Consider the following 55,658-nt stretch of genomic DNA (forward strand, 5'->3'; position numbering starts at 1 on the left):
GCGAATTGATGGCGCAGGCGCTCAGCGAACGGATCGGCAGCAAGGTCCGCATCGAAGTCCCCCAGCGCGGCGACCGCACCCGCCTGATCAAGCAGGCGCAGCGCAACGCGGTAGAGGCGCTCGACCGTCGCCTCGCCGAAACCACCAGCCAGGGCAAGATACTCGACGAGCTGGTCGAGAGGTTCGGGCTGGATGGCGTCCCCGACCGCATCGAAATCTACGACAACAGCCATATTCAGGGCGCCCACGCCCTCGGCGCGATGGTCGTCGCCGGTCCCGAAGGCTTCCGCAAGAATGCCTATCGCAAGTTCAACATGAAGAATCCCGAAATCTCCAACGATGATTTCGCGATGATGCGCGACATGTTCGAGCGCCGCTTTGGCCGCGCCCAGCGCGAGGACCCCGATCGCGACAGCGGCGAATGGCCCGATCTGGTCCTGATCGACGGCGGCAAGGGCCAGCTATCGGCGGCCCGCGCGATGCTGGAGGAAATGGGGATCGAGGATGTCACGATGATCGGCGTCGCCAAGGGGCCACATCATGGCCGCGACGGGCGGGAAGTGTTCCACCTGATGGATGGCCGCGAACTGATGCTGCCGGTGAATCACCCCGTCCTTTTCTACCTCCAGCGCCTGCGCGACGAAGCCCACCGCTTCGCCATCGGCGCCCACCGCGCGAAACGCAGCAAGGCGATCACCGTCTCGTCGCTCGACGAAGTCCCCGGCATCGGCCCCGCCCGCAAAAAAGCCCTCCTCATGCACTTCGGCACAGCCCGCGCCGTCCGCGACGCCGCGCTGGAGGACCTGGCCCGTGCGCCGGGCGTGTCGACGGCGGTAGCGCAGCAGGTCTATGATTATTTCCACGGCTGACGAAGGACGCCGTTAAGCATGGGGTGAAAGCAGGCTTTAAGCGGTGACTGTTACCCTCGCGATATCCGAGAGAGGGAAACCGATGCGCCACCGCCTGCTGTTCATCCTACTGCTGCTATTGCTGGCGCCATCCGCGCACGCGCGCCAAGTCACGCCAATCCAGCCATTGGCCCTGGCGGCTGGTCAGCCGTTGCGAATTACCGGCATGGATGTCGTTTTCGCGCCGGGCATATTGGAGGAACTGGCGGAAAGCGACGCCAAAGCCGCGAACAAGCGTGCGGCTGCGGGCCTGCCGCCGCTCGATCCCACCAGCTATCCGACCGGTCCGCAGGATGGCGCAGCTTATGCGACCTTACCCTTCAAACAGATGTTCCCGCTGGTCATCCGCGACGTCACCCGCGACTGGAAGCTGGACAATGGCACGCCGGTTACGCTGCGCATCACGCTGGACCGCTTGAAAACCGCGGATGCCGCGATGGCCATATTGGTCGCCTGGAGTTCGGACATGCTGGAAGGCACGGTTGATGTGCTGGACGCCGCCAACGGCGCATCGCTGGGCAGCTTTCGCGTAGAGGTGAAGAACACTCATGGTGGCTGGGGCGGGATGCTGATCCGGGGCGGGGGCATCCGAGAAAAACTGGCTGAAGAGTTCGGGCTCGAAGTGTCGCGTTACATCGCGGGCCGCAAGAAGAAAGGCTGACGCCGCTCACCCGGCTCAACCAAAGCTATCGCAGCTGTCCGGTGACGGGTAGAGCAGCAGGGCGATGCCCAGCCTCACCACATCCGCCATCGTATGCTCGCTGCGCCCCCATGGCGAACATGGTGCGATTGCGCGGCTGCTGACGCCCGACCATGGCCTGATCGCAGGCTATGTGCGGGGCGGGCGGTCCCGCGCGATGCGGCCCGTGCTGCTCCCCGGCAACGCCGTCGCCGCGACCTTCCGCGCCCGGACGGAGGATCAGCTTCCCGGGCTGACCGTCGAGCTGGCGCACAGCCGCGCGCCGCTCCATGCCGAACCCTTGCCCGCCGCCGCGATCGACTGGGCCTGCGCGCTGACCGCCATAGCCCTGCCCGAAGGGACGCCCTATCCCGCGCTCCATAGCGCGCTCGACGGCGTGCTTGGTGCGGTGGAGGCGGCCCCTGCCGCGCGTGGCTGGGCGGTGGCGCTTGTGCGCTACGAACTGCTGCTGCTCGCCGAACTGGGCTTTGGTCTGGACCTCTCCCGCTGCGCCGCGCTGGGCGATGCCGATGACTTGGCCTATGTCAGCCCGCGCAGTGCGGCGGCGGTTAGCCGGGCAGGGGCGGTCGGCTATGAAAGCCTGCTCCTGCCGCTGCCGCCCTTCCTGCTGGAGGGCGGCACGGGCGAATGGAGCCAGATCATCGACGGACTGCGCCTCACCGGCTTCTTCCTCGAACGCTCGATCCTCACCGACTGGCGCGCCGACGTGCTGGCCGCCCGCGAAAGGCTGGTCGATCGACTTAAAAGGGCGGTTGCGTGAAACCTCGTGTCTCCATAAGGGGCAGCCACGCAATATAAGGAGTCTCGCCATGTTGATCGCCCTGTTTCCCGGAGACGGCATCGGTCCCGAAATCGTCGATCAGGCCAAGCGCGTGCTGGATGCACTGTCGATTGACGGCCTGACCTATGAACAGGGGCTGGTCGGCGGCGCGGCTTATAAGGCGGTCGGCCATCCGCTCCCGGCCGAAACGCTGGAACTGGCCAAGCGCGCCGACGCCATCCTGTTCGGCGCGGTGGGTGATCCCGATTGCGATGCGCTCGAACGTCATCTGCGCCCCGAACAGGCAATATTGGGCCTGCGCAAGGAACTGGGCCTCTTCTCCAACCTGCGCCCGGCCAAGGTGTTTCCCGAACTCGCCGGTGAATCCGCGCTCAAGCCCGAAGTCGCCGGTGCCATCGACCTGCTGATCGTCCGCGAAACCAATGGTGACGTCTATTTCGGCGAAAAGGGCTTCCGCACCACCGTCGACGGACTGCGCGAAGGCTATGACGTCATGTGCTACAATGAAGCCGAAGTGCGCCGCATTGCCCATGGCGGCTTTCAGGCCGCCCGCGCCCGTCGCGGCAAGCTCTGCTCGGTGGACAAGGCCAATGTGCTGGAAACAAGCCAGCTGTGGCGCGACGTGGTGATAGAGGTATCGGCGGAATATCCCGACGTGGCGCTCAGCCATATGTATGTGGACAATGCCGCGATGCAGCTGGTCCGCAACCCTGGCCAGTTCGACGTGATCGTGACCGGCAACCTGTTCGGCGACATCCTCTCGGATCAGGCCAGCATGTGCGTCGGCTCCATCGGGATGCTGGCGTCTGCTACCCTCAACGGCAGTGGGCAGGGGCTGTACGAGCCGATCCACGGCTCCGCCCCCGACATTGCCGGCACGGGCAAGGCCAATCCGCTGGCGACGATCCTGTCGGCGGCGATGATGCTGCGCTATTCGCTGGGGATGCCCGAACAGGCTGACCGGATCGAGAAGGCGGTAGCAAAGGCGCTGGCCAACGGCGCACGCAGCGCTGACCTGGGCGGCACCATGACCACGGTGGAGATGGGCGATGCGGTATTGGCGGTCCTCTGAGCGCCCACCGCATCTCTTAAGATTTTGCTGCCCTGTCGTTCTAGGTAGAAAACGGGGACGCACCTATGTCGATAATATTGAAGCAGGATCATGAAGCCTTGCGGGTCATGATGCGCGAGTTCGCGCACATCATGCGAACCAGCGGCATCGAAGCCCTGCCGGACATCGCGCGCAAGCGCATCGCTTTCTCCCAATTGTTCCGCGAACATATGGGGCGGGAGGATGCCCGTGCTCTCGACCTCCGTAATGGCCATCTGGCGGCGCAAGCCGATCCGCTGTTGCGCGAACATGGCCGGGCGATCCGCGCCCTGTTCCTGCGCTATAGCGATCATATCAAATATTGGACCCCCACCATGATCGCGCAGGACTGGAGCGGCTATCTGGAAGCCGTCCTCACCCTCCAAGGCGAACTGGCCGAACAGATGGCGTGGGAAGAACGGAATCTGCATCCGCTGATGGATGCGCAACCGCGTCGGGCGGCCTGATTGAAGGCCAATTCGTCGGCAAAGGTTCTGTCCTGGTCCCGGCGCGGCAGTTAGAGCGCCGGGATGACCGACTTCTCCCTCGCCTCGCTCCGTTCCGCCGCTGCTATGGTTCATGCGCAGGTGCCGCCAACCCCGCAATATGCCTGGCCGTTACTGGCCGCACGCGCCGGGTGTGACTTGTGGGTCAAGCATGAAAATCATACCCCGACCGGCGCGTTCAAGGTGCGCGGGGCGATTACCTATATCGACTGGCTCCGCCGCACTCACCCGCACGTCACCGGCATCATCACCGCGACACGCGGCAATCACGGCCAAGCGCAGGTCCGCGCCGCCACCGCAGCGGGCCTGAAAGCGACGATCGTCGTCCCCCACGGCAATGCGCTGGAAAAGAACGCGGCTATGCGCGCCTTTGGTGCGACCCTGATCGAACATGGCCATGACTTCGACAGCGCGAAGGCAGAAGCGCTCCGCCTGTCGGCCGAACAAGGGCTGTTCATGGTCCCGGCCTATCATGATGAACTGGTGCGCGGCGTCGCCAGCTACGGCCTGGAATTGTTCGATGCCGTACCGGACCTGGACACCGTCTATGTCCCCGTCGGCTGCGGCTCAGGCCTGTGCGGCACCATTGCCGCGCGCGACGCGCTGGGCCTCACCACCAAGGTCGTCGGCGTCGTGTCCGCCCATGTCGATGCCGCCAAACGCTCGTTCGAGGCGGGCCGGTTGCTCGCCAGCCCCACGGCCTATACTTTTGCCGATGGCGTCGCCGTCTGCACCCCGGTGCAGGCCGCACTCGACTATTTCGGTCCCCGCGCCGACCGCTTCGTCGCCGTTACCGACGATGAAGTCGCCGCCGCGATCCGCCATTATTGGCAGGACACCCATAATCTGGCCGAAGGGGCAGGGGCCGTCGCACTCGCGGCTGCGCTACAGGAAAAGGAGGCGATGCGGGGCAAGAAGGTTGCAGTTATCCTGTCGGGCGGTAATGGCGACATGAGCCAGATGGCGGAAATATTGGGCGGCGCTACCCCGGTGGTGCGGCAAGACATGCGGAAAGCGATATGAAGCGGAAAAGCGGTCAGAACCCGGATATCACCAAGAACTGGAAGCCAGCCACGCTGGCGATCCGGGGCGGCACCGCGCGCAGCGAATGGGGCGAAACCTCCGAAGCGCTCTTTCTGACCAGCGGTTACAGCTATGACCGGGCGGAGGACGCCGCCGCGCGTTTCGCCGGCGACCAGCAGGGCATGACCTATTCGCGCCTCCAGAACCCGACCGTGGAAATGCTGGAACAGCGTATCGCCCTGCTCGAAGGGGCAGAGGCCTGCCGCGCCACCGCCACCGGCATGGCGGCTATGACTGCGGCGCTGCTGTGCCAGCTGTCGGCGGGCGATCATGTCGTCGCGGCCAAGGCTGCCTTCGGCTCCTGCCGCTGGCTGACCGATACGCTGCTGCCCAAATTCGGGATCGAAACCACCACGATCGACGCACGCGACACCGCTGCGTGGGAAGCCGCGATCCAGCCCAATACCAAAGTGTTTTTCTTTGAAACCCCCGCCAATCCGACCATGGACGTGGTGGACCTGCGCGCCGTCTGCGCCATCGCCAGGGCGCACGGCATCACCAGCGTCGTCGACAATGCCTTCGCCTCGCCCGCGCTCCAGCGGCCGATGGAATTTGGCGCGGATGTCGTCGCCTATAGCGCGACCAAGATGATGGACGGGCAGGGCCGGGTGCTGGCGGGTGCGATCTGCGGCACGCGCGACTGGATCAACAATGTCCTGCTGCCCTTCCACCGCAACACCGGCCCGACGCTCAGCGCCTTCAACGCCTGGGTGGTGTTGAAAGGCCTGGAGACGCTCGACCTGCGCATCCGCCGCCAGAGCGAGAATGCGCTCAAGGTAGCCGCCTTCCTCGAAGACCGCGTCGCCAAGGTGCTGTATCCGGGCCTTCCAAGCCATCCCCAGCACACGCTGGCGATGAGCCAGATGGAGATGGCCGGGCCGATCTTCTCGCTCTATGTCGGCGGCGGCCGGGCGGAGGCGCATGGCCTGCTCAATGGTCTGGAACTGGTCGACATCAGCAACAATATCGGCGACTCGCGTTCGCTCATGACCCATCCTGCCTCCACTACCCATTTCGGCATGGCCGAAGCGGCGCGGCTGGAAGTCGGCATTACCGAGGATATGCTCCGCCTGAACGTGGGACTGGAAGATGCCGACGATGTGATCGCCGATCTTGATCATGCGCTGACATCAATAGGGCGTTGACGGGAGGCCTCCGCCAAGCGCATCTCATAGCCATGAACGCGCTCTTTCCCTTCCACGCGACGACGCGCGACGTGATTGTTCACGTCGCCGTTTCCTTCCTGCCCGAACAGTCGGAGCCGGACCGGGGCCGTTGGTTCTGGGCCTATCATATCCGCATCGAAAATCAGGGCGACCTGCCGGTGCAATTGCTGACCCGCCACTGGATCATCACCGACGGGCGCGGCGTCCAGCACCGGGTCGATGGTGACGGCGTGGTGGGCGAACAACCGGTGGTGCAGCCGGGCAAAAGCTATGACTATGTGTCGGGCTGCCCGCTCAATACCCCCACCGGCTCGATGACTGGCAGCTACCAGATGATCGGCGTTGGCGGCGAAACCTTCGAAGTCGCGATTCCCCATTTCGCGCTCATCGCCCCGGCGGTCGCTGAATGAAGCGCACCCATTTGCCGCTCAACGGGCTGCGCGTGCTGGACGCGGCGGCCCGGCACCTGTCCTTCACCCGCGCTGCCGACGAACTGGCGGTCACCCCCGCCGCCGTTGGCCAGCAGATTCGCGCGCTGGAGGATCTGCTGGGCGTCGTCCTGTTCCGCCGCACGCCCAAGGGGCTGGAACTGACCCCGGAAACCGAAGGCGGCCTGGATGCCCTGCGCGCCGGATTCCTGGAATTTGAAGAGGCCGTCCGCGCGATGCAGGCCGGCCAGTCCAGCAGCGCGCTGACCATCGCCGCGCCGCGCGATATCACCGCCAAATGGCTCCAGCCGCGCCTCGCCGCCTATGCCGCCAGCCAGCCCGGCCTGACCTTCTCGCTGGTCGCGGCGGACGACATGCTCGATTTCACCGAAGCCAATCTCGATCTCGCCCTGCGCCTCTCCGATCGGGTCGGTGAGCATGAGGGCGTCAAACTGGGCGAATCGCTCTTCGTCACGGTGGAGGCGGCCAATGGCGGCCCCGACCAGCGCATCGCCTGGCCCGGCTGCCCGTCGGACGATCAGCCCGCCAGCATCCGCGTTGCCGACGGCGGCCTCGCCATTGAAGCCGCCGCCACTGGCTTTGGCCGCGCCAGCGTGCCGCTGCTGTTGGCTCAGGCAGACCTGACCGCCGGGCGCATCCGCCAGGTGGGCGATCCTACCCCGTCGCCCTTCTCCTATTGGCTGATTGCCCCGCTCCCGCAATGGCGCCAGAAAAAGGTCAAGGCACTGGTCGAGGCGTTGATGCAATAATTTTTCAGTCTGAAGGTAAGCCATGAGTAGAATGATCGGACTGACAGCGGGTGTCGTTCTGGCGTTGCTACTGACCGCCTGTTCAGGTGCTGACAAATCCAGCACAAATGAAGCTGCGATCGTCAACATCAATAGAAATGTTGCGGCAAACCCAGGAAATCTAGCCGATGCACCTGTCATGGCAGCCGGCTCAGGTGCCGACGCGGCAGTCGCGCCCCCGGATGCCAGCAAGCCGGTATCTGCAATCTACGGGGACTGTTATCTCAAGATAGATGGCAAGATCGTACTCGACCTTAAAAAGGACTGCCCGATAGTGTCGTTGCATGACGGCAAGGGTAGCCTGATCCTCAATTCCGATGGCGAGCATGAGGTCGAGACATATTTTGTCTATCTTACGCCCAACGGCGATGGCACGGCTGGTGCGTCATGGAATGAAGAGCCTGGCGCGCGACATGCTCACTCTTTCCTGTCTGAAAAGCTGAAGCGTGATGGTGCGTGTTGGTTCGACACCCGCATCCGCGTCTGCGCGACCAGCCGTCGACTACAATTGACCGGTTGACTGCTCCTCCTGCAATCACCCCACCTCATCCGGCCGCAACCTCCGCAATTTCGGCGCAGTCGCCATCTGTGCCGCATCCTTGATGTCCACGCGCAAATCCTCGCGCATCTGGTGGATCGACGCGATCACCGGACCCATCGCCACGCCAAGATCGACCAGCGCCGTCTCGGCCAGTTGCAGCGAACTCTCCAGCGTCTCCGGCACCGCGTCGCTTGCGCCTGCCTTGTAGAGCTGCGCCGCATGATCGGTATCGCGCGCACGGGCGATGATCGGCAGGTCGGGCACCCAGCCACGCACCCGTCTGGTCAGCCGCACTGACAGCACCGGGTCATCCATCGTCAGAATGAGCGCACGGGCATGGCCCAGCCGCAGCTTGTCTAGCATCTCCACCCGCGCCACGTCGCCAAACAGGATCGGGTAACCCGCCCGCCGCGCCTCGGCGACGACATCCGGGTCTGATTCGACGACGATGAAGCGCTGCTTGTGGGTCTTGAGCAGGTCGCACACCATCCGCCCGACCCGGCCAAAGCCGATCACGACCGCCGCCGCCTCGACATGCTCCTCGCTGGCTTCGGGCAATTCCTCACCCAGCGCCATTTCCAGCCGACGAGCGACATCATGGCCAACCCGCGCCAGCAGCGGCGTGATGGTCAGGCCGATGGCGGTGACGATCTGCCAGAAGGCAGCGGTCGACGGCAGGATGAGTTGCGCCGCCGCCGCCGTCGACAGCACGATCAAGGTGGTCTCCGACGGGCTGGACATCAGCACGCCCACCTCCAGCGCCACGCCCTTGCGCGCCCCGGAAAAATAGAGCAGCGCTGCGGTCACCAGCGTCTTGGCCAGCACCACGCCCATCACCGCCAGCAACAGGCTGGGCCAGTTGGCCAGGATGACGCGAATGTCCAGGCTCATACCGACCGTGATCAGGAACACGCCCAGCGCCAGCCCCTTGAACGGCGCAGTCATCACCTCGACCTCGCCATGATAGTCGGTCTCGGCGATCATCAGCCCCGCCAGCAGCGCGCCGACGATCGGGGACAGGCCCGCAATCGACGTCGCCAGGCTGGATACGATGACGACCAGCAGGCTGGCGGCCAGAAACACTTCCGGGCTTTTGGTCCGCGCCGCCTGGCTGAAAATATGGGGCAGGAATACGCGGCCCAGCACTAGCATGATGGCGATGGTGATGCCCCCGCGCATCAGCGTGTTCATCATCTCCCCCCACGCCCCGTCGGGGCTGGCCGCGACAGAAGGCGCCAGCGCACCCAGCATGAAGATGATCGGCACCAGCGCCAGATCCTCGAACAGCAGCATGGAAAAAGCCGCCTTGCCGACCGCGCTCTGCGTCCCGACCATCGGCAGCACCACAGCGGTCGAGGATAAAGCCAGCGCCAGCCCCAGCCCGACCGCGCCCGCCGTCGGCTGCCCCAGCACATACAGCCCCAGCGCGATCAGCGCTCCGCTGCCCAGCAACTCCGCCGCACCAACCCCGAACACCTGCGCGCGCATCGTCCAAAGTCGCCGGAAACTCAGTTCCAGCCCGATGGAAAACAGCAATAAGATGACGCCCAGCTCGGCAAATGGTTCGATCGCCGCGCGGTTGGAAATGGTGACATGATAGAGCCAGGGATATTGCCCGACCAGCGAACCCAGCCCGGCTGGTCCCACCGCCAGCCCAACCAGGATGAACCCGATCACCGGACTGATCCGAAAGCGCGCAAAACCAGGAATAACCAGCCCCGCCGCGCCAAGGATGACGAGGGAGTCGCTAAAACTATTGGGATCAATCGCACCGGCCATACCCGCATCATCGCGGCAAGCGGGCGGAATATCCAGCCTTTTGGTAGAAAAGCAGAATTGCTGGTTTCTGCTTGTCATGCTGGTGCGGACGGCGGGACTTGAACCCGCAATTCCAGGGGAAGGCGGATTTTAAGTCCGCTGCGTCTACCGATTTCGCCACGTCCGCGTGCCGCTTCCCTGACGGCTGGCGCGGATCAGGTCAAGCGGCTGTAATCAGCTTTCGCTTTTGACGTTCAGCCGCTCGCGCATTTCCTTGCCCGGCTTGAAATAGGGGACGCGCTTGGCCGATACCGGCACCTGCTCCCCGGTACGCGGATTGCGCCCGGTGCGGGCGTCGCGCGCGCGGGTGGTGAATGCGCCAAAGCCGCGCAGTTCGACACGACCGCCCGATGCCAGCCGGTCGACAATCTCGCGAAAGAAAAGATCGACGATCTTCTCTACTTCCGCAAGGTTCAACCCCGGATTTTCGTCGGCCAGTTTCTGGATCAATTCCGAACGGATCATTGGTTCTCCAGCGCCCCTCTGCTGTGCCCCTGTCTTGCATAGAGATTCGGCAAGGCGTTGACAATGATGGAACAAGAAGTTCGTTTCGTTTCCAGAAACATATGCAAAAGCCCGCCGGAACCTGGGTTCCGGCGGGCTTTTTGTTCGCTGCAAGGCGGAAAGGGCTTAGCCTTCGGTCTTGGCTTTGAGCGCTTCGCCCAGAATGTCGCCCAGCGACGCGCCGCTGTCGGACGAGCCATACTGCGCCACAGCCTGCTTCTCTTCGGCGATCTGCATCGCCTTGATCGAGAAGGTCGGCTTCTTCGCACGGTCGAAACCAGTGATCATCGCGTCGAACTTCTGGCCGATCTGGAAGCGTTCCGAACGCTGCTCGTCACGGTCACGGCCCAGGTCGCTGCGCTTGATGAAGCCGGTGGCGCCATCTTCGCCAGCCTGGACTTCCAGGCCGCCGTCGCGGACTTCCAGAACGGTCACTGTGACGATCGCGTTCTTGTTGAGGCCAGCAGCAGCCGCAGTGGTGCCGCCCGCAGCCGGGCCGCCACGCTCAAGCTGCTTCATGCCAAGGCTGATGCGCTCCTTCTCGACGTCAATGTCCAGAACGACCGCCTGCACGGCCTCACCCTTGCGATGCAGCGCCAGCGCGTCCTCGCCCGAAATGCCCCATGCGATGTCGGACATGTGGACCATGCCGTCGACGTCGCCGTCCAGGCCGATGAACAGGCCGAACTCGGTCGCATTTTTGACTTCGCCCTCGACGGTCGAACCGATCGGGTGACGCTCGGCAAAGCTGTCCCAGGGGTTCGACTGTGCCTGCTTGAGGCCCAGCGAGATGCGGCGCTTTTCGGGATCGACTTCCAGAACCAGAACTTCGACTTCCTGGCTGGTCGAAACGATCTTGCCGGGGTGGACGTTCTTCTTGGTCCAGGACATTTCCGAAACGTGAACCAGACCTTCGATGCCCGCTTCCAACTCGACGAACGCACCATATTCGGTGATGTTCGTGACGCGGCCCGACAGCTTGGCGCCGATCGGATACTTGGCGCTTGCGCCTTCCCAAGGATCGCTCTCAAGCTGCTTCATGCCGAGCGAGATGCGCTGCGTGTCGCGGTTGATGCGGATGATCTGCACGCGGACGGTATCGCCGATGTTGATCATTTCGTTGGGGTGGTTGATGCGCTTGTACGACAGGTCGGTGACGTGCAGCAGGCCATCGATGCCGCCCAGATCAACGAACGCACCATAGTCGGTGATGTTCTTGACGACGCCTTCGATGATCTGACCTTCGGCCAGCGTCTGGATGAGGCCGCTGCGCTGTTCGGCGCGGGTTTCTTCCAGAATGGCGCGACGCGACACGACGATGTTGCCGCGGCGGCGATCCATCTTCAGGATCTGGAAGGGCTGCGGAATGTCCATCAGCGGGGTGACGTCGCGCACGGGGCGGATATCCACCTGCGAACCGGGCAGGAAGGCCACGGCGCCGTCCAGGTCGACGGTGAAGCCGCCCTTGACGCGACCAAAGATGACGCCTTCGACGCGCGCGCTCTCGGTGAACTCGGCTTCCAGCTTGTCCCAGGCGGCTTCGCGGCGGGCGCGGTCACGCGACAGCATCGCTTCGCCATGGGCGTTTTCGACGCGATCGACATAGACTTCGACTTCGTCGCCAACCTTGATGTCGGCCTTCTGGCCCGGCATCGCGAATTCGCGCAGCGGCACGCGGCCTTCGGACTTCAGACCCACGTCGATGACGGCCAGGTCGTTTTCGATGGCGGTAACGGTGCCCTTGACGACGCGGCCTTCAAAGCCGCCGTCCTCGCCACCGAGGGAATCATTGAGAAGCGCGGCGAAATCGTCGCGCGTGGGGAATGCCGTAGAGGCCATGGTCAGTCCTTCATACATCATTGCTGGCCAACCGGTTGTATCCGATGGTCTTTGGCCAAAACACGCGCAGGACCGAATATCCTGAACGTATCCAACCGGTTAAGGGCTTGGGAACGCGCGGCCGTGAAAAGCGAAAAGGGCGCGTGGTAAAACCGCGCGCCTTGACGGGTCAGCCCTTTGAGCGACCTTCAAGCTGGGCGTCCACAAGCGCAATTGCCCGCTGGACGGCCGCGTCTATAGTCAAATCGCTCGTATCTAGCAAGTCCGCACCATCGGCGATTTTCAGCGGCGCATGGTCGCGGCTCATGTCGCGCGTATCGCGCGCCTGAATGTCGGCGATCAGGCTGTCCATATCAGGCTGGCCGCCCTGCGCCACGCCATCCTTGTACCGGCGTTCGGCCCGCACATGAACGCTGGCGGTGACGAAGATCTTGGCGTCTGCGTCCGGCGCAATCACCGTGCCGATGTCGCGCCCGTCCAGTATTGCGCCGCCCGGCTGGGTCGCAAACTCCCGCTGCCGGGCGATCAGTGCATCGCGCACCGCCTGATGCACCGACACGCGGGAGGCGAGGCTGCCCACCGCTTCGCTGCGCAACGCCGGATCGGCCAATATCTCGTCGCCAAAATCGCACGCGGCCAGTGCATCGGCCTTGATGTCCGGATCACCGCCGCGTTTCAGCACCGACAGGCCGACCGCGCGATAAAGCAGCCCGGTATCAAGACAGGGCAGGCCATAATGGCGCGCCAGCGCCTTGGCGATCGTGCCCTTGCCCGACGCAGCGGGACCATCGACAGCTATGATCATCGCGTCTTGCCTTTGCGTATCGTGTTGGCGAGGCCGATCACCGCGATCACTGCCCAGATGATCTCCAGCGCCATCGACGCCAGATTGAAATGAATGGTGAGCGACGCGATCAGCAGCAGCGACCCGACCAGATTGAGCAGGTTGAACCAGAGGAAGTTCAGTTCCTTCGCGATATTACTGTAAGCATAAGCGACCACCATCAGCCCGCTGCCCAGCAATCCGACGATATTAGCCCAGTCCATAGTTGGAATTTCGATCATCATGGCCTGTCTAACTATCTCCGTTCGTCCTGAGCTTGTCGAAGGACCGTAATTTCTGCGCAACTCTGTAAAAGAAGTGCGGGGCTTCGACAGGCTCAGCCCGAACGGGGGTGGGGAATAGCACCCAAGGCCGTTAGCAATGCGATGAAGGTCGGAAAACTGGTCGCCACCGGCGCCATATCGTCGATCGTCACCCCATCGCGCGACACCAGCCCCGCCACCGCAAAGCTCATCGCGATCCGATGGTCCAGCTTGGTCGCGATCGACCCGCCGCCGGCCAGCAATGCGCCGCCGCTACCCTCGATGATGATGCCATCCTCCAGTTCTTCGACGCTGACGCCGATCGCGCGCAGCCCCGCCGCCATGGTTGCGATCCGGTCCGATTCCTTGACTCGCAATTCCTCCAGCCCGCGAAACACGCTGCGCCCCTGCGCCAGCGCGGCGGCGATGAAGGCGACCGGATATTCGTCGATCATGCTGGGCGCGCGCGCCGGGTCCGGTTCGACGCCGTTCAGCGCCGATGCGGTGACGACCAGATCGCCGACCGGCTCGCCGCCCACCTCACGCGGGTTGATCACCTCAATGGAGCCGCCCATCTCTCGCAGCAGGTCGATCAACCCCGCCCGCGTCGCATTCAGCCCGACATTGGCGATCGTCACCCGCGACCCCGGCACCAGCAGTGCCGCGACCATCGGGAATGCCGCCGAGGACGGGTCGCCCGGCACGACGATCTGCTGCGGCTTCAGTTCCGCTTCCCCCACCAGCGTGATGATCCGCGTCCCGTCCGCCTCAACCTCGACATTCAGATCTGCGCCGAATCCACGCAGCATCCGCTCGCTATGGTCGCGGGTCGGGATCGGCTCGACCACGCGGGTGATGCCGGGCGTATTGAGGCCCGCCAGCAATATCGCCGACTTTACCTGCGCCGACGCCACCGGCAGCCGATAGTCGAGCGGCACCGCGGGGCAGGCACCGCGCATCGTCAGCGGCAGCCGATCGCCCGGACTGGTCGTGAAGCTCGCCCCCATCCGCGCCAGCGGCTCGGTCACCCTTGCCATCGGTCGCTTGCTCAAGGAGGCGTCGCCAATGAAAGTTGCGGTCAGGTCATGACTCGCCAGCAATCCCATCAAAAGCCGCGTCGACGTGCCGCTATTGCCCATGTCCAGCGCCTGCTCCGGCTGGAGCAGTCCGCCCACACCCACGCCATGGATATGCCAGATGCCGTCCGCGTCGCGCTCTATGTCAGCACCCATGGCGCGCATCGCTGCCGCCGTGGCCAGGACATCCTCACCCTCCAGCAGCCCTTCGACCCGGCTTTCCCCTACCGCCAGCGCCGACAGCATCAGCGACCGGTGGGAAATGCTCTTGTCGCCCGGCACGGTCACGCTGCCCGACAGGGCAGGGGCGGCGGTGAAGGTCATGGGGGTCGGTGATAGGGAAGAGGCAGTCACTAAAGCGTTCCGATCATGTCGGGGGCGAAAAAATGCGCCCGGCTTTTGACAGCGCCGTCCCGCTATGGCAAGGCGCGCGACGTTTCGCGGGCAACTTCACCGTTGCGCCGCGTAGTTGTTATTTGAGCATCAAAAAAGGATTAGGCCGGACATGGTGAAGGCTGAATGGGGCACGAAGCGGACCTGCCCGAAATGCGCCACGCGCTTCTATGACCTGGGCAATGACAACCCGGTTGTCTGCATCAACTGCAACGCCGCCTGGGAACCGGAACCGGTGCTCAAGTCGAAGCAGCCGCTCCCCTACGAGGAAGCGCCCAAGAAGGTGATCGAGACCGCAGACGGCGAGCTGGAAACGGCTGACGACGATCTGGACCTCGACATCGACGTCGATGATGACGGCGATTCGCCGGACAATGACGTCGATCTGGGTGGTGATGACGACCTGGGTGTCGATGCCGCCAGCGACGACGACGCGGACGACAATTAAGTCATTTTGTTCTTGCCAAGGATGGCGCTGCGACCTAATGGCAGCGCCTCCGAAGCGCCGGACCCAAACGGCGCTTTAGCGATGGAAATGGGGCCTTAGCTCAGCTGGGAGAGCGCCTGCATGGCATGCAGGAGGTCAGCGGTTCGATCCCGCTAGGCTCCACCATTTTTTCGGAATCAGAAAATGTCCGGGGGACATTTTCCCGAAAAAATCCCTGAGCGAATGCGAAGGGTCCAAGCATATACCAACGGGTTCCGCAGCCTCGCTGCCGCACCGGATGGGGCCTTAGCTCAGCTGGGAGAGCGCCTGCATGGCATGCAGGAGGTCAGCGGTTCGATCCCGCTAGGCTCCACCAAATTCTTGCGCAATTTTCTGCACAATCCTACATATCTGCCGGATGCCGCGCTGCGATCAGCGTCGTGTCATCAGGGGTGCATCTATGCGGGACGATTTGGCTGCGTCAGTCGCAGCACAGGGCGATGACGACCGGATTCGGGCGATACTGGAAAAAGTCTGTCAGACCACCGGCATGGGTTTCGCTGCCGTCGCCAGAGTAACCGAGGATCGCTGGATCGCCTGCCAGGTCATCGACCGGATCGAATTCGGCCTTGATCCCGGTGGGGAACTGGAAATCAAAAAGACCCTGTGCGACGATATCCGCCGCTGCGGCGAGGGCATTTATATCGATCATGTCGCCATCGACCAGGACTGGCGCACCCATCATGTCCCCATCTTCTATGGCTTTCAAAGCTATGCATCGCTGCCGGTCATCCTGTTAGACGGCAGCTTCTACGGCACGCTCTGCGCCATCGACCCGCGACCCCGCTCCGTCAGCGGTCCCGCGGTAGTGGCGGCGATGCAGGATTATGCCGGCATGATCGGAGAGATATTGTCCGCCAAATGAGGTTTTCGGAACGGGATGGGGCCGAAAACGGTCCATCACCTGTTTGGGCACGACCTCATACCAAAGGTCGATTTGATCTGCGTCACAATGTCGGCGCGCGGACCGGCCTAATCGTGCCCCTGTCATCGGCAATCGGATCGGGATTGATATTCAGCCCGCGTCCGGCTCCAGCGCTTATGCGCCGATGACCAGAGGAGATTGGCCCATGTTCGCATTTTCACGCATTCTTCTGGCCATGGCTTGCACGATCGCGCTGCCCACGGCATCGGCCATGGCTGCGCCCCACGCCGATGCGGCACAGGCAAAGGCCATGCTGGAAAAGGCGGTGGCGACGATCAAGACCGCGGGGGCTGCCCCTGCCTTTGCCGCCTTCAATCGGAAGGACGGGGCGTTCAACACCGGCGAACTTTACGTGTTCGTGTTCGACCTGAACGGCGTCTATGAAGCCTATGGCGCGCATCCTGGCTTGGTCGGGCGCGATGTCAGCGATCTGACCGATGCGGAGGGCAAGCCCATCGTGCGCGACATGATAGAGATCGCCCGCACCAGCGGGCATGGTAAGATCAACTATGTCTGGCTCAACCGGGCGGACAACCGGATCGAACGCAAAATGTCGCTGATCGAACTGGTCGGCGATCACGTCGTGGGCGTCGGCTATTACGCCCCATAAGTGGGTATCCGTTCCGGGCGGCCGGGCCAGCGTGTCAAGCTGCCCGGCGCCCATCATGACGGATCAGGGGATGGACACGAAACTGTCCATCACCCGTTTGCGCCCGGCGGTTTCAAAGTCGATCTCCAGCTTGTTGCCCTCGATTTCCGCGACGGTGCCATAACCGAATTTCTGGTGGAACACGCGCAGCCCCAATGCCATGTCGCTGCGCCCCTTGTTACCGATCGACACCGCCGACGCGCGTGCCTCGACGATCCGCACGGGTTCCCGGCTGAACTGGCCCGATGATTGCGCCCGCTGCCAGCCCGGCCCGCGTCCTTCGCCCCGGCCGACATGCGCGAACGGATCATCCCGCTCCGACCAGTTGGCCCGCCACAGCGACGCGCCGCCGCTCATGCTGCTTTCCGCGTCGACATGCTCCGGCGGCAATTCGCCTACAAAGCGCGAGGGGATGCTGCTGGTCCACTGGCCGTAGATGCGCCGATTCGCCGCGTGCAAGATCGTACAACGCTTGCGCGCCCGCGTGATCGCGACATAGGCCAGCCGCCGCTCCTCCTCCAGGCTGTTGAGGCCGCCCTCATCCAGCGCCCGCTGCGACGGGAAAATCCCTTCTTCCCATCCGACCAGGAAGGTCGAATCAAACTCCAGCCCCTTGGCGGCATGGATCGTCATGATCGTGACCTTGCGCTCTTCCTGCTGCGCCTCATTGTCCATGACGAGCGAGACATGCTCCAGAAACGCCCCCAGCGTCTCATATTCCTCCATCGCGCGCGCGAGTTCGCCCAGATTCTCCAGCCGCCCCGCGCTCTCGGTGCTGCGTTCGGCCTGCAACATCGCAGTATAGCCGCTCTCGTCCAATATCTGTCGCGCCAGTTCGGCATGGGGCAGGGTGGTCGCCCGGTCGCGCCAGCGCGCCAGATCGCCGACAAACGCCCCCAAGGATCGCCGCGCCTGCGGCGTCAACTCGTCAGTGTCCAGAATACGCGCCGCTGCATGGACCAGCGGTATGCCCTCCGCCCGCGCCAGCCGGTGCAGCTTCTCGACCGCCTTGTCGCCAAGGCCGCGCTTGGGAACATTGACGATCCGCTCGAACGCCAGATCGTCGGCGGGCTGGTTGACCAGCCGCAAATAGGCCAGCGCATCGCGGATTTCCGCCCGCTCATAGAATCGGAAACCGCCGACGATACGGTAGGGCATCCCGATCTGGATGAAGCGGTCCTCGAACTCGCGGGTCTGGTGCTGCGCCCGCACGAGGATCGCCACCTCGTCCAGCGACCCGCCGTTGCGCTGGATCGCCTCTATCTCCTCGCCGACTCGCCGCGCTTCCTCCGGCCCGTCCCAAATGCCGATGACGCGCACCTTCTCGCCCACGTCGATGTCGGTCCACAGCGTCTTGCCCAGCCGATTGCCATTTTCGGCAATCACGCCTGACGCCGCGCCCAAAATATGCGGGGTGGACCGGTAATTCTGTTCCAGCCTGATGATCTTCGCGCCCGGAAAATCCTTTTCGAACCGCAGGATATTGGCGACTTCCGCCCCGCGCCATGAATAGATGGATTGGTCGTCATCGCCCACGCAGCACAGATTCTTGCGCGTCTGCGCCAGCAGCCGCAGCCACAGATATTGGCTGCTATTGGTGTCCTGATATTCATCCACCATGATATATTTGAACCGCTGCTGATAGCTTTCCAGCACGTCGCGATGGCTTTTCAATATCGTCAGAACATGCAGCAGCAAGTCCCCGAAATCGCAGGCATTGACCGCCCGCAACCGCGCCTGATAGGCGGCGTACAGCTTCTGCCCCTTGCCATTGGCATAGCCTTCGCTCTCACCCGCGCTGATGTCCTGCGGGGTCCAGCCCTTATTCTTCCACTGGTCGATCAGCCCGCCCAGCTGCCGCGCGGGCCAGCGCTTCTCGTCAATCCCCTCGGCCTGAATCAGCTGCTTCATCAGCCGCAACTGGTCGTCCGTATCAAGGATAGTGAAGTTGGATTGCAGCCCGACCAGTTCGGCATGGCGCCGCAGCATCTTGGCCGCGATCGCGTGGAACGTACCCAGCCACGGCATACCCTCGACTGCTGGACCGATCATCCGGCTCACCCGCTCGCGCATTTCCCGCGCGGCCTTGTTGGTGAAGGTGACGGACAGGATTTCCGAAGGCCAGGCCTGCTGCGTCGCAACCAGATGCGCCAGCCGCGCCGTCAGCGCCGCCGTCTTGCCCGTTCCGGCCCCCGCCAGCACCAACACCGGCCCCTCGGTCGTCAGCACCGCCTCCCGCTGCGGCGGGTTTAGCCCTTTGATATAGTCGGGGTCGGACGGGGAAGGGGCTGGAAAGGTCATTGGCCTCAACTAGGCATGGGCGGGGGCAGGGGCAAGGCATCAGCCTTGCAGTGACGCGCCTTCTATGAGAACAAAAGGCGAATCATGCAAGGGAGGACGAATCATGGCGACGGGGAAATGCCAATGCGGGGCGATCCGCTATGAAGTCAGCGGCGATCCTGCGCACAGCGCCATCTGCCACTGCGCCGATTGCCGCGCCAGTTCGGGCGCGCCGATGGTCGGCTGGGCCTTGTTTCAACAGGATGCTGTGAAGATTGACGGCACGCCGGTCGCCTATCAGTCGTCGGAAAATGCGACCCGCCACTTCTGCGGAACCTGCGGCACCGGATTATTCTATACCAACCCGGTCATCTTCCCCGGCGGCATCGACATTCAGACGGCAACGCTGGACGATCAGTCCGCCTTCCCGCCCCAGGCGCATATTCAGCTGGCCGAAGCCCCACCATGGGCCGTGACCGCCAACGACCTGCCAAAATTTGATCGCTACCCCGGCGAATAAGGGCGATCGCAAAATTCTCTCCCTGTGGACAAGGCTATCGCATATGAAACTACCCCGTCCTTGATCGTCATCCTGAACTTGTTTCAGGATCCATTTCTCGTCACGAGCGGTGGCTTGTTGGGCACGATGGATGCTGAAACAGAGTTCAGCATGACGAGGTAAAGGGCGGAACTTTCCGAATGCCATAGCCCTGCCCCTGTTGGGGGGAGTGGCTAGCCGCAGGCCACACGAAGGGAAGTCGTCCTCTCGATGACAGCACACGCCCTTCCTTTCATGGTGCATCCGCCACGGTTCATCGCCGCTGCCGGAACGGACACGTCACGACTCCGGTTCTTCGCTCACCGCTCCCGCACAACGGGGCCGTGAGAAAAGAAGGAAAGGATATTCCCCATGAAATCCATCATGTTGGCCAGTGCTGCAATGCTCAGTTTCACCACCGCCATCACAGGCGTTGCCGTTGCGCAGGAGACCCCGGCCCCGATGAGCCAGCCGCCTGCTGGCGACATGGCCCCGCCCGCTGATCCCGCCGCGCCGCCACCGCCTGCCGATCCAGCTATGACGCCACCTGCGGACCCGGCCACTGCGGCTGATCCCAATGCAGGCCAGCCTACCGGTGCCGTTCCTGCCGATCCCGGCATGGCTCCAGCGCCCGCAGGCGTCCCGAATGATCCAGCCGCTCCGGTCGGATCATCCTCCAACCCCGTCACCGTCGGAGGCAACATGACCCCGCCACCGGCCGAGGCCAAGGACTATCCTGTCTGCTCGAAAACCGTGCAGGATAGCTGCATCAATCCGAGCGAGGCGCGCAAGGCGCGTCGTCGCTAACTGAGGACTCCGGGCCGGGCAGGGCAGCGATGATCGCCGCCAGCCCGGCCTGGTCGCGAGTCGCATCGCTCAGGCTGTGCCGGTCCAGCACCGCCAGAAAAGCCGCCGCCGCCTGTGCCAATATGCCGGCCAGTCCGCAGGACGGACGGATCGCGCAGGCCCCGCAATCGGCCATCCTCATGTCCGGCTCGCTATGTCGGACCACCGCGCCGATGCTGATCTCCTGCGGTTCGCGCGCCAGCGTAAAGCCGCCTCCGCGCCCGCGCTGGGTCGCAATGAAGCCGCCCTGCGCCAGGCCATGCACCACCTTCATCAGATGATTGCGCGACAGCCCATAGGCATCGGCAATCTGCGGGATCGTCGCGCGCCCCTTTGGTGCTGCTGCCAGATGGATCAGCACGCGCAGCGCATAGTCAGTGTGGCGGGTCAATTGCATGGGCTTGTCCGTTAACGGCGCTACAGGCAGCAAAAAACATATATTCTATTTACATCTTAAAAGATGCAAATTAAATACTGCTTATCGAGTCCATCGAAAGGCGTACATATGTCCAGCTCACTGTCGGCTTCCACCATCGCAATCGTGAAATCGACCGGCCCAGCCCTGCGCAAGCACGGCGTCGCCATCACCACCGCCATGTACGCCAGACTGTTTCAGGACGCCGAAGTGAAGGCGATGTTCGATCAGGCTGCCCAGGCCAGCGGCGAACAGCCCAAGCGCCTGGCCGCCGCGATTCTGGGCTATGCGGAGAATATCGACAAGCTCGGCGCGCTCGACGGCGCGGTCGCCCGCATGGTCGCACGCCATGTCGAAACCGGGGTGAAGCCGGAACATTATCCCAAGGTCGCCGCCGCCCTGCTCCCCGCCATCCGCGAGATATTGGGCGAAGAGGTCGCGACCGACGCGGTGCTGGACGCCTGGGCGGAGGCTTACACCTTCCTCGCCAACATCCTGATCGCGAAGGAGATGGCGGCCTACGAAGCCGCCTGATCCACCGCCCGCAACAAGGTGATCCGCGCTTTGCCAGCGTCGCGCACGGCGTCGATCGCAAAGCCCTTCACCTCGACATCCTCGCGCCGGTCGGTCTCTATGCTGATCCAGGTCGCAGGCCCGGTCCAGCCCAGCCGCCCCAGCTTGTCGAGCGCGACCTGCCCAGCCCCCGTGCCATAGGGCGGGTCCATGAAAATGAGGTCCAATGGCTTGGGCGCGGACCCCAGCGATAGCACGCTCGACGCCCGGATATCGGGCTTGATGCCCAGTCGCTCTGCATTCGCCCGGATCGAATCGATAGCCAGCTTGTCCTGCTCCACAAACAGGCAGGTCGCCGCACCCCGCGACAGCGCCTCAAACCCCAACGCCCCGGACCCGGCAAAGAAGTCGCCCACGGCCAGTCCCTCGAACGATCCGATCCGGCTGACCAGCATCGAAAACAGCGTCTCGCGGGTCCGGTCGGCGGTCGGTCGGGTCGCGTCACCCTTCGGCGCGGTCAGCGGGCGACCGCGCCATTGGCCCGATATGATCCTCATTTGCTGTCCTTCAGGCTGGCCTTGAACTGGACCAGGTCATGCTGGCGTATTTCCTCGACCGCGCCGGGCGGCAGATCGCCCAGCAGGAACGGACCATAGCTGGTGCGGATCAGCCGGTTGACCTGCAACCCCAGATGTTCCAGCACCCGCCGCACTTCGCGGTTCTTGCCCTCGGTCAGCGTCATCTCGATCCACTGGTTGCGCCCGGTGCGCCGCTCCAGATTGGCCTCGATCGGGCCATAGCGGACGCCCTCAATCTCGATCCCGTCGAACAGATCCTCCAGCTGCTGCTGGCTCACCTCCCCAAAGGCGCGCGCCCGGTAAGTGCGCGGCACCCCGGATGAGGGCAATTCCATCTGCCGTTTGAACCCGCCATCGGTGGTCAGCAGCAACAGCCCTTCGGTCGTCATGTCCAGCCGCCCGATCGGCATCACCCGCGGCAGGTCAGCGGGCAGCTTGTCATAGATGGTCGGCCGCCCGGCGGGATCGCGCTCGGTCGTCAGGAAGCCGGAAGGCTTGTGGAACAGGAACAGCCGGGCAGGGGGCGGCGCGGCAATCGCCACGCCATCCACCGCCACGCCATAGAGCGAGGCCAGCAAGGTCGCAGGCGTCTCGACCGCCACGCCATTCAGCGTCACGCGCCCTTCCTCGATCATCCGCTCGACCTCGCGGCGGGACGCCACCCCGGCCCGCGCCAGCAGCTTGGCGATACGCTGCGGCTCACCCTTGCCATCGCTGGTCGCAGCGGCGCGGGCGGGATGCGGGTTGGCGGGCGTCTTGACCCCGACACCCGGCTTCTTGAAACCGGGCTTGCGACCCCATGGCTTGGCGCTGGCGGCGGGACCGGCCTTGGCTTCGCCCGGCTTGCCAAAGCGCGGCTTGCCATCAGGCGTCCGACCCGGCCCGCCAACACCGGGTCCAGAGGGGCGTTTGGGGCCGCCGGGGCCAGCCCTGCGGGGCGGTCCAGATTTTTTCGGCGGTTCCAAGGGCGGATTCCTTTTCGTGGGCACTGGCCCTTCCCATATGACAGGAAAGCCAGCAACAGGCTGAACGGTGCCGTCCCGGCGCTTGGATGAGGGCGGTGTGGCATCCGCCCCGCAACCCGGCGCGGGGGCGCGGCGTTTGATCGGTGGGCATGGCGGAAACAGGGCGGATCGGCAAATGTTTTTCGGGTTGGTGAAGGGCGAAGGCGCGCGCACCGGACGTCGCAAGGCGATCCGCACCGTGCTGGTGGTGGAGGATGAACCCCTCGTCGCCTTCGACAATGAACATGCGCTTGAACAGGCCGGCTATCGTATCGCCGCGACTGTCGATGATTACAGCCACGCTATCGCTGTCATCGACGGTGGCGGGGTCGATCTGGTGATCGCCGACGTGAGCCTGAAGGGCGACCGCAGCGGCATCGACGTCGCCCGCCATGCCGCGACTAGGGAACTGCCGGTTCTGTTCGTCACCGGCGCCTGCCCGATCGACGCCCGCGCGCTGGCATATGGCTGCCTCGCCAAACCCTATGCCCCGCGCGATCTGGTCGCGGCGATCGGCGTCATCGACGCACTGCTGCGCGGTGCCCGCCGCCCGCGCCTGCCCGTCGGCCTCACCCTGTTCGACCGGACTGATTGATCCCACAAGGCTTGCCAGCACCGCGTCAGGCCATATGGTGGCGGGCAACAGACGCCTTCGGGGGACGCGCACCATCATGACCGACGCCACAACCGGCACGAACAGCTGGCTTAATGCGGTAAAGCCCTACACCCAGAAAGCCCCGCTGGCGGCGTTATTTTTGGGCATTTCATCAGGCTTTCCTTTCGCCATGATTGGCGCAAATTTGGCGTCCCGGCTGGCACAGGATGGCATCGACAAGAAAAGCGTAACTGCGTTCAGTTTAGTACTTCTCGCCTATAATTTCAAATGGCTGTGGGCTTGGGTTATAGAGGGCGTCCGGCTGCCGGTATTGTACAGAATAGGGCAGCGCGTTTCGTGGATGCTTGTGGTTGGCGTGCTGGTGATGGCGGCGGTCGTCAATTTGGCCTTCGTTCAGCCGTCTGCCGACATTATGCAGACTGTTCAGGCCGCGATCCTTTTGGGCATTGCTGGTGCTACCTTCGACATCATTATTGATGCTTACCGCATCGAGATATTGAAACCAGAGCAACTGGGCATTGGTGCAGGCATGTCGCAATATGGCTGGCGGATTGGGGCTGCCTCCGCTGGTGCGCTCGGCCTAGTCATCGCTCAGCATTGGAGTTGGACCGCAGCTTATATTGTTTGTGCGCTTTTCGCATTGCCTGCGATGTTGGCTGCAGTGATCGTGGGCGAACCGGAACGGCACCGGCAAATTACGGGGCGCAAGAGTGGCAGCGAACTTCTTCAGGCGATCATTGGGCCGTTCGTCGATTTCTTCAAGCGCAAAGGTGCTTGGCTGGTGCTGCTTTTCATCGTCGTTCACAAGATTGGCGATACACTGGCCAACCTCACCTTCCGCCTGTTGTTTAATGACCTTGGTTACACCAACGACGAAATTGCCCTATATGATGTTGGCGTTGGTTTCTGGGCGTTGCTTGCCGGTATTTTCGTCGGAGGAATCCTTTATGCCCGCCTTGGGCTGAAACGCTCCGTGCTTATCAGTCTGATCTTGATGGCGGTGTCCAATGTCAGCTTTGCCGGATTAGCTGCCGTCGGAAAGAGCAACCTAGGTATGGCGAACGCCATTGGCTTTGAAAATTTTGCGAGCGGCATCGGCGGCGTTGCTGTGGTCGCTTACTTCTCCGCCCTCTGCAATCTGCGCTTCACCGCCGCCCAATATGCCATGATCTCCGCCGCCGCCAGCATCGTTGGTCGTTTTCTGACCGGGACGACGGCAGGCGGGCTGATCGAGAAATTCGGCTATGTTGATTTCTATTTGCTCACCACGGCGGCGGCAGTGCCGGGCATCATCCTGTTCTGGCTGATGATGCGCGCTGGCCTGATCGACGCCAGCGTCGGCAGCGCCGCGACCGATCCGGGCGATCACCCCTCGCCATAAAGTTCAAGCGGTCGGCCCAGGTCAGCATGGGCCTGCGCCACCGCCTGCAAGCAGGTCAGCGCGCCCAGCGCATGATCATTGCCCAGCAACCGGCTCACATGCTCATAGGCGCTGTTGGGATCGCGCAGCGCGTCACCGGTCGCCTGCATCATCAGCGCCTCGTCCGCCGTCATCCGCGCGCAGCAGCAGGGCGCGACCAGTATCTTGCGGCTCGACGCCCGCGCCAGTTCCAGCATCATGGCCCGCATCAGCACCAGCGGCCGGCGATAGCTGCGCCCGAACGCGCCCAGCATCGCATTGGCGGCATGGGCGTCATTGACGCCCGCACTCGCCATCCGCCGTATCACGAACAGGAACAGCCGGTTGCCATAGCCCGACGGCATCGGCCGGGGCAGGTCGTCGAGGGAGGAAGTCTCTCCATGTGCCATGATGTTACGCCTTCTGCGGTGGTCTGGTTTCCGCAGGTTAGGCTATTGCGAGTCAATCGCAAGTAGAATCAGTCAGGCAGCTGATCGTTCAGCCGCAAAATTTCACCCGCCAGATAGAGCGATCCGCCGATCAACAGCTTGGGCGCCGGTTCACCCAGCGCTGCAACGGCGCGGATTGCACCGGTCGGTTCCTCATGCGCGGTGCAGCCTATGCCCCAGCGCGTCGCGATTGCCGCGAATCGCTCAGCCTCATGATGCTCATGCCCCGGCACGGGCAGGGCGTGTACATGCGCGATCCGCCCCGCGAAGGGAGAGAGGAACGCATCGACATCCTTGTTGGCAAGCATCCCGATCACCAGCTGGAGCTTCTGCCCCTCCAGTCGATCGCTGGTGAAGAAGGCGCTGATCGCCTCACCCGCGCCTGCATTATGCCCGCCGTCGAGCCAGGCCGCCGTCGCGTCGGGCAGGGGCGCGAGCAGGGGACCATGATCGAGCCGCTGGAGCCGCGCAGGCCAATGCGCCCACAGCGGCGCAGCCTTGAGCGCGGCTTCCGACAAAGGCACAGCGTTTTGGTGCCGCAACATGGCAAAGGCCAGCGCGGCATTCTGCACCTGATGTGCGCCCGCCAGCCGGGGTAGCGGCGTGTCGAGCCGCCCCTGTTCATCGCGATAATGCAGCCGGTCGCGATAGGCGGCGGCGTCCCAGCCATCCCCCTGACCGATCCAGCTGGTCCGCGCACGGGCGACCGCGTCCATCATCACCGGGAACAGCGATTCGACGTAGCGCTGAGTGACCAGCGGCGCGCCCGGCTTGGCGATCCCCGCCTTTTCCGCCGCAATGGCAGCCAGCGTGTCGCCCAGGAAAGCCTGATGGTCGATGCCCAGTTGCGCAATGCCACACACCACCGGATTGGCAATGACATTGGTCGCGTCCAGCCGCCCACCTAGCCCGACCTCTATGATGCAGGCGTCTGCGGGATGCTCGGTAAAGGCCAGGAACGCAGCGGCTGTCGTGACCTCAAAGAAACTCGCGTCAACGCCCTCGGCAATATCCAGCACCCGCTCCAGATAGCGCGCCAGCGCATCGTCGCTGATCAACTGGCCCGCCACCCGGATACGCTCGTTGAAACGCACCAGATGGGGCGAGGTAAAGACATGGACGCTTTTGCCATCTGCTTCCATCGCCGCGCGCAGGAAGGCGCAGGTCGATCCCTTGCCGTTGGTTCCAGCAACATGAAAGACCGGCGGCAGCGCACGGTGCGGATTGCCCAGCCGATCGAGCAGCGTGGTGATCCGCTCCAGCCCCAATATGTCGGCACCGGGGGACAGCGACCAGAGCCGGTCGAGTTGCGCCTGCACCGCAGGATGATCCGATACCGCGTGATCGGCCATGCGCCCCGTCCCCCTAAATGCGTGCTGTCAGGCGGCGGCCCGTGGCGTCAGATAGTCGATCACCCGCGCCAACGTGTCGCGCAATTCGGCGCGATGCACCACCATGTCGATCATGCCATGGTCGAGCAGATATTCGGCGCGCTGGAATCCTTCGGGCAGCTTTTCACGGATCGTGCTTTCGATCACCCGCTGCCCGGCAAAGCCGATCAGCGCATTGGGTTCGGAAATCTGGATGTCGCCCAGCATCGCATAGCTGGCCGTCACGCCCCCGGTGGTCGGATCGGTCAGCACCACGATATAGGGCAGGTCCGCAGCGTGCAGCTTCTGGATCGCCACGGTCGCGCGGGGCATCTGCATGAGGGAAAGGATACCCTCCTGCATCCGCGCGCCGCCAGCCGCAGTGAAGATCACATAGGGGCATTTATGGGCGATCGCGTCATTGACGCCCTGGATGAAGGCCGCGCCCACGCCCATGCCCATCGACCCGCCCATGAAGGCGAAATTCTGCACGCCCATCACCAGCGGCACATCGTCGATCGCGCCGCGCGCGTTGATCAGCGCATCATGATCGCCCGTCGCCAGCCGTGCCGCCTTGATCCGGTCGGGATAGCGCTTGCTGTCGCGGAATTTCAGCGGATCTTCCTGCACATGCGGGGTCGGCAGCAGGATGAAACCGGCGTCGAGAATATGCTCGAACCGCTCCGACGGCCCGATGCGGCCATGATGGTCGCAGCGCGGGCAGACGGACAGATTTTCTTCCCATTCCTTGATGAAGATCATCTCCGAACAGCCTGGGCATTTGTGCCACAGCGTTTCGGCGGTCTGTTCCTTCTTGGCGATGAAGGGGATGGCCTTGCGAACGCGGTTGATCCAGCTCATGCGGCGGTTTCCCGTGAATTTGCGGTGAGCGCGCCGCTCAGGGCGGCGACGAATTGCTGAACGAAGGGCGCGGCGGCATCGCCATGCGACCCGACCAGATCGACGATCGCGGAGCCGACGACGACACCATCGGCGATGCGCCCGATTGCGGCGGCCTGTTCGGGCGTGCGGACGCCAAAGCCGACTGCGATCGGCAGGTGGGTGGCGGCTTTGAGCTTCTGGACCGCCAGCTCGATATTGGCTTGCGCGGCCTGCTGCTTGCCAGTGATCCCGGCGACAGAGACATGGTAGAGGAAGCCGCTGGCCCCCTCCAGCACGGCGGGCAGCCGCTTGGCGTCAGTCGTAGGCGTTGCCAGCCGCACCAGATGAATCCCTGCATTGCGCAGTGCTGGGCCAAGCTCGGCATCTTCTTCCGGCGGCACATCGACGCAGATGACGCCATCGACGCCCGCCACCTTGCACTGGTCGGCAAACCAGTCCGACCCGCGCACCAGCATGGGATTGGCATAGCCCATCAGCACCAGCGGCGTGTCAGGGTGGCGGGCGCGGAAATCAGCAGCAATCGCGAAGATATGCGCCGTTTTCGTGCCGGACCCCAGGCTGCGCAGATTGGCCAGTTCGATCGCGGGACCATCGGCCATCGGATCGGTAAAGGGCATCCCCAGCTCGATAATGTCCGCGCCACCTTCGACCAGCGCGTCGAGAATGGCGGGGGTTGCCGCAACGGTTGGATCACCGGCAGTGACGAAGGTTATCAGCGCCGCGCGGCCCTGTGCCTTGCAGGCGGCGAAGCGGGTGGCCATCCGGTCCATGCTCACATCTCCGCTCCAAGGGCGTCGGCCACGGTGAAAATATCCTTGTCCCCACGGCCGGACAGATTGACGACGATGATCTTGTCCGCGTCCATCGTCGGCGCGACCTGTTCGGCCGCCGCAATGGCATGGGCGGATTCCAGCGCGGGGATGATCCCCTCCAGCGCGGACAGTTTCTGGAAACTGGCCAGCGCTTCATCATCGGTGATTGGCATATATTGGACCCGACCAATTTTATGCAACCAGCTATGCTCAGGCCCGATGCCGGGATAGTCCAGCCCCGCCGAAATACTGTGCGCCTCGGTAATCTGGCCGTCCTCATCCTGAAGCAGATAGGTGCGGTTGCCGTGCAGGATGCCGGACGCGCCGCCCGCCAGCGACGCGGCGTGCTTGCCGGTCAGCCCTTCGCCCGCCGCTTCTACGCCGATCATCGCCACATCAGTGTCGTCCAGGAAGGGGTGGAACATGCCGATGGCATTGGAGCCGCCGCCGACCGGCGCGATCAGCATATCGGGCAGCCGCCCTTCGGCCTCCATCATCTGCGTCTTGATTTCCTTGCCGATGATGGACTGAAAATCGCGCACCAGTTCGGGGTAGGGGTGCGGGCCTGCCGCTGTGCCGATGATGTAGAATGTGTCATGCACATTCGACACCCAGTGGCGCAGCGCGTCGTTCATCGAATCCTTGAGCGTCGCCGACCCTGACGTCACCGGGATGACCTCCGCACCCAGCAGCTTCATGCGGAACACATTGGGCTTCTGGCGCTCGACATCCTTGGCGCCCATGAAAATCTTGCATTCCATGCCGAACAAGGCGGCGACAGTGGCGGTCGCGACGCCATGCTGGCCAGCGCCGGTTTCCGCGATCACCTTCTTCTTGCCCATGCGACGGGCGAGCAGCGCCTGACCAATACAATTATTGATCTTGTGCGCGCCGGTATGGTTCAGTTCCTCGCGCTTCAGATAGATTTTCGCGCCCTTGCCTGCTGGCGCGCCCTCGCGCAGCGCCTGCGTCAGCCGCGCCGCATAATAAAGCGGGTTGGGGCGACCGACATATTGCTTGAGCAGATAATCATATTCCTCCTCGAACGCCGGATCGTCCTTCGCGGCGCGATAGACTTTCTCCAGTTCCAGGATCAGCGGCATCAATGTTTCGGCGACATAGCGGCCGCCAAACTGGCCGAAATGGCCACTGGCGTCGGGCTGGCTGCGCAGGCTGTTGGGCAAGCTAATGGTGTCGGTCATGATCGTTTCAGTCTCTTGGGTCAAAATGGGCGTTCGCTTCGAATGGAGGGAAGCGATCAGCGCCATCGTGTCCCGATGCGCGCGACAAAGGCGGGCGGCGTCAACATTGCGAAACCGCTTTGCAGAAGGTGATGATCTTGTCCATATCCTTGATGCCCGGTGCGCTTTCCACGCCCGACGAAACGTCGATCAGCGGCGCGCCGGTGATACGCACCGCCTCGGCGACATTGTCCACCGATAGGCCGCCCGACAAGCCCCATGGTTCCGGCACTGCCACGCCGCGCAGCAACGTCCAGTCAAACCGCAGCCCCATGCCGCCGGGCAAGGCCGCGCCATCGGGCGTCTTGGCGTCGAACAGCAGCCGGTCCACCGCCCCGGCATAGGCATTGGCGGCGTCGATGTCCGCGCGGGTCTTGACCGAAATCGCCTTCCACACCGACAGGCCGAAACGATGGCGGATCGCAGCGGCCCGCTGCACGCTTTCCTTGCCATGCAATTGCAGGGCCGTCAGCGCGCCGGTCGCGACCAGTTCGTCCAGCATCTCGTCGGTCGGATCGACCACCACGCCGACCCGTTCCACATGGGCGGGCGCGATGGCGGCGAGCGCCTTGATCTGGGCGGCATCAACATGGCGCGGGCTTTTGGGAAAATGGACAAAGCCGATATGGCTCGCCCCCGCACGCACGGCGGCCCCCACCGTATCGGCAGTCGAAAGGCCGCAAATCTTGATCGCGAGTCGGGACATGGCAGGGGCTTTAGCCGTGATACCGCGCGAAGTCACATGACCGGAGGGGCAGGGGGCGTATGGCCGGGCAAAGTCAGGTCCATATCATGCAGCGCCAGCCACTCGTCCGCATGGTCGATACAGGCGCGCGCCAGAAAAGCGTCGATGGCCGCGACCATTTCGATATCGCTCATCTGCACCGGGTCGAGTGGTCGATGCCAATGCAGATCGAAATGCGGCCCGTTGGTGCGCGTCAGATAGAAGGGTGTGAACCGCGCGCCTGACTTGCGCGCCAGCCGCAGCGCGACGGACAGATTGCCCGATGGCGGCAGGTCGCGCCTGAAACGCGGGAACCAGACCTGCGCTTCTCGTCGTTCATCGACCAGAATATAGAGCATCGCCCGATCTTTGGTCAGATGCCGAACGATGCCGCGTGCCGCACCGCCGCTGCCAGTGATCGCTTCCCCCATATAGCTTTGCCGGGCGCGCTTGAGTTGGGCGGCGATCTTGGGATTATCTGGTGGATCATAAACGCCCAACGGCGGGCGATCCGTCGCGGCCTTGAGATGCGCGGCCATCAAATCCCAATTGCCAATATGCGTGGTCAGGAAGATCATCGGGCCAGGCATGTCGAGTATGGCCTGATAGCCCGCTGCGTCATGCACCCGCACATGACGCGGGCTGACCAGTCGATCGATATTCGCGAGTTCCGCCAATGTTCGCCCAATATTCTCCCACCGCCGGGTGAGGACCGCCTCGCGTTCTTCCACGCTCAGATCCGGCCGCAACAGAGCCAGATTGGCGCGAGCGCGCGCATCACGCAACTTCATGCGCGGGCGGGCGAAGGTGACCGACAGCCAGCCGCCCAGCCAGGAGGCTATGCTTGCGGGCAAGAGCCGCAGCAGGGCGAAGAGAAAGGGGTTGGAGAGCATGGGGATAGCGTCATACAGAAGCAGCCGGGACGGTAAAGGGGCGCTGGCGTAACATGCTGTGGCTATGGATATTGCTTCAGGGGCTAAGCCTGCTGGGCGTCATCAATTACTGGCGTCACCTGCCAACGGATCGGAAGGTCCAGACGCCCGACGGCGTAGTTGTTTTGCTATCGGTACGCGACGATTGGGATGGCGGGCCAGAGCTGATCGCCCGGCTGGAGGCCCAAACGGCTCGCTTCCGCCTGCTGATCGCGACATCGGGCGCGTGCGCCGCCGCCGCAGCGCTGGCTGCGCGCGAAGCCGACTGGGTGCAAGTCGTCCATGCCGGGGAAGCCAGCGACGAAGGCCAGAAAATCCACAAGCTGCGCGCCGCGCTGCAGGCATTGCGGCCGGACGATCGCTATGTCCTGTTCATTGACGCCGACATCGAACCGCCCGCGCGGCTGGTCGGGCGGCTGCTCTTTCCGCTGGTTCGGGGGAAGGCGGACATCGTCACCGGCTATCGTATGCTCTTGCCCGAACGTGGGCCGATGCTGGCGCTGGTCGGCGCGGTCGAGATGCAACTGGCAACCCTGCCCCGCTTCGCCAGCGCGACCATGCCCTGGGGCGGCGCGATGGCGCTGACGCGGGATGTGGCCGACCGACTGGACCTCGACCGAGCGATGGCGGGGCGACTGTCCGATGACATGGCGATTGGTCTGGCTGGCTGGCGCGCGAAAATGCGGTTGCGACCGGTGCGCGACCTGCTCGTCGCCAGTCCGTTGGCAGGCAATGCCGCGCAGGTATTGGGCTTCGGCGTCCGGCAATATCGGCATATCATCACCAACAGCCCTGGCATGTGGGCGCTGGCGACTTTGGTCGTCGCGGTGCAGGCGGCTGCATGGGTCTGGGCTTTGGTCTGGGGCGGCTGGGAGATGGTTGCTGTCGGCTATGGCGCGGCATGGGGCCGGGCGCTGGCGCGACGGGCGATCCTCGCCAGCGTACTGGAGTCGGATCAGACGAGGCGCGCGCGCCGATCGCTCTGGTGGGATTGCATCGCGCCCTTTGCGGTCAGCTGGGCGCATCTCATCGTACAACTGACCGCCGCCACATCATCGCGCATCCGCTGGGGCGGCTGGGATTATTGGGTCAGGCGCGGACTGGTCGTGCGGATGAAGCGGGTGGATCAAAAACCCGCCGGGAATTGATGCAGGCCATCGTCGCCGATCCGTAGCACTACCTTGCCCGCGACCGCACTCAACGGCAGCTCGCCATAAAGATGCGGGAACAACGCACCGCCGCGCGATTCTTCCCATCTGATCGCATCGCCGAACGGCGCGAGATCGACCATCAGCATCACCAGCCGGTCCTGCCCGGCAAAATGCTTCGCCGCCGTCTCCGCTGCCTGATCGCGGGTCGACATATGGATATAGCAGTCGGCCAGATCGACCGGCGCGCCCGCAAACACGCCGTCGGTCTTCAACTGCGCATATTGGTCCGCCGTCAATATCTTGTAGGCGAACAGGTCGCTCATGCCTCGACGGCCGCTTCGGTCTCGCCCTCGTCGCTTTCCTCGATCCGCGCGGCGCTGACGACATGCTCGTCCTTGGCCACGTCGAACAGGCGGACGCCCGCCGAATTGCGACCGATCACGCGCAGGCTGTCTAGGCCCATGCGGATCAGCTTGGCCTGATCGGTCACCAGCATCAACTGGTCGCCATGGGTCGCGGCGAAGCTGCCGACGACTGGGCCATTGCGACCGATGTTATCGATATTGGTGATGCCCTGGCCGCCGCGTCCGGTACGGCGATAATCATAGGCCGATGATAGCTTACCATAGCCATTGGCGCAGACCGTCAGGATGAACTGCTCATGCTCGCGCATGTGGGCGAACATCGCCTGATCGGCCATTTCGCCTTCCTTTTCCGGCTTCCACGGGGCGAAGCGCAGATATTCCTCGCGCTGCTCCTGATTGGCACCCGAACGATGCAGGATGGACAGCGAGATAACCTCATCGTCGCTCTTGAGCGTCATACCCCGCACACCGGTCGAGGTGCGGCTCTGGAACTCGCGCACGTCGGTGGCGGCAAAGCGGATCGCCTTGCCCTGCCGGGTAGCGAGCAGCACGTCATCCTCTTCGGTCAGCAGCGCGACGCCGATCAGCCGGTCCTCGCTGCCCTCGTCGAAACGCATCGCCAACTTGCCGTTGCTCGGCACATTGGCAAAAGCGTCCATGCTGTTGCGGCGCACGGTGCCGTTCGCTGTCGCGAACATGACGTGCAGATCCTTCCAGCTATCCTCATCTTCGGGCAGCGGCAGCACGGTGCGGATGGTTTCACCGGCCGCAAGCGGCAGCAGGTTGACCATCGGCCGCCCCCGCGTCGCCGGCCCGCCTTCGGGCAGGCGCCATACTTTCAGGCGATAGACTTTGCCCGCGGTCGAGAAGAACAGCACCGGCGTATGGGTCGAGGTCACGAACAATTCAGTGATCGCGTCCTCATCCTTGGTCGCCATACCCGACCGGCCCTTGCCGCCACGCGCCTGAGCGCGGAAGCTCTCCAGCGGGGTGCGCTTGATATAGCCCTGTACCGTCACGGTGACGACCATATCCTCGCGCTCGATCAGATCCTCATCCTCAATGCCGTCGGCAGCGGCGGTGATTTCGGACAGGCGCGGGGTGGCGAACTCGCGCTCGATCGCCTCAAACTCTTCGCGCATCACGGCATAGAGTTTGATCCGGTCGCCCAGGATCGCCAGATATTCAGCGATCGCGTCGGCCAGTTCGGCCAGTTCCTTGCCGATTTCATCGCGGCCCAGCGCCGTAAGGCGGTGCAGGCGCAGGTCCAGGATGGCGCGGACCTGAAGGTCGGACAGCTTGTAGAAATCGCCCGAAACCTCGATGTCGATCGCCTCGACCAGCCGGATATAGGGCGCGATCTCGCCGATCGGCCATTCGCGCGTCAGCAGCTTTTCGCGCGCTTCGGCGGGGCTGGACGATCCGCGGATGATGCGGACCATCTCATCGAGATTGCTGACCGCGACGACCAGACCCAGCAAGATATGCGCCCGGTCGCGCGCCTTGTTCAACTCGAACTTGGTGCGGCGGGTGATCACCTCTTCGCGGAACTTGACGAAGGCTTCGATGATGTCGCGCAGGTTCAGCAATTCCGGGCGACCGCCACGGATCGCCAGCATATTGGCGGGGAAGCTCGATTGCGCGGGCGTGTTGCGCCACAACTGGTTCAGCACGACTTCGGGGGTCGCGTCGCGCTTCAAGTCCATGACGATCCGCACGCCTTCGCGGCTCGATTCGTCGCGAATGTCGCTGATCCCCTCGATCCGCTTTTCCTTGGCGGCTTCGGCGATCTTTTCAACGAGGCCGTTCTTGCCGACCTGATAGGGAATCGCGGTCAAGACGATGGATTCGCGGTCGCCGCGCCCGCTCTCGATGACATGGCGCGACCGCATCATGATGGAACCGCGGCCGGTATGATAGGCGCTGCGCGCGCCCGACTGGCCCAGGATCAGTGGCGCAGTCGGGAAATCGGGACCGGGGACGATCTGGATCAGTTCGTCGATGGTGATGCCAGTGTTGTCGATATAGGCCAGGCAAGCACGGATGACTTCGCCCAGATTGTGCGGCGGGATGTTGGTCGCCATGCCGACCGCGATACCGCCCGCGCCATTGACCAGCAGGTTGGGGAAGCGCGCGGGCAGCACCTGCGGCTCGCTTTCCGAAGCGTCATAGTTGGGCGTGAAATCGACAGTATCCTTGTCGAGATCCTCCAGCAGCGCATTGGCGACCTTGGCCAGCCGCGCTTCGGTGTAACGCATCGCGGCTGGCGGATCGGGATCCATCGAACCAAAATTGCCCTGACCGTCGATCAGCGGCACGCGCATCGACCAGTCCTGCGTCATCCGCGCCAATGCGTCGTAGATCGAGCTGTCGCCATGGGGATGATATTTACCCATGACTTCACCGACCAGACGCGCAGATTTGCGATAGGGGCGGTTATAGACGAAACCCGATTCCTGGGCGGAGAAGAGAATGCGGCGATGCACCGGCTTCAACCCGTCGCGCACGTCCGGCAGGGCGCGGGACACGATGACCGACATGGCATAGTCGAGATAGCTCGCCTTCATCTCGTCGACGATGCTGACGGGGCTGATGTCCGAAGGGTCGGCGAGGCTGGTCTCGTCGGTCAAGGCGATTCTCTTTTTTGGATGGAATGTGTTTCTGCGTTCGCACTAGCGGAGCGAAACAAATCTGTCACCCCTCGCGCGCTCACGCGCGCGCCCGCATGTGCTGACAAACAGGGCAGCGGGCAGGGCAGGGGGTGATGAGCACCGCATACGGAACGAAGCGTGTGCATGACAGTTGCAAAATCCGCCGATATAGGCTTGTTCAATGGCCATTCACGCGCCGCCCCCTAATCGGCGCACAACAGCTTTACAGTCGCCCATGGCTTCCCCCGCCCGGCGCCAAAAAGGAGATGAGGATCATGCGTTTTGTTACCCCGGTGGCGCTCGTGCTGGCTCTGGCAGTAAGCGGCGGCGCGATCACCGCCCCCGCCTTTGCCGCGAAGAAGGAAGAGAAGAAGGCAGGGCCGAAGCTGAATGTTTCGCCCGAAGTCATCAAAGCGCTCCAGACCGCGCAAAAGGCCGCCGAAGCGCAGGATTTCGCCGGTGCCAAGGCTGCGCTGGCCGATGCCGATACCAAGGCTGTCAGCAACGACGACAAATATCAGATCGGCGCGATCAAGCTGAACACCTCGATCGCAAGCAAGGACACCGCACTTCAAGGTGAAGCGCTGAGCCAGATGCTCGACAGCGGTCTCACCCCGCCCGAACAGGCGGGCCAGTTCAATGCTGTCGCCGCCGAACAGGCGATGGGTGCCAAAAATTATGATCTGGCGATCAAGCGCGGCCAGGCAGCACTGGCGGCGGGTTACAAGCCCGAAGCGGTCAATCCGACCCTTGCCCAAGCCTATTTCGGCAAGGCGGGTACGGGTAATGCGTCAGTCGAGCCTGCGCGCGGTTTCAATGTTCAGGGGCTTGCCGCACTCAAGGCTGCGGCTGACGCCTTGAAGGCTGCCGGACAGCAAGTACCGGCCCAATGGTATCAGATCGGCGTTGGCCGGGCCGAAGCGGCCAAGCTGCCCGAAGTGACCGAATGGGCGAAGATGGCCTATCAGGCAGAGCCGAGTGGCACGAATTTGCGTACGCTGGTGCGGCTGTTCCAGCGCGCCAATCCGACCATCACGAATCGCGAAAATCTCGACGTGCTGCGTCTCCTGTCGGCGTCCGGCGGTCTGGTCGTTGCCGGTGACTTTGTCGAATATGCAGAAATGGCGTCCAAGACCGGCATTTATGGAGAGGTCAAATCCTCGATCGACCTTGGCCGTTCGAAGGGCGTGCTGAACGCCAGCCAGGGCGGTGATCTCTACCAGACCGCCGCGGGCCGGATCGCTGGCGACAAGGGTTCGCTGGGAGCCGCGGAAGCCGATGCGAAGAAGGCTGCCAACGGCAAGATCGCCGCAGCAACGGCTGACGCCTATCTGGGCTATGGCGATTATGCCAAGGCAGCTGCGATGTTCGAACTCGCCAAGCAGAAGGGCGGCGTCGATGCGGACGAGATCAACACCCGCATGGGCATCGCGAAGCTGATGAGCGGCGACAATGCGGCCGCCAAGGCAGCGTTTGAAGCTGTGCAGGGCGGCGCGCGTAAGCAGATTGCCGGTCTGTGGCTTGCCTATCTGGGCACCAAGGGCGCCTGACATGGTGCGCGCCGTCGCCGCTCCGGTGGCGACGGCGCGCCTTTACTATATTGATAAAGTTGCGTTCCGGGGAGGCTTTTGGGGCCATGCGATTTCATACATTCACTTTTGCGGGCCTGCCGGTTGCCTTGGCAGGGGCGTTGCTGATGGCGACGCCCGGCCTTGCAAAAAAGCAGGTCGCGGTCGGTCCCGTCATTGCCATGTCCGATGCGTTTCGCGCCAATGTGACGGCGGCGCAGGCCGCGCTGCAAGCGCGTGACGTGACGACCGCCAATGCGCGCATAGCGGCACTGGCGCCCATGTCGGACTTTGAAAATTATGTCGCGGCAGGGCTTCGGTTCGAACTGGCGGCGCAGCGCCGCGATGTCCAGGCGCAGCGGATCGCCCTGACCGACCTGTTCAAGACCAACTCCTTGCCCAAGAAGGATGCGCCACGGCTGCGCTATGTCGCGGGCTATCTGTCCTACGCCGTGGGCAATTATGACGATGCGGTGGCGCAGCTCGATTATGCCAAGACCCTTGGCTATGACGGCATCGACGCTACCTTCCTGCGCGCCGACATTGCCCTGCGCCGCAACAAGCCCAAGGAGGCACGCCCGTTCGTCCAGCAGGCGATCGCCCGTCAGCGCGCCTCCGGTCAGCCCATGCCGCTCGCCTGGTCCGACCGCGCCATTTCCATGGCCTATCAGGCCGGCGACTGGACCGAAGTCGGCCAACTCTATCGCGAACGGCTGATCCAGGCAGGCGCGCGGGAGGATTGGCGTTCGGCGATCACCAATTATCTGTCGGCTGCGGGCATAGATTCGCAGCTCCAGCTCGACCTGTACCGCCTGCAAGCCGCTAATGGCGCGATGGCGAGTGAGCGGGATTATCAGGCCTATGCCCAACTGGCCGAGAAATCCGGCTATTTCGCCGAAGCCAAGTCCATCATCGAGGCTGGCCGCAAGGCCGGCAAGCTGACCGCGACCCAGCCTGCGACCACGTCGCTGCTGAAAGCGGTCACGCCCAAGGCGACCAAGGAAATCGCGGCCTTGCCCGCGCAAGCCAAGAAGGCGGCTGGCGCGGCGACTGGCAAGGATGCGCAGGCCGTGGCCGACAGCTATTTCTCGCTGGGGCAATTCCCCCAGGCGGTCGAGCAATATCGGCTGGCGCTGGCCAAGGGCGGTGTCGATGCAGGTCGCGTCAACGCTCGGCTGGGCGTTGCGCTGGCGCGATCCGGCGACCTGCCCGGCGCGCAGGCGGCTCTGAGCCAGGCCAGCGGCAACTGGGCCAGCGTGGCCGGCTTCTGGTCGGTCTGGGTCGATCAGCAAAGCCGCAAGACCGCGTGATCGCGGGCCGGATCAGCTTATGATCCGGCACCGCGCCTGATGATTCACACCGGCAAAGGCACGCCCGGCAGATTCTTGGACGTGCGGATGGTGAGCGATGTCTTGACGCTCACCACATTGGGCGCTGGCGTCAGTTTGGAGGTCAGAAATTGCTGAAAGCTCTGAAGGTCTTTCGCCACGACCTTCAGAATGAAATCTATCTCACCATTCAGCATGTGACATTCGCGAACCTCTGGCAGTTCCGCGACATGGTCCTGAAAGGCTTTGAGGTCCGCTTCCGCCTGGCTTTTCAGGCTCACCATCGCGAACACCGTGATGGTATAGCCCAGCATCCCCGGATCGACCACGGCATGGTAGGATGTGATGGCACCCGCTTCCTCCAGCGATCGGACGCGGCGCAGGCATGGCGGCGCGGTCAGGCCGACCTTACGTGCCAGTTCCACGTTGGTCATCCTGCCATCCTGCTGCAATTCACCCAGAATTTGCAGATCAATGTCGTCGATATTCGGGCCGGCCATTATTGTGCTTATTTCCTGTCCTGTTTTCCTGTCCCATCATAATAATGTTTCAGGGCAATGCAATTGTCCCACTATGCGACGATCGCTTTCGTTCGCGTAACCAGCCCCTTTTCCTTTGCGGGGCGAGGGCTTATCGGTAGGTGCGTTACAGCCGCTGAGCGCACCGGGCACCTGCCTGCGCCACGGCCATATGGGGATTATTGGTGCGTTTCAACGATCTGATGCAGACAGTGCTGGCCGCCGAGGACCGTGCCGGGCTGGGCGCGGTGACGTTGTGGCGTCAGTGCGTCGATCTGCTGGCGCAGCATGACCGCGCCGATCGCGCGCCGATGGCGGCGGACCAGCGGGCGGCATTGCTCGACCGGTTGGCAGGATTGCGCGCCAAGCTGTCGGAAACGCAGCGTATTGCCACCGTCGTCGAACTGGGCGGGCGGCTGCGGTCGGCCAGTCTGGTCGAGTTTTTTGCCCATGATCGCCCTTCCATTGCTGCCGCGGCGATGGCGCGGGCGCAATTGCCCGACATGATGTGGGAAGATTTGCTACCCCGGCTGACGCCCACGGCGCGCGGCGTCCTGCGCGGGCGGCGCGATATCGGTCCGGCGGCGCGACTGGCGCTCGAAGCCTTTGGTCCGTCCGATCTGGTGCTGACCACCGTGCGGCAGGATATGGTGGGCGACAGCGACATGCTGCTCACGGCCGATATGGTCCCGGCGAACGACGCGCCGGAGGTTGAGGTGGAGACCAGCACGGTCACGCCGCTGCGCGCGCCTGTCGGCGACAAGGACCAGATTCGCAATCTGGTCGACCGGATCGCCCATTTCACCAGCACCCGGCCACCACCCCCGCCGCTGGAACCACTGGCGGCTGAGGAGCCTAACAGCAGCACACCGCCGCGCGATTTCGCGTTCGAGACGGACGCCGCTGGCACCATCTTGTGGATCGACCAGGGACCGCGCGCGGCGCTGATCGGCTTGTCGCTGGGCGAAATAGCGCTGGAGGGCGGCAGCGGGCCGGATGGCCATGTCGCGGGAGCCTTTGCCCGGCGCAGCGGGTTTCAGAATGGCCGGTTCGCCATTGTCGGCGGGACGATGGCGGGCGAATGGCGACTGTCCGCCACCCCATTTTTCGATCCCCGTTCAGGCCGCTTTCAGGGCTATCGCGGTCAGGCGCGACGCCCTTTCCTGCATGAGGTGGCGGCGCAGCACGCGCCTGCGCCGGACGGGCTGAGCGGCCTGTCGGCGGATTCGCTGCGCCAGCTGGTGCATGAACTGCGCACGCCGCTGAACGCCATATTGGGCTTTGCCGAGATTATCGAACAGGAATTGTTCGGCCCGGCGGGCGCGGAATATCGCGACATGGCGGGCAATATCGCGGTCGATGCACGTCATCTGCTGGCGGCCTTTGACGATCTGGACCTTGCCGCCCGCGTATCGCGAGGCGACGATGTCAGCGCGCCGCAACTGCTCGATCCCGAACCGCTGGTGCGCCAGATCGCCAACCGCTTCCGCGATCAGGGCGCTGCGCAGGTGGACATCGCCATGGCACCCGACCTGCCGCCAGTGCGGATCGATCCGGTGCAAGGCGAACGCATGGTGCAACATCTGTTGCGGACGATCATTTCTGTCGCGCCAAAGGGGGAGGCGGTAACCGGTGCCTGCTGGTTCCAGCCCGAAGGCACCAATGGCCGGGTTGTGCTGGCCATCGACCGTCCCTCCAGCCTGGCGGGCATGGAAGAAGCGCAACTGCTCGATCCGGGCTATACGTCCGAAGGCGACTGGGCCGATGGCCCGCTGCTGGGGCTGGGCTTTTCGCTACGGCTGATCCGCAGCCTTGCCGGGACATGCGGCGGCAGTCTGGACGTGGAGCCGGGGCGGCTGCTGCTCGCCATTCCGGCCGCCAACCTCGCGGAAGGCACCGCCCACGCCTGACGCGCACGGCAACCCTATGGCAACCATTGCGCGCTATGGGTAGCGCATGACTGTTTCCCCCCATGACGGCAACCTGCTGGCCCCGCCCTTGCCGCAGGACAGGATCACCCTCGATCCTGGGTTCGGCACGCGATTCATGCTGTTCGTCGATACCGAAGAAGAATTTGACTGGAACGCCCCGTTCAGCCGCACCGGCCATGGCGTCACCGCCCTGCCGGGCATGGCGCGGGGGCAGGCCTATTTCGCGGCGGCAGGCGTCAAGCCCGTCTATGTCACCGATTATCCCGTAATCGATAGCGACGCCGCATCAGCGATGATGGCGCAATGGGTCAGCGACGGCACCGCCGATATCGGCGCGCATCTCCACCCCTGGGTCAACCCGCCCCATGTCGAGGACGTCAGCGCCGCCAACTCCTATGTCGGCTTCCTGCCCGAAGCAGTGGAGCGCGCTAAGCTGGAGGCGTTATGCCGCCGGATCGAGGAGCGCTTTGGCCAGCGCCCCATCGCTTATCGTGCCGGTCGCTATGGCGTTGGTCCCAACAGCGCGCGGTTGCTGAGCGAAGCCGGGTTCCGGCTCGACAGTTCGGTGCGCAGCCGGTTCGACTACAGCCACCAGCATGGCCCGGATTTTTGCGGCTTGCCCCAGATGCCCTATTGGGCTGGTCCTGACCGGACGCTGGTGGAATTACCACTGTCCACCGCCTTTGTCGGCCTGCTGCGCGGCGCGGGCGAGCGGCTTTACCGCGCAGCCCAGTCCATGGGACCGCTCGCCGGCGCCCTGTCGCGCGCCCGGATGCTGAGCCGCGTACCGCTGACCCCCGAAGGCATATCCGCGCCCGAAGCCATCGCCGCGATCGACGCCTTGATCGAGGAAGGCGTCCCTGTCCTCAATTTCAGCTTCCATTCGCCCACGCTGGAGCCAGGCCATACGCCCTATGTCCGCAATGAGGCCGACCGCACCGCCTTTTACGGCTGGTGGGACGCAGTGCTGGCGCATCTGGCGAAACGGGGCGTCGGGGCAGCCAGCCTGGATCAGTTTCTTAACGCCATTCCCATGCGTATCGAGGCTTGCCAAGCGGCGTGATGCTGCCTAATCGGACGTTCGTTGACAAGGTGGGGCCTGTAGCTCAACTGGTTAGAGCTGTCCGCTCATAACGGATAGGTTGCGGGTTCAAGTCCTGCCGGGCCCACCAATTTCCATCATTGCACTGCCATGCTTGTTCACACCGCTCGCGCGGCAGTCACGCACCCTTATTTCGCTTTCTTCCGTTGCTCCCTGAGCATCAGATGACAGGCAAGGCTATCATGGCCATCGGTCCGGGGCTTTTCCCATGGTGGCGACCAGTCAATGGGTGCTTCGCCGCAAAAATAGCGTCCTGCCCCGGTACTGCTTTTCGCATCAGCCGATGTAGAGAGCGACGTGGCCATTATGCCCAGCGCCAATATCAGCTTGTTAAACGGCATGGCTGAATCGTCCTTCGGCAGGGCGAAGATAAGCGTCGAAGCAGGCCGCGACGGACCGGGCATAAGGTTCCGCCTCCGGGCGAATCTCGATCATCCCATCATTCACACGAGCAATGCCCATGGCGACAAATCTGGTCAGGTCGCGGGTTTGCCCAATCCCCTCGCTTGGCGCTGACCCGTCGCATAGCAAGCGCTCGATCAGTCGGCCGCGTTCCTGGTCGTCAGTGCTGCGCCTGACGCCGCGCGTCGCGGTCAGCCGCGCCTGCGCGATCAACTCCCTGTAGGCACCGGCATTTTTCTCATTCTGCACGATCAGGTCGGGAAACTGGCTGATCGCGCTGGCGCCAAGGCCGATCAGCACGTCGCTGTCATCCTCGGTAAAGCCCTGAAAATTGCGTCGCAGCGTGCCACTGGTCGCGGCCTGCGCCAGGGGATCGCCGGGCAGCGCGAAATGGTCAAAGCCGATCGCGCGATAGCCCGCAGCAGTCAGCATCTTATGACCCTGCGTCGCCATTGCGAACCGCATGGCCATGTCGGGAAGGTCGGCCTGCGCAATCCGGCGCTGACGGTGCAACAGGTGCGGCATATGCGCATAGCCGAACAGGGCGATCCGCGACGGCGCCAGACGGATGCTTGTTTCCAGTGTCTCCGCCAGATCCGCCTCGCTCTGGCCAGGCAGGCCGTACATCAGGTCAAAACCAACATCGATTTGAACACGGCGCAACCCGGCAACCGCGGCTTCCACCATGTCGACCGGCTGCACCCGCCCTATCGCCTTCTGGACGTGCGGCGCAAAGGTCTGCACACCCAGATTGACGCGCGACACGCCGATCTGGCCCATCGCGTCGATCCATGCCCGGTCCAGGCGACGGGGATCGATTTCTACCGACAGGGCAGCCGCACTGGTATCAAAGCATAGCAGCAACTGGTGATTGAGCCGGACCCAGTCGACCAACGGCAGTGAATTGGGGCTGCCACCGCCAAAGGCGATATGGGTTACGCGCCTTCGCCCGCCCAGGCGTGACGCGACCATTGCGATTTCCTGCTCCAGTGCATCGACATAGGTGGCGAGCCGTCGGGGCCGGGTCGCGGCACCGGTGTTGCAGCCGCAATACCAGCAGATGTCGTGGCAATAGGGGATGTGCAGATAGAGCGAAATCCCGGCGTCCTGCGGCAGCGTAACGAGCCGCTCCGTCAGGGCCTGCGCCCCGACGGCGTCGGTGAACTGCGCTGCGGTGGGATAGCTGGTGTAGCGCGGCACGGGGTCCGCCAGCAGATCGGGATAGTATCGGAACATGGAAAGCGGCGTGCCACCAGCCGCATGTCAACGCATTGCGCAGGATCAAATTTCTGATTGCGCGGCGTCAAGGAACGACCGGCTGGCCAAGCCTACAAAGCCATTATTGACCGCAACATCAGGGACGGAGACAATAATGCGCATAAAAACTTTCTTGCTGGCCGGCGCCATGACCGGCGCACTGATCGCCGGACCGGCCCAGGCCAAACAGGGTGACATTCTGTTGCGCGTGCGCACGATCATGGTCGCGCCCAACGAGAAGAGCGGCAGTGTTCTGCCCGCATTTCCGGGCGAAAAGGTGTCGGTCGACAACAGCATCATGCCCGAAGTCGATGTCACCTATATGGCGACCGACCATATCGGTTTCGAATTGATCGCCGCGACCACGAAACATAGCGCCAGCGGCCGCACCGGGACGACCGGCAGCATCGGCAAGCTCGCTTCGACCTGGGTGCTGCCGCCGACGCTGACGATCCAATATCACCCCGTGGTCGATGGCCATATCCGCCCTTATGTCGGTGCGGGCATCAACTATACGCTTTTCTACGCCGAAGATGCATCCACCGCCCTGGAGACAGCCGTTGGCAAGACCAAGGTGCATATGAAGGATAGCGTCGGCTGGGCCGGGCAGGTGGGCGTCGATATCGACCTGAACGACAAAATTTTCCTCAATATCGACGTCAAATATATCGACATCGACACGAGGGCACGACTGGCAACCACGGCTGCTGGCGTCCAGCGCGTCAAGCTGGGCCTCGACCCGCTCGTTTTGGGCGTCGGTGTCGGTATGCGCTTCTGATCGCGAACCGGCTCGCAGGTAAATGGCTTGGGCGATCCGTCGTCCGGGCCATTTTCCGTTTGCGCACCGTCTAAATTCGCGCGCGCTTGTAGAGCGATGACTCAGGGGGTGAGGATAACCAGCAATTGCTTGATATTCCGACCCGGACTGCGCTCACATTCACTGAAAGCACGACGCCCGCTCACTGTCGGAGGGTGGCTTGCGATGTGCTTTTGCTGGAAAGTATAACTACGTCTCGCAACCCGCCAAAGGCATAGAGAATTATCTTTGCTGGGAAAAATGGTGGACGCACTAGGGCTCGAACCTAGGACCCGCTGATTAAGAGCGCGGCTAAGTATCTGATAATAGGTTATTAAATCGTCGCATAGCGTTGCATAAGACGTTTGTTCAGCGGGTCTTTTCGCTCCCAGATCGACGCTTATCGTTGCAGGCTCTTTTGCTCAATTGTTGTCGTCTGTTACCCATTGGTACCCAGCGATTTGGGGTAACAGATAGTGGGTAAGCTGGGGTACCGGGTGAGGTTTGGGGCAGGGACATTGCGCCTGCCGTCCGGTGAGTGTCGTTAGCGATACGAAATTGGGCGCTACTCTGGCAACTGGCGTTAGCTGATCGACAGGCGAACGGTCTTGGCGATGTTGTCGATAAAGGCCGGTTTGACGTCTGCATCCTTGGCAAACTCACGCCAGCGGGAGACGCTTTCCGTCACTTCTGCCAGAATGGCTTTCACTTCGCGGGGGCTCACGTCGGCTGAGCGACCGGCAGCGATCAGGTCATCAAGGGCGAAGCCGTCGCGCTTGAAGTTGACCGACATCTGATGCTGCGATGTCCAGTCCCCATCCGGGTTGTAAGAATAGCCAATATCAAACGCTGGAGACAGATTCCACTTACCGCTGCGGTCCATGAGGAAGGCAATGTTTTTGACGTGATCATCCTGATTGCGGCCGACGATGTTGAAAATCATCCGCCGGAACTGTTGCGTGATCTGAGACTGCGGCAGGGCAAGGGCGCGCATAGCCACGAAGGCCTGTTCATAGGAATTGGCGCGGGGATCGTTGAAATCGAGATGGGCAAGCGCGGCCAAGGATTGCATGTGCAGCTTGTCGCCGTCTGGTGAACGGTCGAAGCGCTGCGTCATGAAATGCCGACGACCGCCTTCTTCGAAGAGGCGGCAGGGCGTCATGCTGATGCCAGCGTCTAGCGCCATTTGAGAATAGGCATATTCGATCGCGCCAAAGCCCTGCGGATCGGCAAGCTCTCGGTCCTTGTTGTTGGCGACACCGTCGAATTTGACCAGCCAATATTCAAACCCGTCTGGTGCAGTCACTTGCCCGGAGCGCACTTCATTGGTCGCGGGGTTCCAAGCGATGATAGCTTTGGCCCGCGCGCCAGCCGCCGATGTCCCGACCCGAAGGATTTCTCGAAGTGCTTCGGCTTTGTCCTTTCCCGCAAAGGTGACGTTGAGCTCTGCGCGATGTGACAGAACTTCAGATGCAAGCTTGGTGAGCTCTTCAATTTCGATCTTTTCCGAGACCGTGAAGTTCGGGCCGTCCGCTGGGCGAAACTCAAGCGCGCCCATTCCACGTGCACCAGTGTAGCATAGGCGCTCGACGGCGTTGAAATCGCTCGGCAGGCGACCTTGTGTTGCGAGCCATGCATCGATCAGGGCATTACCATATTTATCGGGCAGCGAATCTGCCAGCAGGCCCGGAAGTCCGTGAAACGATACCGGCGGAAGGGAAGGAAAACGATAAAGCTGCCGACCAAGTGGCATCGTGACGGGCGAGACTTCAATGCCGCTTGCGGCGAAATCAGGTGTATATTCGAAGGTCGCAAATCGGTCATTGGCGGGTAGCGTGACGGCCCCGATGCGCCGACCCCAGAGCCAGACTTCTGCGGTTGTCATGCTTTGTCACCCCAAACCCAGCCGCTTGGTGAAGCGTTTGCCGCGTGCCTCCGGCTGGAGGCGCGTTGGCGATGTCCTGTCTTCGCGCCGATCAATTGCAGGGGGCGGATGTCGCTTTCAGGGATGAGTTGATCGAGATTGTCCGACAGGCGCAACGCGCGCAGGATGCGAACAAATTTGTCGAGCTGGATTGGGCTTCCCGCTTCAAAGCGCTCAATTGTGCGCGGTGACACGCCCGCCGCATCGGCAAGCTGACGCTGGGTAAGATTCTGTCCGACGCGCTGCTGCTGCGCCCTGCGGCCCAACTCTTCGAGCATCGCAACTTCAGGCATGGTCTGACTGATTTTCATATCGCCACATATGACGAATAGAGAGCGATTGTCAAGATGATATCGTCACATGTGGCGATATGAACTTGCAAGCAGCCAGCGCGGAGATGAGCCGGATAAATCGTATTATGTGGCGATATAAGCTCTCAAATGGCACCATTTCGTCTGATAAGGCGGATTATCATTTGCTGACTATGCGTGCCCGCGGGACTTCATGATTCGCAGGTCGGCAACGCCTTGGAAGATCGTCGCCAACGTTTCAGGCTGCACCTTTCCGTTTCATAGCTTCCACGCTCTGGTAAAGTCTTTGAAAGGCACTGGGTTCGCTGATTATTAGATCGCTACCGCAATTTCTAGAGGTAGCCATGCAGCAGTCCATCACCGATCGATCCCTTGCCCATCTCAAGCCGCAGACTAAACGATACGAGGTCCGCGACAAGCTATTGCCCGGCTTCGGGGTGCGCATCTCGCCCAAGAATCAGAAGAGCTTCTTTGTCGTGACCCGCATTGGTACCCGCCAGCGCCGGGTCAGCATCGGTCACTATCCCTTGGTGACATTGTCGTCCGCCCGTCAAAAGGCGCTCGAAGTGTTGCGCGATGCCCAGCGCGGCGTCGCCCCGCAAACACAAAAGACGCAAAAGGGCCAGCGGGTCGAGGACGTCGTCGACCTATTCATCACAAAATATGCCAAGCCGCGCACCCGAGCATGGGAAGAAACCAAGCGTGTGCTTGATCGTGAATTGATATCGCGGTTCGAAGGGCGGGATATCCGCTCGCTCGAACGCCGTGAGGTCATCACGATCTTTGATGCCGCCGTCGCGCGCGGAGCCTACTATCAAGCCAATCGCATCCTCGCGCGGGTGCGCAAATTCTTCAACTGGTGCATCGAGCGCGCGTCGGATCATAGACATTCTGTAACCGGTCGCGTCCGGTGGTGACGATGCGCGCAAGGATCGTTGAGACTTGTTGCGGGGTGTAGAACTCCCCAGCCTTTTTCCCTGCGCCACTGGCGAACTTGCCAATCAGATATTCATAGGCATCGCCGAGAACGTCGCTGTTGATGTCGGCCAGTCGAAAATCCAAGCCATCGAGCCGGGTCATGATTTTTGCGATCAGGTCGTTGCGCTCGCTGACCGTGCGCCCCAACTTGGTTGAACCGAGGTCCATATCTTCGAAGAGGTGGTTGAAATCCTCCTCGCTAGCCGCCCCCATTGTCGATTTTTGGATGTTTTCGAGGATGCGAGTCAGGTCGTCGAGGATGAAATTATCACCCTTGCGATTGCCGCGTTCGGCGATCGACGCAAACAGCTCAGACGGCTTAAGAAAGTAGCCTAACTCATCAATCGCTTCGGCACGAACCGCATCAAGATATTCATCGCCGTCATCGGTTCCTTCGCGAATATCGGTAAACTCGATATCGTCAGGTTTCAAAATACTGTTGGCGTATAGGTGAATTCGTTCAGACAGATATTTGAAGAAGATGAAGCCCAAGATGTAATCGCGAAACTCGTCCGCATCCATTTTGCCGCGCAGATCGTTCGCGATTGCCCAAAGCGCTTTCTCCAACTCCTTCTTCTGCGCGTCGGTCATAAGTAACGTTGATCCCCCGAGATTCTGCTTTGCTTTCCTCTATCGGCTGAGGGCAGCAGACGCACGTGATTTTTGCGCTGAATAGCCGAAAGCAGCTCTGGTACCCCATTGGTACCCAGCGTCTCGGCTCTCGCCCTCGAACTGCTGTAAGTCATTGAAAAATGGTGGACGCACTTGGGCTCGAACCAAGGACCCGCTGATTAAGAGTCCACCAACCTGCTTTGATTTAAAGGGATTTTTCCTGTAAACCGCTGCGGCTTTTGGCACCGAAAACCGTAACTGTCAAGCTCCATTGTAAACCAAATTTGGCTTGGTGGATGCTCTTCCATCCGTCCCAAAGTATTGTTTAATCCTAGTCGCTAGCGGCGATAGGCAACTGACATAACGGGATGAATCTGAGTGACTTGCTTCGGCAATTTTCTGCCCTGTCTCGGCCTCATCAAGCTTCAATCACCGTTCCCATAGCCGGGCATTCGCGGATATAGTCAGCGCATGTTTGAAAAACGCTATACGATCATTCCTGACGCGCCCCGCCCCATGGCGGGCGACGATTATGCTGACTATCTAAAGGTAGCATGGCTAGCCCTCCTTAACGGAAACCCATCCGAGTGTGAGGTCCAAGAATTTCTGGAGCGGCACCCGGCGATGATTCCTGGGGCCTTTAGTGTGGTTGGCGGACCATCGGGCCATGCACCTTTCCCTGACGCTGTAATCTCGCAGCCAGAGTTATATGGCTATCAGCGCCGCAGGCCCGATTTCATGTGGATATCGAAAAATAGCCTGGCATTGAATCCCGTCCTTATAGAGATCGAGGCGCCGAACAAAAAAATGTTCCGGAAAGATGGGACACCTACAGCGGAATTCACACAGGCGAAGAATCAGCTTCTGGAATGGAAAGCGTGGTTCAGCAAGCCGGAAAATCAAATTGCATTTTTGAGAGATTACGGCGTCCCGTTTCATCGGCTTAAGCTTGATCCACAATATGTACTCATTTACGGACGACGCAGTGAATACGAGGGCAATGAACAGTTGACGCGCCTACGGTCCGAGCAAATGGGTGCGAACGAAGTCCTGATGAGTTTTGATCGACTGCACTTCGATGGAAATTCCGATCAGTTTGCAAGCGTTCGTCACACGCCATCGGGCTATGAGGTTCTTCACGTGCCGCCCACACTGTGGCTTGGTCCGACAATGTTCAGCTACGACGAGCGTCCAAACGGCCTCCATGAGGCAGTTGGTAACAATCCATTTATCAGTCCCGATCGAAAACAGTTTATGATGGAGCGCATCTCATATTGGGAGGAGGTGAACAGCAAGCGACGAGGTATCTATTCCAACGCCGATCGCGAATAATATGCTGCCTCTTCAGAGTGTGGCTCGACTGATTTCGGTTCAGGCTGGGAAGGAAGCGAGCGGCGCGCGAATCCTCAAATTGGGCCGTCATTTCACCGGCGAGATAAGCCAAATTATAAGATCGTGTTCGGATATTCCTTCCGCCATTGCTGCGCAATGCATATTTGCGAGTGACTCGCATTAATAAAGGGTGCTAACACAGGCTGGTTTTTGACGGGGTGAAGGGAACTGAGAGTGCCGGACGGGAAGGCCTCCCTCGAGCTTTTCCTCTCCCATCGTGCATCCCTCATCCGTTACGCTAAAAGGATATCCGGTGAGGGGGGCGATGCAGAAGACATTGTCCAGGAAGCCTGGCTGCGCGCTGCCGGCGCAGCCAAACTACCCGCTGCCGAAATGATGGCCTATTTGCGGATGACCGTGCGAAACCTCGCCCTGAACCGTATCCGACGCAAACGGATCGAGGCGCGTATATTCGAGGCTGATGGCGGAACGGGGGCAAGCGACATCCCCTCGGATATGCCGGACCCAGAGGCCGCCGCGATTTCACGTGACGAATATGCACGGATTGTCGCCGCGCTCCACGGGATGCCCAACGACATGCGGACCGCGGTGGAGATGCACCGGATCGGCGGCGAAAAGCTCAAGGATATCGCGGCGCATCTGGGGGTCTCTACAACTACCGCACACACGCTGGTCCTGAACGGTATCGAGCGCTGCCGCGCCGGAGCCGATCGCGGATCAGCATGAGAAATTTCGTGCGCCGCCGAAAAATCGTCCCGCTCATTTGTTTATTCAATAAGGGGCCCATTGTAATAGCGGTCCCGGCAAAAGGGCAATCATGAACGCTGGACTTGGCGGAGATGGGGCTGAACGCGGTCGAGCCAACCGCGAGGCGTCCGGGTGGGCTATCCTGCTTCAGGAAGAGCCTGAGGATCAGGCGATGCGCGCGCAGTTCTCGGCGTGGCTCGACGCAAATCCCGTCCATGGGGCTGCCTGGGCAGAGACGCAGCGCATCAGCCATGTGATCCGGACGGCACCACCCGCTCCAGCGGACCGCTGGCGAAGAAAGAAGTCCATCATTCTTCCATTCGTGGGGAAGGGTAGGGGACATGGCGTCGGAATTGCCGCCCTGGCCGTCGCGGCCTGCTTCGCTATTGTCGCCGGCCCCGGCCTGCTCATCGATCTGCGCGCTGACGTTTCGACCGGAACAGGCGAGATACAGCAGGTCCATCTGGCGGATGGAAGCACGATGCTTGTCGCCCCGCAAAGTGCTGTCGCCTTTGACGTCAGCAAGGGCGGGCAACGAGAAGTTCGACTCCTCAAAGGCAGGGCCTGGTTTGAAGTGGCCCCCGATCCGGATCGCCCGTTCCAGGTTGCCGCCGCCGATACGACAACTACGGTTCTGGGTACCGGCTTCGAGGTCAGCCGGATCGATGATCGGCGGGCCTCTGTTACCGTAAAGCACGGGCATGTCCGCGTCTCCTGCAACGATCGGCCCAGTCTGACCGAAGCGCTGATGGCTGGAGATGCGCTCAGCCTGCGCTGCGATGACGCCAGTGCCGCCAGAAGCAGCATCGATCCCACACAGATCGCGGCGTGGACCGATAGCCAGATCGTCGTCAGCGACAGGCCGGTCATGGAAGTGATCGACGCCCTGAAGCCTTGGCACAGCGGCGTCATCCTGACCTTTGGCGAGGGCTTTGCCAAACGGCGCGTCACAGGCGTCTATGACGCGCACCAGCCCGTGCCCGCCCTGCAGGCGATCTCCAAGGCGCAGGATTTGAGGGTGCGCAATCTCACGCCGTGGATCACGGTGATTTCAGCCGAATAGCCATCGCCTGCGATTTTATCGCCGTCCCCTGCATTTTTTTCCGAAAAACACCGCGCCTGGATTGTTCTTTAAGATAGGGGTGGATGCAATTGCGTCGCAATTGCATTTCTTACTCCGGGAAAGAGCGGAAGGGGCGTGCAATTGTGTTTCCGGGGGTTTTAAGATTAAGTAAGAAGCGAGATCGGATTCTGGCGGCTTCGCTATTGGCTTCGGTTGCTGCCGCGGGCGTTGCGGCCCCTTACGCGGCTAGCGCGCAGACTGGCAGCGCAGCGAGCACCAGGGAGTTCAATATTCCTCCCCGCGCGCTGAGCGACGCGCTGACCGACTTCGGGCGGCAATCGGGGATGCAGGTCAATGTGAATGCGGACGAGATTCGCGGGCGATCGTCGCCTGGCGTGTCTGGCCGGATGTCCAATGCACGGGCGCTGAGCCTCGTTCTGGCGGGAACGGGCCTCACCTGGCGGTTGGACAACGGGTTCGTCACCCTTGCGCCGACGCCACGGAACGCGCAAGCCTCCGACAATGCGCAAAGCAACGTGCAGCTTGGCCCGCTGCGCGTGGACGGGGCGCAAACGGGCAACCTCGCTGCCGCACAGGAAACCGGCGTAGAGCGCGACGCTCGGCGCAAGGACGAAATCTACGATCAGGATATTTCCTCCACTTTCGCGAGCCGCGAAGAGGTGGAGCGCTACAGGGGCACCAACACGGCTGATGTGCTCAAGGGCATGGTCAATGTGTTCAGCGGCGACTCGCGCAACGGTGGCGCGCTCGATCCCAGCATTCGCGGCATTCAGGGGCCAGGACGTGTCCCGGTCGTCATCGATGGCACTGAGCAGGCGCTGACCGTGTGGAAGGGCTATAACGGCGCTGGCAATCGCAGCTACATCGATCCGAGCCTGATTTCCGGCGTGCAGGTCCTCAAGGGGCCTGTTTCGACACGCGGGGTCAACGGCTCGACCGGTGGTGCGGTCGTCATCAACACGCTCGACGCTGCCGACATATTGAAGCCTGGCCAGAACTTCGGCGTGGAACTCAAGCTGGAGGGCGGCAACAATTCGACCAACCCGCGCTGGCCGACGCTGCTGACAGGGCAGGACTATCGGACTGTACCCGGCTTTCCCACCGGCTTCTCGACCAGCTACCCCTATGGCGACCCTTCGCTCCGGGTGAACTTGCGCACGGAAGACGACAACGAGGCCTTTTCCTTCGGCGATCGCGCGATCCGGATCGCCGCGGCGGGTCGCCTTGGGGATCTGGAGCTGTTCGGCGCCTACGCGTTCCGCGAGCGCGGCAACTATTTCTCCGGCAAGCACGAAGCCGACTATTATCAGCAGGCCGGCCTCCCGCTCAATGCGGCCAATTATGTTCGCCTGCTGGGTCTTAACTACGATCCCGGCAATGAGGTGCCCAACACGTCGAGCGAGCTGGAATCGGTCATGCTCAAGGCGACATGGAACATCGCCAACGACCAGGCCCTGCAAATCGGCTTTCGCGATACCCGATCCAGTTTCGGCGAGATCATGCCTTCGCGGATCATGACGACCGGCAACGGCTATACGTTCGGCAATATCCAGTGGCCCGAGAGCAAAGTTCACCTCCAGGCCTATAATGCAGAGTATAAATGGCAGCCGGACAGTCGATTCATCGATTTCAAGGCGACGGCGTGGCTGACGGACACGGTGAGCGATACCTATAGCGCGGGCGGCTTTCCCAATGCCGCCTCGTCCGCCAACCCAATCATCGTCAACACGGCGATCGCCAACGCACACAACGATCGTTTCGGCTTCAGTGCGAGCAACCAGTTCAATCTGTCATCGAAACTCAGCGTCCTGCTAGAGGGCAACTGGCAGCACGAGAAACTGCGCTCGGACGACGATTATCTGCTCGCAACGCAGGTGCCCGGTTGGCGGGCTTATCCGCGCGCGGGTCGCCGCGAGGAATATCGCATCAATCTGAGCGGCGAATGGAAGCCTGTCAGTTTCCTCAAGCTTAACGCAGGCATCGCCTATACCGGCTATTGGGCGAAGGATGATTTCCTGCCCAAGCTGATCGAATATAGTGGCGGGTCGATCACCCAATTTGTGAACACGAAATACTCAACCAGTTATAGGACCACGGAATCCACGGTCGATGCCTATGCAGCATCGCGCCGTGAGTTTCATACCGCCCGCGTCGCGAGTGGAGCATTGTTGCCGTCCCAACTGGAGCCCACAATAGCTCGGGAAGTGGCTGCGTTCGCCGCCAACCCCCGAAGCTTCACCTGGACCCATGCCGGCCCCGACTGGGTGCCGGATGGGAACGGCAAATACCGCCGCGCAGACAATATCTGCATCAACGGTTTCCTCGACACCATGGCGAACGTGAGTCAATGCAGCGTCAGTGCTGCTGCTGGAAATACGCCCGTCTCCATCACCGAGGCCAAGCGCAAGTCCGGGCATGGTTGGCTTCGGTTCCGCCGCGCAGGCGCTGGCTGGGGTCGCGACCTTCAGCAATCGCCAGTATGACGCCGCTTTCGGCGGTTCGCAGTAACCCGTTGCCGTGAAGAGAGGGGCCAGGGCCGGGTTTCCCGGCTCTGGCTTCTCTTTGCAGCAGCACGCCGAGACTGAAGCCACGCATGCGGATTCGACAAACTTCCATCAAAATTCGCCGGAAGGGTCTTGCCCCCATCTTGTGCGCCGGCGCTGCATGCCTTCCCTCGCTCGCCCTGGCGCAAAACGCTGGCGAGCAGGACACCCGGCTGCGCCTCGACCAGGAGATACAGCGGCAGCAGCGCAAGGCGGAATCACAGATTTTGAAGGATGCCGACGCACTGGACGGGCCGCCAACCTCGCTGGAAATCGACGGGAAGAGTTATTCTGTCGGCGATAATGTCAATGACATGGGCGAGGCCCTCTTTATCTCTGTGAGGCGCCAGCAATGGGCTGACGTGCGCCGGTTCCTCGCCGCCTACGAGCGCTATCCCGATCGCGATCCGAAGCTTGTGCTCTTCGCGAAGGGCGCGCTCGCGCGACAGGCCGGCAAGCTGGGCGAGGCCGAGCGGCATTACCGCGAACTGGTGTCGCTCAATCCCGAACTCCTGTCCGGACAGCTCGAACTGGCCCGCGTCCTGTTCGAGAACCGCAAGGATCGTGAGGCGCGGGGCGCATTCGAGCAGGTTCGAGACCAACTCGTCGCCGAAGGCCAGAAGTCGGCAGGGGTGGTTCGTACCGTGGATGCCTTCCTGACCGCCCTCAAGCGCAGGCGAGGCTGGCAGGGCACCATAGCCATAGGCCCGGGTTACAGCACCAATCTCAACCAGTCCTCAGCCAGCTATACCTGCCTTCTTGCGACCGATGACGGCACCTGCGTGATCGACCGCAAGGTGCCCGATCCGATCAAGGCCACGGGCATCAATTTCGAAGGGACGCTGGGACGCAGCATTCCGATCTCCGGGCATCATGGCGTGCGCGCCAGCGCGCTTCTGTTCGGCGACATTTATCCAAGCGAGCACGACTATTCTCAGGCAACCCTTATCACGCGGGTCGGCTATCAATATCAGTCCGCCCGTAACACGCTGTCGCTATCGCCATCCTTCGACATCGGCAGTTTCGGGTCTTCGGTGCTCTACAATGCCTGGGGCGCCAATCTGGATTGGACGCATACCGCATCACGCAGCATCCTGCTGCGGGCTGAAGCAAACTTTCGCGATTATCGCTATCGCCAGCGCGCCTTCACTTCCCAGGACGGCCCCCAGACAGATGTCAGCCTGACAGCCTTTTACCTCGCCTCCGCGAGTTTGACGCTGTTCGGCGGACCGGATTTTGTCGCGAAGGACACCCCGGCGGACGTTGATGCCTATCGGCAATGGGGAGGTCGCCTCGGCGTCAGCAAGTCGTTCGGCAAGAGCGCGAGCCTGCTCGTGATCGGTTCTTACCGTCACCGCGACAATCGCGCTTATAGCGAAGTTTTCGCCACCAAGCGTAGCGACGACCAATATAATGCCACCGCGATCGCGCGTTTCCCGGTGCTCAAATTTGCCGGGCTGACTCCTGAAGTCGTGGTGCAGCATACCCGCGTCGAGAGCAACATCGACTGGCTCTATTCCTACAGGCGCACCACCGCGAGTGTGAGGCTCAGCCATGCTTTCTAGCCATCCACAATGTTTCGCAATTTTTCCATTGAGCAGGAGGACGATTACCATGACCGCGACAAT

56 protein-coding genes and 4 tRNA genes (2 of these 60 cut by a window edge) are annotated in these 55,658 nt (G+C 62.4%); 34 read left to right on the forward strand and 26 right to left on the reverse strand.

Annotation, left to right across the window (positions count from 1 at the left end; all coding sequences use genetic code 11):
* The 10 genes from uvrC to KRZ98_RS20770 all read left to right on the forward strand — a co-directional run.
* On the forward strand, nt 1–869 hold the final stretch of the coding sequence (gene uvrC, locus KRZ98_RS20725; RefSeq protein WP_217675128.1) for an excinuclease ABC subunit UvrC. 1,048 nt of this gene lie to the left of the window's left edge; the window shows 869 of its 1,917 coding nt (coding positions 1,049–1,917); the start codon falls outside the window, past its left edge; its stop codon occupies nt 867–869.
* An 82-nt stretch (nt 870–951) separates the two neighbouring features.
* Nucleotides 952–1,569, forward strand: a complete 618-nt coding sequence (locus tag KRZ98_RS20730) for a hypothetical protein (protein ID WP_217675129.1) — start codon at nt 952–954, stop codon at nt 1,567–1,569.
* A 64-nt stretch (nt 1,570–1,633) separates the two neighbouring features.
* Nucleotides 1,634–2,368: a DNA repair protein RecO gene (gene recO, locus KRZ98_RS20735; RefSeq protein ID WP_217675130.1), complete on the forward strand. Its 735-nt coding sequence runs from the start codon at nt 1,634–1,636 to the stop codon at nt 2,366–2,368.
* A 49-nt stretch (nt 2,369–2,417) separates the two neighbouring features.
* Nucleotides 2,418–3,461 carry a 3-isopropylmalate dehydrogenase gene (gene leuB / locus KRZ98_RS20740; RefSeq protein ID WP_217675131.1) on the forward strand — a complete coding sequence of 348 codons (1,044 nt, stop codon included), beginning with the start codon at nt 2,418–2,420 and terminating at the stop codon, nt 3,459–3,461.
* A gap of 65 nt (nt 3,462–3,526) precedes the next feature.
* The gene (locus tag KRZ98_RS20745; protein WP_217675132.1) at nt 3,527–3,946 is read left to right on the forward strand and encodes a hypothetical protein; all 420 of its coding nucleotides are present in this window, start codon (nt 3,527–3,529) and stop codon (nt 3,944–3,946) included.
* 63 nt (nt 3,947–4,009) lie between these two features.
* Nucleotides 4,010–5,008, forward strand: coding sequence for a threonine dehydratase (locus KRZ98_RS20750; protein ID WP_217675133.1), 999 nt, complete (start codon nt 4,010–4,012; stop codon nt 5,006–5,008).
* The gene (locus KRZ98_RS20755) at nt 5,005–6,213 is read left to right on the forward strand and encodes a PLP-dependent aspartate aminotransferase family protein (protein WP_217675134.1); all 1,209 of its coding nucleotides are present in this window, start codon (nt 5,005–5,007) and stop codon (nt 6,211–6,213) included. Before KRZ98_RS20750 ends, KRZ98_RS20755 begins: the two co-directional genes overlap by 4 nt.
* Before the next feature lie 32 nt (nt 6,214–6,245).
* Complete coding sequence (apaG, locus tag KRZ98_RS20760) at nt 6,246–6,644, forward strand: Co2+/Mg2+ efflux protein ApaG (RefSeq protein WP_119748228.1); 399 nt, start codon at nt 6,246–6,248, stop codon at nt 6,642–6,644.
* Nucleotides 6,641–7,432, forward strand: a complete 792-nt coding sequence (locus KRZ98_RS20765) for a LysR family transcriptional regulator (protein WP_217675135.1) — start codon at nt 6,641–6,643, stop codon at nt 7,430–7,432. Before apaG ends, KRZ98_RS20765 begins: the two co-directional genes overlap by 4 nt.
* Before the next feature lie 31 nt (nt 7,433–7,463).
* A complete protein-coding gene (locus KRZ98_RS20770) occupies nt 7,464–7,991 on the forward strand; it encodes a hypothetical protein (RefSeq protein WP_254798740.1) in 528 nt (175 codons plus the stop codon).
* Nucleotides 7,992–8,006: 15 nt separating this feature from the next.
* On the opposite strand, the gene KRZ98_RS20775 is transcribed toward KRZ98_RS20770, so the two are convergent.
* From KRZ98_RS20775 to aroA, 7 genes are all read right to left on the reverse strand, one after another.
* Entirely contained in the window at nt 8,007–9,791 is a 1,785-nt protein-coding gene (locus tag KRZ98_RS20775; protein WP_217675137.1) for a cation:proton antiporter, read from the reverse strand.
* A gap of 80 nt (nt 9,792–9,871) precedes the next feature.
* A tRNA-Leu gene (locus KRZ98_RS20780) sits at nt 9,872–9,957 on the reverse strand.
* A gap of 47 nt (nt 9,958–10,004) precedes the next feature.
* Nucleotides 10,005–10,295: an integration host factor subunit beta gene (locus KRZ98_RS20785; RefSeq protein ID WP_217675138.1), complete on the reverse strand. Its 291-nt coding sequence runs from the start codon at nt 10,293–10,295 to the stop codon at nt 10,005–10,007.
* 165 nt (nt 10,296–10,460) lie between these two features.
* Entirely contained in the window at nt 10,461–12,173 is a 1,713-nt protein-coding gene (rpsA, locus tag KRZ98_RS20790; protein ID WP_119748291.1) for a 30S ribosomal protein S1, read from the reverse strand.
* A gap of 169 nt (nt 12,174–12,342) precedes the next feature.
* Nucleotides 12,343–12,978, reverse strand: a complete 636-nt coding sequence (cmk, locus tag KRZ98_RS20795; protein ID WP_217675139.1) for a (d)CMP kinase — start codon at nt 12,976–12,978, stop codon at nt 12,343–12,345.
* On the reverse strand, nt 12,975–13,241 hold the full coding sequence (locus KRZ98_RS20800) for a hypothetical protein (protein WP_254798741.1): 267 nt from the start codon (nt 13,239–13,241) through the stop codon (nt 12,975–12,977). The genes cmk and KRZ98_RS20800 overlap by 4 nt, the downstream gene beginning before the upstream one ends.
* A gap of 92 nt (nt 13,242–13,333) precedes the next feature.
* Nucleotides 13,334–14,659 carry a 3-phosphoshikimate 1-carboxyvinyltransferase gene (gene aroA, locus KRZ98_RS20805; RefSeq protein ID WP_217675140.1) on the reverse strand — a complete coding sequence of 442 codons (1,326 nt, stop codon included), beginning with the start codon at nt 14,657–14,659 and terminating at the stop codon, nt 13,334–13,336.
* 181 nt (nt 14,660–14,840) lie between these two features.
* Between aroA and KRZ98_RS20810 the strand changes: the two genes are divergently transcribed.
* The 5 genes from KRZ98_RS20810 to KRZ98_RS20830 all read left to right on the forward strand — a co-directional run bounded on the left by KRZ98_RS20810 (nt 14,841) and on the right by KRZ98_RS20830 (nt 16,750).
* The gene (locus tag KRZ98_RS20810; RefSeq protein WP_006949043.1) at nt 14,841–15,176 is read left to right on the forward strand and encodes a TIGR02300 family protein; all 336 of its coding nucleotides are present in this window, start codon (nt 14,841–14,843) and stop codon (nt 15,174–15,176) included.
* Nucleotides 15,177–15,265: 89 nt separating this feature from the next.
* Nucleotides 15,266–15,341: transfer RNA gene (locus tag KRZ98_RS20815), tRNA-Ala, on the forward strand.
* Nucleotides 15,342–15,455: 114 nt separating this feature from the next.
* Nucleotides 15,456–15,531 (forward strand) — tRNA-Ala (locus tag KRZ98_RS20820).
* A gap of 84 nt (nt 15,532–15,615) precedes the next feature.
* On the forward strand, nt 15,616–16,080 hold the full coding sequence (locus tag KRZ98_RS20825) for a GAF domain-containing protein (RefSeq protein ID WP_217675141.1): 465 nt from the start codon (nt 15,616–15,618) through the stop codon (nt 16,078–16,080).
* Between the two features lie 271 nt (nt 16,081–16,351).
* Nucleotides 16,352–16,750 (forward strand): cache domain-containing protein, encoded by a 399-nt coding sequence (locus KRZ98_RS20830; RefSeq protein WP_254798742.1) that lies wholly within the window; start codon nt 16,352–16,354, stop codon nt 16,748–16,750.
* 63 nt (nt 16,751–16,813) lie between these two features.
* Here the strand turns inward: KRZ98_RS20830 and KRZ98_RS20835 are convergent, their stop codons facing one another.
* Nucleotides 16,814–19,090 carry an ATP-dependent helicase gene (locus tag KRZ98_RS20835; RefSeq protein WP_217675143.1) on the reverse strand — a complete coding sequence of 759 codons (2,277 nt, stop codon included), beginning with the start codon at nt 19,088–19,090 and terminating at the stop codon, nt 16,814–16,816.
* A gap of 103 nt (nt 19,091–19,193) precedes the next feature.
* Here KRZ98_RS20835 and KRZ98_RS20840 point away from each other — a divergent pair, with 103 nt between their 5' ends.
* Both KRZ98_RS20840 and KRZ98_RS20845 read left to right on the forward strand, forming a co-directional pair.
* A complete protein-coding gene (locus KRZ98_RS20840) occupies nt 19,194–19,589 on the forward strand; it encodes a GFA family protein (RefSeq protein WP_217675144.1) in 396 nt (131 codons plus the stop codon).
* 390 nt (nt 19,590–19,979) lie between these two features.
* Nucleotides 19,980–20,414, forward strand: coding sequence for a Fe-S oxidoreductase (locus tag KRZ98_RS20845; RefSeq protein WP_217675145.1), 435 nt, complete (start codon nt 19,980–19,982; stop codon nt 20,412–20,414).
* Here KRZ98_RS20845 and KRZ98_RS20850 read toward each other — a convergent pair.
* Nucleotides 20,377–20,850 (reverse strand): Rrf2 family transcriptional regulator, encoded by a 474-nt coding sequence (locus KRZ98_RS20850; RefSeq protein ID WP_217675146.1) that lies wholly within the window; start codon nt 20,848–20,850, stop codon nt 20,377–20,379. The two genes, KRZ98_RS20845 and KRZ98_RS20850, sit on opposite strands and share 38 nt — an antisense overlap.
* Before the next feature lie 108 nt (nt 20,851–20,958).
* Between KRZ98_RS20850 and KRZ98_RS20855 the strand changes: the two genes are divergently transcribed.
* Nucleotides 20,959–21,402, forward strand: coding sequence for a globin domain-containing protein (locus KRZ98_RS20855; RefSeq protein ID WP_217675147.1), 444 nt, complete (start codon nt 20,959–20,961; stop codon nt 21,400–21,402).
* Here the strand turns inward: KRZ98_RS20855 and rsmD are convergent.
* Complete coding sequence (rsmD, locus tag KRZ98_RS20860) at nt 21,387–21,938, reverse strand: 16S rRNA (guanine(966)-N(2))-methyltransferase RsmD (RefSeq protein ID WP_217675148.1); 552 nt, start codon at nt 21,936–21,938, stop codon at nt 21,387–21,389. The genes KRZ98_RS20855 and rsmD overlap by 16 nt on opposite strands.
* On the reverse strand, nt 21,935–22,924 hold the full coding sequence (locus tag KRZ98_RS20865; RefSeq protein ID WP_217675149.1) for a pseudouridine synthase: 990 nt from the start codon (nt 22,922–22,924) through the stop codon (nt 21,935–21,937). Before KRZ98_RS20865 ends, rsmD begins: the two co-directional genes overlap by 4 nt.
* 175 nt (nt 22,925–23,099) lie before the next feature.
* Between KRZ98_RS20865 and KRZ98_RS20870 the strand changes: the two genes are divergently transcribed.
* Entirely contained in the window at nt 23,100–23,558 is a 459-nt protein-coding gene (locus KRZ98_RS20870) for a response regulator (RefSeq protein WP_217675150.1), read from the forward strand.
* 76 nt (nt 23,559–23,634) lie between these two features.
* Complete coding sequence (locus KRZ98_RS20875; RefSeq protein WP_217675151.1) at nt 23,635–24,960, forward strand: MFS transporter; 1,326 nt, start codon at nt 23,635–23,637, stop codon at nt 24,958–24,960.
* Here the strand turns inward: KRZ98_RS20875 and KRZ98_RS20880 are convergent.
* The 7 genes from KRZ98_RS20880 to KRZ98_RS20910 all read right to left on the reverse strand — a co-directional run bounded on the left by KRZ98_RS20880 (nt 24,945) and on the right by KRZ98_RS20910 (nt 31,370).
* Complete coding sequence (locus KRZ98_RS20880) at nt 24,945–25,388, reverse strand: DUF6628 family protein (RefSeq protein ID WP_217675152.1); 444 nt, start codon at nt 25,386–25,388, stop codon at nt 24,945–24,947. The genes KRZ98_RS20875 and KRZ98_RS20880 overlap by 16 nt on opposite strands.
* Nucleotides 25,389–25,456: 68 nt before the next feature.
* A complete protein-coding gene (locus tag KRZ98_RS20885; protein ID WP_217675153.1) occupies nt 25,457–26,779 on the reverse strand; it encodes a folylpolyglutamate synthase/dihydrofolate synthase family protein in 1,323 nt (440 codons plus the stop codon).
* Between the two features lie 27 nt (nt 26,780–26,806).
* Complete coding sequence (gene accD, locus KRZ98_RS20890; RefSeq protein ID WP_217675154.1) at nt 26,807–27,658, reverse strand: acetyl-CoA carboxylase, carboxyltransferase subunit beta; 852 nt, start codon at nt 27,656–27,658, stop codon at nt 26,807–26,809.
* Entirely contained in the window at nt 27,655–28,470 is an 816-nt protein-coding gene (gene trpA, locus KRZ98_RS20895; RefSeq protein WP_217675155.1) for a tryptophan synthase subunit alpha, read from the reverse strand. Before trpA ends, accD begins: the two co-directional genes overlap by 4 nt.
* Before the next feature lie 2 nt (nt 28,471–28,472).
* Nucleotides 28,473–29,714 (reverse strand): tryptophan synthase subunit beta, encoded by a 1,242-nt coding sequence (gene trpB / locus KRZ98_RS20900; protein ID WP_217675156.1) that lies wholly within the window; start codon nt 29,712–29,714, stop codon nt 28,473–28,475.
* A 100-nt stretch (nt 29,715–29,814) separates the two neighbouring features.
* Nucleotides 29,815–30,459, reverse strand: a complete 645-nt coding sequence (locus KRZ98_RS20905) for a phosphoribosylanthranilate isomerase (RefSeq protein ID WP_217675157.1) — start codon at nt 30,457–30,459, stop codon at nt 29,815–29,817.
* Between the two features lie 32 nt (nt 30,460–30,491).
* The gene (locus tag KRZ98_RS20910) at nt 30,492–31,370 is read right to left on the reverse strand and encodes a lysophospholipid acyltransferase family protein (RefSeq protein WP_217675158.1); all 879 of its coding nucleotides are present in this window, start codon (nt 31,368–31,370) and stop codon (nt 30,492–30,494) included.
* Nucleotides 31,371–31,423: 53 nt separating this feature from the next.
* On the opposite strand from KRZ98_RS20910, the gene KRZ98_RS20915 reads away from it, so the two are divergent.
* Nucleotides 31,424–32,557, forward strand: coding sequence for a glycosyltransferase (locus tag KRZ98_RS20915; RefSeq protein WP_217675159.1), 1,134 nt, complete (start codon nt 31,424–31,426; stop codon nt 32,555–32,557).
* Here the strand turns inward: KRZ98_RS20915 and KRZ98_RS20920 are convergent.
* Both KRZ98_RS20920 and gyrA read right to left on the reverse strand, forming a co-directional pair.
* Nucleotides 32,536–32,883, reverse strand: a complete 348-nt coding sequence (locus KRZ98_RS20920) for a DUF952 domain-containing protein (RefSeq protein ID WP_217675160.1) — start codon at nt 32,881–32,883, stop codon at nt 32,536–32,538. The two genes, KRZ98_RS20915 and KRZ98_RS20920, sit on opposite strands and share 22 nt — an antisense overlap.
* On the reverse strand, nt 32,880–35,555 hold the full coding sequence (gene gyrA, locus KRZ98_RS20925) for a DNA gyrase subunit A (protein WP_217675161.1): 2,676 nt from the start codon (nt 35,553–35,555) through the stop codon (nt 32,880–32,882). Before gyrA ends, KRZ98_RS20920 begins: the two co-directional genes overlap by 4 nt.
* A gap of 296 nt (nt 35,556–35,851) precedes the next feature.
* On the opposite strand from gyrA, the gene KRZ98_RS20930 reads away from it, so the two are divergent.
* Nucleotides 35,852–37,126 carry a hypothetical protein gene (locus KRZ98_RS20930; RefSeq protein ID WP_217675162.1) on the forward strand — a complete coding sequence of 425 codons (1,275 nt, stop codon included), beginning with the start codon at nt 35,852–35,854 and terminating at the stop codon, nt 37,124–37,126.
* Nucleotides 37,127–37,212: 86 nt separating this feature from the next.
* The gene (locus tag KRZ98_RS20935) at nt 37,213–38,454 is read left to right on the forward strand and encodes a hypothetical protein (protein WP_217675163.1); all 1,242 of its coding nucleotides are present in this window, start codon (nt 37,213–37,215) and stop codon (nt 38,452–38,454) included.
* Between the two features lie 44 nt (nt 38,455–38,498).
* On the opposite strand, the gene KRZ98_RS20940 is transcribed toward KRZ98_RS20935, so the two are convergent.
* Nucleotides 38,499–38,972, reverse strand: a complete 474-nt coding sequence (locus KRZ98_RS20940; protein ID WP_006950751.1) for an Lrp/AsnC family transcriptional regulator — start codon at nt 38,970–38,972, stop codon at nt 38,499–38,501.
* Between the two features lie 203 nt (nt 38,973–39,175).
* On the opposite strand from KRZ98_RS20940, the gene KRZ98_RS20945 reads away from it, so the two are divergent.
* From KRZ98_RS20945 to KRZ98_RS20955, 3 genes are all read left to right on the forward strand, one after another.
* The gene (locus KRZ98_RS20945; protein WP_368389857.1) at nt 39,176–40,900 is read left to right on the forward strand and encodes a sensor histidine kinase; all 1,725 of its coding nucleotides are present in this window, start codon (nt 39,176–39,178) and stop codon (nt 40,898–40,900) included.
* Between the two features lie 46 nt (nt 40,901–40,946).
* Nucleotides 40,947–41,984, forward strand: coding sequence for a polysaccharide deacetylase family protein (locus KRZ98_RS20950; protein WP_217675165.1), 1,038 nt, complete (start codon nt 40,947–40,949; stop codon nt 41,982–41,984).
* Between the two features lie 32 nt (nt 41,985–42,016).
* Nucleotides 42,017–42,093 (forward strand) — tRNA-Ile (locus tag KRZ98_RS20955).
* A 260-nt stretch (nt 42,094–42,353) separates the two neighbouring features.
* On the opposite strand, the gene KRZ98_RS20960 is transcribed toward KRZ98_RS20955, so the two are convergent.
* Nucleotides 42,354–43,661, reverse strand: coding sequence for a radical SAM protein (locus KRZ98_RS20960; protein WP_217675166.1), 1,308 nt, complete (start codon nt 43,659–43,661; stop codon nt 42,354–42,356).
* Nucleotides 43,662–43,706: 45 nt separating this feature from the next.
* A complete protein-coding gene (locus KRZ98_RS24475) occupies nt 43,707–43,832 on the reverse strand; it encodes a hypothetical protein (RefSeq protein ID WP_302849138.1) in 126 nt (41 codons plus the stop codon).
* Between KRZ98_RS24475 and KRZ98_RS20965 the strand changes: the two genes are divergently transcribed.
* Nucleotides 43,798–44,460 (forward strand): OmpW family protein, encoded by a 663-nt coding sequence (locus KRZ98_RS20965; RefSeq protein ID WP_217675167.1) that lies wholly within the window; start codon nt 43,798–43,800, stop codon nt 44,458–44,460. The genes KRZ98_RS24475 and KRZ98_RS20965 overlap by 35 nt on opposite strands.
* 601 nt (nt 44,461–45,061) lie before the next feature.
* Here the strand turns inward: KRZ98_RS20965 and KRZ98_RS20970 are convergent.
* A complete protein-coding gene (locus tag KRZ98_RS20970; protein ID WP_217675168.1) occupies nt 45,062–46,363 on the reverse strand; it encodes a type II toxin-antitoxin system HipA family toxin in 1,302 nt (433 codons plus the stop codon).
* Nucleotides 46,360–46,713 carry a helix-turn-helix domain-containing protein gene (locus KRZ98_RS20975; protein WP_217675169.1) on the reverse strand — a complete coding sequence of 118 codons (354 nt, stop codon included), beginning with the start codon at nt 46,711–46,713 and terminating at the stop codon, nt 46,360–46,362. Before KRZ98_RS20975 ends, KRZ98_RS20970 begins: the two co-directional genes overlap by 4 nt.
* A gap of 344 nt (nt 46,714–47,057) precedes the next feature.
* On the opposite strand from KRZ98_RS20975, the gene KRZ98_RS20980 reads away from it, so the two are divergent.
* On the forward strand, nt 47,058–47,630 hold the full coding sequence (locus KRZ98_RS20980) for an integrase arm-type DNA-binding domain-containing protein (RefSeq protein WP_217675170.1): 573 nt from the start codon (nt 47,058–47,060) through the stop codon (nt 47,628–47,630).
* On the opposite strand, the gene KRZ98_RS20985 is transcribed toward KRZ98_RS20980, so the two are convergent.
* Nucleotides 47,566–48,282, reverse strand: coding sequence for a type I restriction-modification system subunit M N-terminal domain-containing protein (locus tag KRZ98_RS20985; RefSeq protein ID WP_217675171.1), 717 nt, complete (start codon nt 48,280–48,282; stop codon nt 47,566–47,568). The genes KRZ98_RS20980 and KRZ98_RS20985 overlap by 65 nt on opposite strands.
* Nucleotides 48,283–48,774: 492 nt before the next feature.
* Between KRZ98_RS20985 and KRZ98_RS20990 the strand changes: the two genes are divergently transcribed.
* The 6 genes from KRZ98_RS20990 to KRZ98_RS21015 form a co-directional block, all read left to right on the forward strand.
* Nucleotides 48,775–49,635, forward strand: a complete 861-nt coding sequence (locus tag KRZ98_RS20990; RefSeq protein ID WP_082733557.1) for a Shedu immune nuclease family protein — start codon at nt 48,775–48,777, stop codon at nt 49,633–49,635.
* Between the two features lie 234 nt (nt 49,636–49,869).
* The gene (locus KRZ98_RS20995) at nt 49,870–50,382 is read left to right on the forward strand and encodes a sigma-70 family RNA polymerase sigma factor (RefSeq protein WP_066768149.1); all 513 of its coding nucleotides are present in this window, start codon (nt 49,870–49,872) and stop codon (nt 50,380–50,382) included.
* 91 nt (nt 50,383–50,473) lie between these two features.
* Nucleotides 50,474–51,466 carry a FecR domain-containing protein gene (locus KRZ98_RS21000; RefSeq protein ID WP_082733559.1) on the forward strand — a complete coding sequence of 331 codons (993 nt, stop codon included), beginning with the start codon at nt 50,474–50,476 and terminating at the stop codon, nt 51,464–51,466.
* A 203-nt stretch (nt 51,467–51,669) separates the two neighbouring features.
* On the forward strand, nt 51,670–53,970 hold the full coding sequence (locus tag KRZ98_RS21005) for a TonB-dependent receptor (protein WP_231736710.1): 2,301 nt from the start codon (nt 51,670–51,672) through the stop codon (nt 53,968–53,970).
* A 110-nt stretch (nt 53,971–54,080) separates the two neighbouring features.
* On the forward strand, nt 54,081–55,595 hold the full coding sequence (locus KRZ98_RS21010) for a surface lipoprotein assembly modifier (RefSeq protein ID WP_253204241.1): 1,515 nt from the start codon (nt 54,081–54,083) through the stop codon (nt 55,593–55,595).
* A 49-nt stretch (nt 55,596–55,644) separates the two neighbouring features.
* Nucleotides 55,645–55,658: the 5' portion of a biliverdin-producing heme oxygenase gene (locus tag KRZ98_RS21015; RefSeq protein WP_066768155.1), read on the forward strand. Its footprint extends 586 nt past the window's final position; the window shows 14 of its 600 coding nt (coding positions 1–14); it begins with the start codon at nt 55,645–55,647; its stop codon lies beyond the right edge, outside the window.

Source organism: Sphingobium sp. AS12, from assembly GCF_019097845.1.
In the GTDB taxonomy this organism is placed as follows: Bacteria; Pseudomonadota; Alphaproteobacteria; order Sphingomonadales; family Sphingomonadaceae; genus Sphingobium.

Coding starts and splice junctions, on each gene's coding strand:
- KRZ98_RS20910 (WP_217675158.1), bottom strand. CDS start 31,370: ATGCTCTCCAACCCCTTTCTCTTCGCCCTGCTGCGGCTCTTGCCCGCA.
- KRZ98_RS20800 (WP_254798741.1), bottom strand. CDS start 13,241: ATGATGATCGAAATTCCAACTATGGACTGGGCTAATATCGTCGGATTG.
- KRZ98_RS20870 (WP_217675150.1), top strand. CDS start 23,100: ATGTTTTTCGGGTTGGTGAAGGGCGAAGGCGCGCGCACCGGACGTCGC.
- KRZ98_RS24475 (WP_302849138.1), bottom strand. CDS start 43,832: ATGGCGCCGGCCAGCAAGAAAGTTTTTATGCGCATTATTGTCTCCGTC.
- KRZ98_RS20960 (WP_217675166.1), bottom strand. CDS start 43,661: ATGTTCCGATACTATCCCGATCTGCTGGCGGACCCCGTGCCGCGCTAC.
- recO (WP_217675130.1), top strand. CDS start 1,634: ATGCCCAGCCTCACCACATCCGCCATCGTATGCTCGCTGCGCCCCCAT.
- KRZ98_RS20765 (WP_217675135.1), top strand. CDS start 6,641: ATGAAGCGCACCCATTTGCCGCTCAACGGGCTGCGCGTGCTGGACGCG.
- cmk (WP_217675139.1), bottom strand. CDS start 12,978: ATGATCATAGCTGTCGATGGTCCCGCTGCGTCGGGCAAGGGCACGATC.
- rsmD (WP_217675148.1), bottom strand. CDS start 21,938: ATGAGGATCATATCGGGCCAATGGCGCGGTCGCCCGCTGACCGCGCCG.
- KRZ98_RS20975 (WP_217675169.1), bottom strand. CDS start 46,713: ATGAAAATCAGTCAGACCATGCCTGAAGTTGCGATGCTCGAAGAGTTG.
- trpB (WP_217675156.1), bottom strand. CDS start 29,714: ATGACCGACACCATTAGCTTGCCCAACAGCCTGCGCAGCCAGCCCGAC.
- KRZ98_RS20810 (WP_006949043.1), top strand. CDS start 14,841: ATGGTGAAGGCTGAATGGGGCACGAAGCGGACCTGCCCGAAATGCGCC.
- KRZ98_RS20990 (WP_082733557.1), top strand. CDS start 48,775: ATGTTTGAAAAACGCTATACGATCATTCCTGACGCGCCCCGCCCCATG.
- KRZ98_RS20770 (WP_254798740.1), top strand. CDS start 7,464: ATGATCGGACTGACAGCGGGTGTCGTTCTGGCGTTGCTACTGACCGCC.
- KRZ98_RS21010 (WP_253204241.1), top strand. CDS start 54,081: ATGCGGATTCGACAAACTTCCATCAAAATTCGCCGGAAGGGTCTTGCC.
- accD (WP_217675154.1), bottom strand. CDS start 27,658: ATGAGCTGGATCAACCGCGTTCGCAAGGCCATCCCCTTCATCGCCAAG.
- KRZ98_RS20775 (WP_217675137.1), bottom strand. CDS start 9,791: ATGGCCGGTGCGATTGATCCCAATAGTTTTAGCGACTCCCTCGTCATC.
- rpsA (WP_119748291.1), bottom strand. CDS start 12,173: ATGGCCTCTACGGCATTCCCCACGCGCGACGATTTCGCCGCGCTTCTC.
- KRZ98_RS20915 (WP_217675159.1), top strand. CDS start 31,424: ATGCTGTGGCTATGGATATTGCTTCAGGGGCTAAGCCTGCTGGGCGTC.
- apaG (WP_119748228.1), top strand. CDS start 6,246: ATGAACGCGCTCTTTCCCTTCCACGCGACGACGCGCGACGTGATTGTT.
- KRZ98_RS20830 (WP_254798742.1), top strand. CDS start 16,352: ATGGCTGCGCCCCACGCCGATGCGGCACAGGCAAAGGCCATGCTGGAA.
- KRZ98_RS20980 (WP_217675170.1), top strand. CDS start 47,058: ATGCAGCAGTCCATCACCGATCGATCCCTTGCCCATCTCAAGCCGCAG.
- KRZ98_RS20755 (WP_217675134.1), top strand. CDS start 5,005: ATGAAGCGGAAAAGCGGTCAGAACCCGGATATCACCAAGAACTGGAAG.
- KRZ98_RS20920 (WP_217675160.1), bottom strand. CDS start 32,883: ATGAGCGACCTGTTCGCCTACAAGATATTGACGGCGGACCAATATGCG.
- KRZ98_RS20855 (WP_217675147.1), top strand. CDS start 20,959: ATGTCCAGCTCACTGTCGGCTTCCACCATCGCAATCGTGAAATCGACC.
- KRZ98_RS20930 (WP_217675162.1), top strand. CDS start 35,852: ATGCGTTTTGTTACCCCGGTGGCGCTCGTGCTGGCTCTGGCAGTAAGC.
- KRZ98_RS20965 (WP_217675167.1), top strand. CDS start 43,798: ATGCGCATAAAAACTTTCTTGCTGGCCGGCGCCATGACCGGCGCACTG.
- KRZ98_RS20885 (WP_217675153.1), bottom strand. CDS start 26,779: ATGGCCGATCACGCGGTATCGGATCATCCTGCGGTGCAGGCGCAACTC.
- KRZ98_RS20940 (WP_006950751.1), bottom strand. CDS start 38,972: ATGGCCGGCCCGAATATCGACGACATTGATCTGCAAATTCTGGGTGAA.
- KRZ98_RS20745 (WP_217675132.1), top strand. CDS start 3,527: ATGTCGATAATATTGAAGCAGGATCATGAAGCCTTGCGGGTCATGATG.
- leuB (WP_217675131.1), top strand. CDS start 2,418: ATGTTGATCGCCCTGTTTCCCGGAGACGGCATCGGTCCCGAAATCGTC.
- KRZ98_RS20840 (WP_217675144.1), top strand. CDS start 19,194: ATGGCGACGGGGAAATGCCAATGCGGGGCGATCCGCTATGAAGTCAGC.
- KRZ98_RS20985 (WP_217675171.1), bottom strand. CDS start 48,282: ATGACCGACGCGCAGAAGAAGGAGTTGGAGAAAGCGCTTTGGGCAATC.
- KRZ98_RS20825 (WP_217675141.1), top strand. CDS start 15,616: ATGCGGGACGATTTGGCTGCGTCAGTCGCAGCACAGGGCGATGACGAC.
- KRZ98_RS20835 (WP_217675143.1), bottom strand. CDS start 19,090: ATGACCTTTCCAGCCCCTTCCCCGTCCGACCCCGACTATATCAAAGGG.
- KRZ98_RS20950 (WP_217675165.1), top strand. CDS start 40,947: ATGACTGTTTCCCCCCATGACGGCAACCTGCTGGCCCCGCCCTTGCCG.
- trpA (WP_217675155.1), bottom strand. CDS start 28,470: ATGGACCGGATGGCCACCCGCTTCGCCGCCTGCAAGGCACAGGGCCGC.
- KRZ98_RS20850 (WP_217675146.1), bottom strand. CDS start 20,850: ATGCAATTGACCCGCCACACTGACTATGCGCTGCGCGTGCTGATCCAT.
- KRZ98_RS20905 (WP_217675157.1), bottom strand. CDS start 30,459: ATGTCCCGACTCGCGATCAAGATTTGCGGCCTTTCGACTGCCGATACG.
- KRZ98_RS20935 (WP_217675163.1), top strand. CDS start 37,213: ATGCGATTTCATACATTCACTTTTGCGGGCCTGCCGGTTGCCTTGGCA.
- KRZ98_RS21000 (WP_082733559.1), top strand. CDS start 50,474: ATGAACGCTGGACTTGGCGGAGATGGGGCTGAACGCGGTCGAGCCAAC.
- KRZ98_RS20875 (WP_217675151.1), top strand. CDS start 23,635: ATGACCGACGCCACAACCGGCACGAACAGCTGGCTTAATGCGGTAAAG.
- KRZ98_RS20845 (WP_217675145.1), top strand. CDS start 19,980: ATGAAATCCATCATGTTGGCCAGTGCTGCAATGCTCAGTTTCACCACC.
- KRZ98_RS20750 (WP_217675133.1), top strand. CDS start 4,010: ATGACCGACTTCTCCCTCGCCTCGCTCCGTTCCGCCGCTGCTATGGTT.
- KRZ98_RS20785 (WP_217675138.1), bottom strand. CDS start 10,295: ATGATCCGTTCGGAATTGATCCAGAAACTGGCCGACGAAAATCCGGGG.
- KRZ98_RS20730 (WP_217675129.1), top strand. CDS start 952: ATGCGCCACCGCCTGCTGTTCATCCTACTGCTGCTATTGCTGGCGCCA.
- KRZ98_RS20970 (WP_217675168.1), bottom strand. CDS start 46,363: ATGACAACCGCAGAAGTCTGGCTCTGGGGTCGGCGCATCGGGGCCGTC.
- aroA (WP_217675140.1), bottom strand. CDS start 14,659: ATGACCTTCACCGCCGCCCCTGCCCTGTCGGGCAGCGTGACCGTGCCG.
- KRZ98_RS20880 (WP_217675152.1), bottom strand. CDS start 25,388: ATGGCACATGGAGAGACTTCCTCCCTCGACGACCTGCCCCGGCCGATG.